At 66.1% G+C, this 57,245-nt stretch carries 51 protein-coding genes, 1 tRNA gene and 2 pseudogenes (1 of these 54 running past the window's edge); 34 read left to right on the forward strand and 20 right to left on the reverse strand.

From position 1 onward, the window contains the following. Positions 1–3,003, forward strand: a 3,003-nt coding sequence (locus tag BHE01S_RS31630) for a DNA translocase FtsK (protein ID WP_052406205.1), incomplete at its 5' end; no start/stop codon positions are given. 43 nt (positions 3,004–3,046) lie between these two features. Here BHE01S_RS31630 and BHE01S_RS31635 read toward each other — a convergent pair. After that, positions 3,047–4,360: a lactonase family protein gene (locus BHE01S_RS31635; protein ID WP_042271082.1), complete on the reverse strand. Its 1,314-nt coding sequence runs from the start codon at positions 4,358–4,360 to the stop codon at positions 3,047–3,049. Between the two features lie 251 nt (positions 4,361–4,611). Between BHE01S_RS31635 and BHE01S_RS37365 the strand changes: the two genes are divergently transcribed. The 3 genes from BHE01S_RS37365 to BHE01S_RS31645 all read left to right on the forward strand — a co-directional run bounded on the left by BHE01S_RS37365 (position 4,612) and on the right by BHE01S_RS31645 (position 8,426). Further along, positions 4,612–4,761, forward strand: a complete 150-nt coding sequence (locus BHE01S_RS37365; RefSeq protein WP_081771773.1) for a DUF3096 domain-containing protein — start codon at positions 4,612–4,614, stop codon at positions 4,759–4,761. A 176-nt stretch (positions 4,762–4,937) separates the two neighbouring features. Then, a complete protein-coding gene (locus tag BHE01S_RS31640) occupies positions 4,938–6,812 on the forward strand; it encodes a glycoside hydrolase family 15 protein (protein WP_042271215.1) in 1,875 nt (624 codons plus the stop codon). A gap of 306 nt (positions 6,813–7,118) precedes the next feature. Continuing rightward, complete coding sequence (locus BHE01S_RS31645; protein WP_042271085.1) at positions 7,119–8,426, forward strand: polyhydroxyalkanoate depolymerase; 1,308 nt, start codon at positions 7,119–7,121, stop codon at positions 8,424–8,426. Between the two features lie 141 nt (positions 8,427–8,567). On the opposite strand, the gene BHE01S_RS31650 is transcribed toward BHE01S_RS31645, so the two are convergent. Further along, positions 8,568–9,200, reverse strand: coding sequence for a TetR family transcriptional regulator (locus tag BHE01S_RS31650; protein ID WP_042271086.1), 633 nt, complete (start codon positions 9,198–9,200; stop codon positions 8,568–8,570). A gap of 439 nt (positions 9,201–9,639) precedes the next feature. Here BHE01S_RS31650 and rsxB point away from each other — a divergent pair, with 439 nt between their 5' ends. The 3 genes from rsxB (at position 9,640) to BHE01S_RS31665 (ending at position 11,684) form a co-directional block, all read left to right on the forward strand. Then, positions 9,640–10,476 carry an electron transport complex subunit RsxB gene (gene rsxB, locus BHE01S_RS31655; protein ID WP_042271088.1) on the forward strand — a complete coding sequence of 279 codons (837 nt, stop codon included), beginning with the start codon at positions 9,640–9,642 and terminating at the stop codon, positions 10,474–10,476. A 35-nt stretch (positions 10,477–10,511) separates the two neighbouring features. Next, complete coding sequence (gene nth, locus BHE01S_RS31660; RefSeq protein WP_042271090.1) at positions 10,512–11,156, forward strand: endonuclease III; 645 nt, start codon at positions 10,512–10,514, stop codon at positions 11,154–11,156. Between the two features lie 93 nt (positions 11,157–11,249). Next, positions 11,250–11,684: a DUF1841 family protein gene (locus BHE01S_RS31665; RefSeq protein WP_028210468.1), complete on the forward strand. Its 435-nt coding sequence runs from the start codon at positions 11,250–11,252 to the stop codon at positions 11,682–11,684. Positions 11,685–11,813: 129 nt separating this feature from the next. Here the strand turns inward: BHE01S_RS31665 and BHE01S_RS31670 are convergent, their stop codons facing one another. Continuing rightward, positions 11,814–12,209, reverse strand: coding sequence for a c-type cytochrome (locus tag BHE01S_RS31670; RefSeq protein WP_042271092.1), 396 nt, complete (start codon positions 12,207–12,209; stop codon positions 11,814–11,816). Positions 12,210–12,227: 18 nt separating this feature from the next. Beyond that, a complete protein-coding gene (locus tag BHE01S_RS31675) occupies positions 12,228–12,593 on the reverse strand; it encodes a c-type cytochrome (protein ID WP_042271094.1) in 366 nt (121 codons plus the stop codon). Positions 12,594–13,013: 420 nt separating this feature from the next. Between BHE01S_RS31675 and BHE01S_RS31680 the strand changes: the two genes are divergently transcribed. The 5 genes from BHE01S_RS31680 (at position 13,014) to BHE01S_RS31700 (ending at position 18,364) form a co-directional block, all read left to right on the forward strand. Continuing rightward, positions 13,014–13,865: an AAA family ATPase gene (locus tag BHE01S_RS31680; protein WP_042271096.1), complete on the forward strand. Its 852-nt coding sequence runs from the start codon at positions 13,014–13,016 to the stop codon at positions 13,863–13,865. A 34-nt stretch (positions 13,866–13,899) separates the two neighbouring features. Continuing rightward, on the forward strand, positions 13,900–15,072 hold the full coding sequence (locus tag BHE01S_RS31685; protein WP_042271097.1) for a vWA domain-containing protein: 1,173 nt from the start codon (positions 13,900–13,902) through the stop codon (positions 15,070–15,072). A 110-nt stretch (positions 15,073–15,182) separates the two neighbouring features. Beyond that, positions 15,183–16,409 (forward strand): benzoate/H(+) symporter BenE family transporter, encoded by a 1,227-nt coding sequence (locus tag BHE01S_RS31690; protein WP_042271098.1) that lies wholly within the window; start codon positions 15,183–15,185, stop codon positions 16,407–16,409. A gap of 305 nt (positions 16,410–16,714) precedes the next feature. Next, positions 16,715–17,674, forward strand: a complete 960-nt coding sequence (gene tal, locus BHE01S_RS31695; RefSeq protein ID WP_042271099.1) for a transaldolase — start codon at positions 16,715–16,717, stop codon at positions 17,672–17,674. Positions 17,675–17,938: 264 nt separating this feature from the next. Then, positions 17,939–18,364 (forward strand): VOC family protein, encoded by a 426-nt coding sequence (locus BHE01S_RS31700; RefSeq protein ID WP_042271100.1) that lies wholly within the window; start codon positions 17,939–17,941, stop codon positions 18,362–18,364. A 32-nt stretch (positions 18,365–18,396) separates the two neighbouring features. Here BHE01S_RS31700 and BHE01S_RS31705 read toward each other — a convergent pair whose 3' ends face one another. From BHE01S_RS31705 to BHE01S_RS31720, 4 genes are all read right to left on the reverse strand, one after another. Beyond that, positions 18,397–19,512, reverse strand: coding sequence for an FUSC family protein (locus tag BHE01S_RS31705; RefSeq protein ID WP_042271101.1), 1,116 nt, complete (start codon positions 19,510–19,512; stop codon positions 18,397–18,399). Positions 19,513–19,729: 217 nt separating this feature from the next. Then, on the reverse strand, positions 19,730–21,280 hold the full coding sequence (gene mctP, locus BHE01S_RS31710; RefSeq protein ID WP_042271103.1) for a monocarboxylate uptake permease MctP: 1,551 nt from the start codon (positions 21,278–21,280) through the stop codon (positions 19,730–19,732). Next, on the reverse strand, positions 21,277–21,513 hold the full coding sequence (locus tag BHE01S_RS31715) for a DUF3311 domain-containing protein (RefSeq protein WP_042271105.1): 237 nt from the start codon (positions 21,511–21,513) through the stop codon (positions 21,277–21,279). Before BHE01S_RS31715 ends, mctP begins: the two co-directional genes overlap by 4 nt. A gap of 304 nt (positions 21,514–21,817) precedes the next feature. After that, positions 21,818–22,750 carry a class I SAM-dependent methyltransferase gene (locus tag BHE01S_RS31720; RefSeq protein WP_042271107.1) on the reverse strand — a complete coding sequence of 311 codons (933 nt, stop codon included), beginning with the start codon at positions 22,748–22,750 and terminating at the stop codon, positions 21,818–21,820. Positions 22,751–23,225: 475 nt separating this feature from the next. On the opposite strand from BHE01S_RS31720, the gene BHE01S_RS31725 reads away from it, so the two are divergent. Then, entirely contained in the window at positions 23,226–23,759 is a 534-nt protein-coding gene (locus BHE01S_RS31725; protein ID WP_245639917.1) for a hypothetical protein, read from the forward strand. A gap of 32 nt (positions 23,760–23,791) precedes the next feature. Beyond that, positions 23,792–24,379, forward strand: a complete 588-nt coding sequence (locus tag BHE01S_RS31730; RefSeq protein ID WP_042271112.1) for a hypothetical protein — start codon at positions 23,792–23,794, stop codon at positions 24,377–24,379. A 62-nt stretch (positions 24,380–24,441) separates the two neighbouring features. Here the strand turns inward: BHE01S_RS31730 and BHE01S_RS39385 are convergent. Further along, positions 24,442–24,555 (reverse strand): annotated as a pseudogene (locus BHE01S_RS39385) (DNA-deoxyinosine glycosylase); the annotation flags it as partial. A 180-nt stretch (positions 24,556–24,735) separates the two neighbouring features. On the opposite strand from BHE01S_RS39385, the gene BHE01S_RS31740 reads away from it, so the two are divergent. Continuing rightward, on the forward strand, positions 24,736–25,044 hold the full coding sequence (locus tag BHE01S_RS31740) for a type II toxin-antitoxin system RelE/ParE family toxin (protein WP_042271116.1): 309 nt from the start codon (positions 24,736–24,738) through the stop codon (positions 25,042–25,044). Between the two features lie 82 nt (positions 25,045–25,126). On the opposite strand, the gene BHE01S_RS31745 is transcribed toward BHE01S_RS31740, so the two are convergent. The 4 genes from BHE01S_RS31745 to BHE01S_RS31760 all read right to left on the reverse strand — a co-directional run bounded on the left by BHE01S_RS31745 (position 25,127) and on the right by BHE01S_RS31760 (position 29,968). Beyond that, the gene (locus BHE01S_RS31745) at positions 25,127–25,627 is read right to left on the reverse strand and encodes a DNA-deoxyinosine glycosylase (RefSeq protein ID WP_042271119.1); all 501 of its coding nucleotides are present in this window, start codon (positions 25,625–25,627) and stop codon (positions 25,127–25,129) included. Between the two features lie 19 nt (positions 25,628–25,646). Beyond that, positions 25,647–26,303, reverse strand: a complete 657-nt coding sequence (locus tag BHE01S_RS31750) for a chorismate--pyruvate lyase family protein (RefSeq protein ID WP_042271221.1) — start codon at positions 26,301–26,303, stop codon at positions 25,647–25,649. A 116-nt stretch (positions 26,304–26,419) separates the two neighbouring features. Further along, a complete protein-coding gene (htpG, locus tag BHE01S_RS31755; RefSeq protein ID WP_042271121.1) occupies positions 26,420–28,333 on the reverse strand; it encodes a molecular chaperone HtpG in 1,914 nt (637 codons plus the stop codon). A 138-nt stretch (positions 28,334–28,471) separates the two neighbouring features. Further along, positions 28,472–29,968, reverse strand: a complete 1,497-nt coding sequence (locus BHE01S_RS31760; RefSeq protein WP_042271124.1) for an aminotransferase-like domain-containing protein — start codon at positions 29,966–29,968, stop codon at positions 28,472–28,474. Positions 29,969–30,162: 194 nt separating this feature from the next. On the opposite strand from BHE01S_RS31760, the gene BHE01S_RS31765 reads away from it, so the two are divergent. From BHE01S_RS31765 to BHE01S_RS31795, 7 genes are all read left to right on the forward strand, one after another. Further along, on the forward strand, positions 30,163–30,852 hold the full coding sequence (locus BHE01S_RS31765; protein WP_042271127.1) for a VOC family protein: 690 nt from the start codon (positions 30,163–30,165) through the stop codon (positions 30,850–30,852). Positions 30,853–30,874: 22 nt separating this feature from the next. Then, on the forward strand, positions 30,875–31,780 hold the full coding sequence (locus BHE01S_RS31770; RefSeq protein ID WP_042271129.1) for a DMT family transporter: 906 nt from the start codon (positions 30,875–30,877) through the stop codon (positions 31,778–31,780). Positions 31,781–31,889: 109 nt separating this feature from the next. Next, positions 31,890–33,089: an aminotransferase-like domain-containing protein gene (locus BHE01S_RS31775; RefSeq protein WP_042271134.1), complete on the forward strand. Its 1,200-nt coding sequence runs from the start codon at positions 31,890–31,892 to the stop codon at positions 33,087–33,089. Between the two features lie 72 nt (positions 33,090–33,161). Next, positions 33,162–33,626 (forward strand): RidA family protein, encoded by a 465-nt coding sequence (locus BHE01S_RS31780; protein ID WP_042271138.1) that lies wholly within the window; start codon positions 33,162–33,164, stop codon positions 33,624–33,626. Positions 33,627–33,638: 12 nt separating this feature from the next. Then, on the forward strand, positions 33,639–34,517 hold the full coding sequence (locus BHE01S_RS31785; RefSeq protein ID WP_042271141.1) for a PhzF family phenazine biosynthesis protein: 879 nt from the start codon (positions 33,639–33,641) through the stop codon (positions 34,515–34,517). Positions 34,518–34,834: 317 nt separating this feature from the next. Beyond that, entirely contained in the window at positions 34,835–37,210 is a 2,376-nt protein-coding gene (locus BHE01S_RS31790) for a bifunctional diguanylate cyclase/phosphodiesterase (RefSeq protein WP_042271145.1), read from the forward strand. A 123-nt stretch (positions 37,211–37,333) separates the two neighbouring features. Next, positions 37,334–38,551, forward strand: coding sequence for a chromate transporter (locus tag BHE01S_RS31795; protein WP_042271148.1), 1,218 nt, complete (start codon positions 37,334–37,336; stop codon positions 38,549–38,551). Positions 38,552–38,584: 33 nt separating this feature from the next. On the opposite strand, the gene BHE01S_RS31800 is transcribed toward BHE01S_RS31795, so the two are convergent. The 3 genes from BHE01S_RS31800 to BHE01S_RS31810 are packed head-to-tail and all read right to left on the reverse strand — an operon-like array spanning position 38,585 to position 42,254. Then, positions 38,585–39,607 (reverse strand): histone deacetylase family protein, encoded by a 1,023-nt coding sequence (locus BHE01S_RS31800; RefSeq protein ID WP_042271151.1) that lies wholly within the window; start codon positions 39,605–39,607, stop codon positions 38,585–38,587. Between the two features lie 23 nt (positions 39,608–39,630). Further along, positions 39,631–40,890: a Zn-dependent hydrolase gene (locus BHE01S_RS31805; RefSeq protein WP_042271223.1), complete on the reverse strand. Its 1,260-nt coding sequence runs from the start codon at positions 40,888–40,890 to the stop codon at positions 39,631–39,633. A gap of 44 nt (positions 40,891–40,934) precedes the next feature. Beyond that, entirely contained in the window at positions 40,935–42,254 is a 1,320-nt protein-coding gene (locus BHE01S_RS31810) for an MFS transporter (RefSeq protein WP_042271155.1), read from the reverse strand. Positions 42,255–42,404: 150 nt separating this feature from the next. On the opposite strand from BHE01S_RS31810, the gene BHE01S_RS31815 reads away from it, so the two are divergent. Next, positions 42,405–43,355 carry a LysR family transcriptional regulator gene (locus BHE01S_RS31815; protein ID WP_042271158.1) on the forward strand — a complete coding sequence of 317 codons (951 nt, stop codon included), beginning with the start codon at positions 42,405–42,407 and terminating at the stop codon, positions 43,353–43,355. A 39-nt stretch (positions 43,356–43,394) separates the two neighbouring features. Here BHE01S_RS31815 and BHE01S_RS31820 read toward each other — a convergent pair whose 3' ends face one another. From BHE01S_RS31820 to BHE01S_RS31830, 3 genes are all read right to left on the reverse strand, one after another. Beyond that, on the reverse strand, positions 43,395–43,853 hold the full coding sequence (locus BHE01S_RS31820) for a CopD family protein (RefSeq protein ID WP_042271161.1): 459 nt from the start codon (positions 43,851–43,853) through the stop codon (positions 43,395–43,397). Positions 43,854–44,018: 165 nt separating this feature from the next. Then, positions 44,019–46,334 (reverse strand): DNA topoisomerase IV subunit A, encoded by a 2,316-nt coding sequence (gene parC, locus BHE01S_RS31825; RefSeq protein WP_042271165.1) that lies wholly within the window; start codon positions 46,332–46,334, stop codon positions 44,019–44,021. 38 nt (positions 46,335–46,372) lie between these two features. After that, entirely contained in the window at positions 46,373–48,364 is a 1,992-nt protein-coding gene (locus BHE01S_RS31830; RefSeq protein WP_042271225.1) for a DNA topoisomerase IV subunit B, read from the reverse strand. A 355-nt stretch (positions 48,365–48,719) separates the two neighbouring features. On the opposite strand from BHE01S_RS31830, the pseudogene BHE01S_RS37375 reads away from it, so the two are divergent. Further along, positions 48,720–48,956 (forward strand): annotated as a pseudogene (locus BHE01S_RS37375) (nucleotidyltransferase domain-containing protein); the annotation flags it as partial. Positions 48,957–49,060: 104 nt separating this feature from the next. Then, positions 49,061–49,360, forward strand: a complete 300-nt coding sequence (locus BHE01S_RS31835; RefSeq protein WP_281177781.1) for a HepT-like ribonuclease domain-containing protein — start codon at positions 49,061–49,063, stop codon at positions 49,358–49,360. A gap of 34 nt (positions 49,361–49,394) precedes the next feature. Here BHE01S_RS31835 and BHE01S_RS31840 read toward each other — a convergent pair whose 3' ends face one another. After that, the gene (locus BHE01S_RS31840; RefSeq protein ID WP_042271170.1) at positions 49,395–51,323 is read right to left on the reverse strand and encodes an ATP-binding cassette domain-containing protein; all 1,929 of its coding nucleotides are present in this window, start codon (positions 51,321–51,323) and stop codon (positions 49,395–49,397) included. 191 nt (positions 51,324–51,514) lie between these two features. On the opposite strand from BHE01S_RS31840, the gene BHE01S_RS31845 reads away from it, so the two are divergent. From BHE01S_RS31845 to BHE01S_RS31885, 9 genes are all read left to right on the forward strand, one after another. Then, entirely contained in the window at positions 51,515–51,739 is a 225-nt protein-coding gene (locus BHE01S_RS31845) for a rubredoxin (protein WP_084069460.1), read from the forward strand. Positions 51,740–51,924: 185 nt separating this feature from the next. Next, positions 51,925–51,999: transfer RNA gene (locus tag BHE01S_RS31850), tRNA-Arg, on the forward strand. Between the two features lie 101 nt (positions 52,000–52,100). After that, the gene (locus BHE01S_RS31855) at positions 52,101–52,373 is read left to right on the forward strand and encodes a hypothetical protein (RefSeq protein ID WP_042271176.1); all 273 of its coding nucleotides are present in this window, start codon (positions 52,101–52,103) and stop codon (positions 52,371–52,373) included. Positions 52,374–52,490: 117 nt separating this feature from the next. Then, complete coding sequence (locus BHE01S_RS31860; protein ID WP_052406206.1) at positions 52,491–52,754, forward strand: hypothetical protein; 264 nt, start codon at positions 52,491–52,493, stop codon at positions 52,752–52,754. Positions 52,755–52,894: 140 nt separating this feature from the next. Continuing rightward, positions 52,895–54,241 (forward strand): DNA (cytosine-5-)-methyltransferase, encoded by a 1,347-nt coding sequence (gene dcm / locus BHE01S_RS31865; protein ID WP_084069462.1) that lies wholly within the window; start codon positions 52,895–52,897, stop codon positions 54,239–54,241. A gap of 40 nt (positions 54,242–54,281) precedes the next feature. Beyond that, a complete protein-coding gene (locus BHE01S_RS31870) occupies positions 54,282–54,731 on the forward strand; it encodes a very short patch repair endonuclease (protein ID WP_042271179.1) in 450 nt (149 codons plus the stop codon). Positions 54,732–54,917: 186 nt separating this feature from the next. After that, a complete protein-coding gene (locus tag BHE01S_RS31875; protein ID WP_042271182.1) occupies positions 54,918–55,421 on the forward strand; it encodes a YbhB/YbcL family Raf kinase inhibitor-like protein in 504 nt (167 codons plus the stop codon). Positions 55,422–55,483: 62 nt separating this feature from the next. Further along, the gene (locus BHE01S_RS31880; protein WP_042271185.1) at positions 55,484–56,890 is read left to right on the forward strand and encodes an MFS transporter; all 1,407 of its coding nucleotides are present in this window, start codon (positions 55,484–55,486) and stop codon (positions 56,888–56,890) included. Between the two features lie 110 nt (positions 56,891–57,000). Then, on the forward strand, positions 57,001–57,245 hold the 5' portion of the coding sequence (locus BHE01S_RS31885) for a hypothetical protein (RefSeq protein WP_042271188.1). Its footprint extends 346 nt past the window's final position; 245 of the gene's 591 nt are visible here — the first part of the coding sequence; the start codon lies at positions 57,001–57,003; its stop codon lies off the right edge, out of view.

Raw genomic sequence — 57,245 nt, forward strand, 5'->3', positions numbered from 1 at the left:
GGCAGCACCGCCGCGCGCGCCGCTGCCGCCGCGCCGCCGCGCGTCGCGAAGCCGCCGAAACCGTACGTCTGGCAGGGACAGCCCGCGCGCGTGAACCCTCGCCCGCCCATGAGTGCGCCGCGCACTGCGCCGTTCAGCTCGCATCTGGCGCAAACGCCGCCCGCGACGCCCGCCTACTCGCGCCCCGCGCCCGCCGGCACACCGCAGGCGGAAGCACCGCTCTCGACGAGCGTGCTCGAAACGTTGCGCTCGATCGAAGAGAACGCCGCGCGCTGGACCACGCTCGCCGGCGCGAGCCTCGCCCGCCGCACCCTGGACGACGCGGGCGCACTCGCGGGCGAGGCGCAAACGCATGCGCAATTCCCGAGCGCATCGCCGGACATCGCGACGACGGCGGCGCCGGAAACAACTGCGGCGGGATCCCCGGAAACGGCGTTCGCTCCGGTCATGCAGCCGGAAGGTGACGACGTTTCGCCAAATCCGGGTTCGCAAGCGTTCGAGCAACCACACGCCTCGCCGCAACCCGACGACGCGACGCCAGGCGCGACGTCCGCTGCCCTTGACGCTGCCGCGGCTCAGAACCCGGCATCGTTCGAGCCGGATTCGCTCAGCGCTGGCTGCACGCCTGCGCCGACGGCCTGGCAACCGATGCCTGCGCACATGGACGAAGCCACGCAAGGCGCCCCAAGCGAGGCAGCGCATGCCGAGCCGGTGCAAGCGGCTGCCGCCCAAGCCGCAACGCCTTCGACCTGGTCAACGCTGGATCACGGCATGCCGTGGCTCCTGCTCGACGACGAACCGCCGGCTGCCACCCCCGCCGGGACGCACGCCGCCGAGTCGCAAGAGGTGCACGAACCACACGACCCGCTCGACCCATCGGCTCCGTCGATCATCGCGCACTTGCCCCAGTTCGCCCGCGAGGCACAACCCGACGCCGCCGCAACGCCTGCGCCGCACGCAGCGCCCATTAGCGAACAACCGCTCGAAGCAGGCAGCCGCGCCGACGTAGTGGTCGAACCGGCATCGACGACGACCCGCGACGAATCGGCATACGGCAGGTACGGCAGCGCGTTCGGAATCTCCTCGCGCGAGGCGCCTGCCCATGCCGCGCCCGTCGCGCGCAGCGAGACCGCCGGCGTCGATGAATACTCCGCGTCGATGGATCGAGCGCATGGGGTTGCGAACGAGGCGGCCGAAGTCACGCTCTCGCCAACTCTCCTGCAACCCGCAACGTCGGCTCCCACCCCGATTGCGGCCCCCGCGGCGCCCTACCCCGTCATCGCGACCGAACACAGCGCCGCGAGCCCCGATTTCGAGTCGGCATCCGAAACCATCGAAGCCACCGGAACCATCGAAGCCACCGGAACCATCGAAGCACCCGAAACCATCGAAGCGGTCGAAGCGGTCGAAGCGGTCGAAGCGGTCGAAGCGGTCGAAGCCCCCGAGCCCGCGGTCCAGCGCGCTCCCGTGCGCGGCCACGCGCCCACGTCCTTCGCGTTCGAGCCGCTCAGCGCATCAGCGGTCGAACTGCCTGGCCTCGATCTGCTCGAGCGCGCATCGTCCGAGATCGAGCCCGTCTCCGAGCAGAAGCTCGCCGAAACGAGCCAGCTCATCGAGCAGCGTCTCCAGGAGTTCAAGGTCCCCGTGACGGTGGTCGGCGCCTCGGCGGGCCCGGTCATCACGCGCTTCGAAGTGGAACCCGCGCTCGGCGTGCGCGGCAGCCAGATCGTCGGCCTCATGAAGGATCTCTCGCGCGGCCTCGGCCTCACGTCGATCCGCGTGGTCGAAACGATCCCCGGCAAGACCTGCATGGGCCTCGAACTGCCGAACGCCCGCCGCCAGATGATCCGCCTGTCCGGGATTCTCGAATCGGCGCCGTACCATCGCTCGCAGTCGAAGCTCACGATCGCGATGGGCAAGGACATCGTCGGCCATCCGGTCGTCACCGATCTCGCCAAGGCCCCGCACATGCTCGTGGCGGGCACGACCGGTTCGGGCAAGTCGGTCGCCATCAACGCGATGATCCTCTCGCTCCTCTACAAGGCGACGCCCGCGGACGTACGGCTCATCATGATCGACCCGAAGATGCTCGAGCTTTCCGTGTACGAAGGCATTCCGCATCTGCTCGCGCCGGTCGTGACCGACATGAAGCTCGCCGCCAACGCGCTCAACTGGTGTGTGGGCGAAATGGAGAAGCGCTACCGGCTGATGTCGGCGGTGGGCGTGCGCAATCTCGCGGGCTTCAACCAGAAGATCCGCGACGCCGAAGCTCAGGAAAAGAAGATCGGCAACCCGTTCTCGCTCACGCCGGAAGCCCCCGAGCCGCTCTCGCCGCTGCCGATGATCGTGGTCGTGATCGACGAACTCGCCGACCTCATGATGGTGGCGGGCAAGAAGATCGAAGAATTGATCGCGCGTCTCGCACAGAAGGCGCGCGCCGCCGGCATCCACCTGATTCTCGCGACCCAGCGTCCTTCGGTGGACGTCATCACCGGCCTCATCAAGGCGAATATTCCGACGCGCGTGGCGTTCCAGGTGTCGTCGAAGATCGACTCGCGCACGATTCTCGACCAGATGGGCGCCGAGTCGCTGCTCGGGCAGGGCGACATGCTGTTCCTGCCCCCGGGCACGGGCTACCCGCAGCGCGTGCACGGCGCGTTCGTCGCCGACGAGGAAGTGCACGCGGTCGTGGAATACCTCAAGCAGTTCGGCGAACCCGAGTACGTCGAAGGCATTCTCGACGGCCCGGCTTCCGAAGGCGCGCCGCAGGACCTCTTCGGCGACTCGCCCGACGCCGAAGCCGACCCGCTCTACGACGAGGCAGTCGCGTTCGTCGTGCGCACGCGGCGCGCGTCGATCTCGTCGGTACAGCGGCAACTGCGCATCGGCTACAACCGCGCCGCGCGTCTCGTCGAACAAATGGAAACGGCGGGCCTCGTTTCGCCGATGGGCATCAACGGCAGCCGCGAAGTGCTCGTGCCCGGCGGCGGCCAGGGCGAGTAAGGGCGAAGGCGCGCCGCGCGCCTGCTTTCCTCGTCTCGAAACGTTACTGCGCGACGAATTTGAAATCGACCGGCGAGCCGATGTCGACGCGCTTCGGGTTCGGCTCGAGCAAACCGGTCTGCTGATCGCGGCGGAACACGTAGGCGGTATCGCTGTTCTGGTTGCCCACGATGAGCCACTGGCCGGTCGGGTCGATCGCGAACTCGCGCGGCGACTTGCCAAGGCTCGACTGGCGCCCCACGCGCTTGAGCCTGCCGCTATTGCCATCGACGGCGAAGATCGAAATGTCGTTGGCGTCGCCGCGATTGGAAACGTAGAGGAACTTGCCGTCCGGCGACAGGTGGAGGGCCGCCGCGCCCTGCGTCCCCTTGAAGCCCGGCTGCGCGAGCTTCTCCACTTGCTCGAGCTTCATATGGCCGTCGTGATACGCAAACACCGTCACCGTGGCCGCCAGTTCGCTCGTGAGATACGCGTGCCGCCCGTCGTTGCCGAAGATCAGGTGACGCGGACCGCTGCCTGACTTCACATCGGTATACCGCCACTCGGCCGGGCTCACGAGGCCGCGGCTGCCGTCCGGCGTGTAGCGATACGTCCAGAGCTTGTCGGTGCCGAGGTCCTGGGTGAAGAGGTAGCGTCCATCCGGCGAAAACACCGTCGAGTGAACGTGCGCGTTGTCCTGACGTCCCTTCACGGGGCCGCCGCCCTCGTGGTGCACGGTGAGCACGGACTCGCCCAGCCTGCCGTCCTGCAGCACGGGCAGGACGGCGAAGCTGCCGCCCGGGTCGGCGGCCACCGAGTAGTTCGCCACGAAGAGATAGCGCCCATCCGGCGAGAGGCTCAGGTAGCAAGGATCGTTGCCCTGCGCCGACACCTTGTTGAGAAACGTGAGCTGACCACTTGCGGCATCGAAGCCGAATGCGCTCACGTCGCCGCGCAGGCTTGCGGGGCCGTTGTCGCCCGGCAGTTCGTTCACCGCATAGACGAAGCGGTTGTCCTTGCTCACCACGAGAAACGACGGGTTCACCGTCTTCGCCACGCTGACCGGCTGCATCTCGCCAGTCTGCGTATCGAAGCGGTAGACGTAGAGGCCCTCGCTCTTGCCGCCCGCCGTATAGGTGCCGACGATCAGGTTGTAGACACCACCCGCAGGCGCGGTCGTGGAAGCGGATTGCGCGAACGCATGCGTCGCGGCGACGGAAGCCATGATGACAACACCTTTGATGAACTGGGTGAGCAGATGCGCGGGTCCGCGTGCGCTCCGGCGCGCACGGGAGAGGCTGCCTGAATCGGCAGACGAGCGGGTAGACGAGCGGAAGGGCGCGGGCACGGCATTTGCGGCGGCACGGCGAAGGAACATGTCGACCTCTTTTTTCTTGTCGATGCAGGGAAGCGGAAGCGGGTCGGCCTCTCGTCGCCATGCCGACCGTATTCGTCCAGCTTTCGTCTGATACATGAGACACCGGCCCAAGTATAAGAGAGGCCGCGAACACCCGCCCCGCAGGCGCGCAGCGACGAGACGAGGCCAAACTCGAAGCAACGAAGCTGCAGCAAAGCGCAACACAGGCATTAACGCAAAGGTTCGAAACCCGCAGCAACCAGGGAGCCGTCATGAACATTCACGTCGCCATCGGGCCGCTCGTCGCGCTCATCGCAGGCATTCTGATTCTCGCCGTGCCGCGTCTGCTCAATTACATCGTCGCGCTGTATCTGATCATCATCGGGGTCATCGGGCTGTTCGGCGTGGGCGGGCATCTGTGACCCGCTCAGGTCGCGCCCGACAGCGTTTGTTGACACAGGCGAGATGAGTATTTGCGCGTGCTGCTGCGCAAAACGCATTGCGCAGGCGGCCCCGCTGCCACTACTCTTGTGCGTGCATGCCGCGCCGCTGCGGCAAGCGGCTTTCGTTTCCGAGCAACGCTGTCAATCTGCTTACTATGCCCGCACCCATTGAAGACTACGCATTGATCGGCGACGGCCACACGGCCGCGCTCGTTTCCCGCGCCGGATCCATCGACTGGCTCTGCTGGCCGCGCTTCGACTCCGGCGCCTGCTTCGCCGCCCTTCTCGGCACGGAGGAAAACGGCCGCTGGCTCATCGCCCCCGCGCAGCCCGAAGATGGCCAAGGCGACCAGAACCGCGTCGAGATCAGGACCACGCGCCGTTATCGCGGCGACACGCTGATCCTCGAAACCGACTTCGAAACGCCCGAGGGCGCGGTGACGCTCATCGACTTCATGCCGCCCGGCAACGGCTGGTCGGAACTCGTGCGCATCGTGGTGGGCCGGCGCGGCACCGTGCGCATGGAAAGCCAGCTCGTGCTGCGCTTCGACTATGGCTTTTCGGTGCCGTGGGTGAGCCGCCTCACCTATGAAAGCGGCATCAAGGCCACCGTAGGCCCGGACACGGTCGTGCTGCGCACGCCTGTGGACCTCCAGGGCGAGAACATGCACACGGTGGCGCAGTTCGACGTGAAGGCGGGCGAGCGCGTGCCGTTCTCGCTTTCGTATGCGGCCTCGCACTTGCGTCTGCCGCCGCCGCGCGACCCGTTCACCGCGCTTGCGCGCACGGAAAACTTCTGGACCGAATGGGCCTCGCGCGGCACGGTGGAAGGCCGCTGGGCCGAACCCATCCGCCGCTCGCTCATCACGCTCAAGGCCCTCGCCTACGAACCCACCGGCGGCATCGTCGCGGCGCCCACCACGTCGCTGCCCGAACAGCTGGGCGGCACGCGCAACTGGGACTACCGCTACTGCTGGCTGCGCGACGCGACCATCACGCTGCTCGCGATGATGCGCGGCGGCTACTACGACGAGGCGCGGGCCTGGCGCGCATGGCTCGGCCGCGTGATGGCCGGCTCGCCCTCGCAGTTGCAGATCATGTACGGGCTCGCCGGCGAGCGCCGTCTGCCCGAATTCGAACTCGACTGGCTGCCCGGCTACGAAGGCGCGAAACCGGTGCGCGTGGGCAACAACGCGGTCGGCCAACTGCAGCTCGACGTGTACGGCGAAGTGATGAACGCGCTGCACCTCGCGCGCGTGGGCGGCTTGCAGGCCGACGACACCGCATGGTCGATCCAGTGCACGATGCTCGAACACCTGGAAACGATCTGGACCGAGCCCGACGAGGGCATCTGGGAAACGCGCGGCGGCCGCCAGCATTTCACGTTCTCGAAGGTGATGGCGTGGGTCGCGTTCGACCGCGCGATCAAATCGGCGGAAAAGTTCGAACTGCCGGGGCCGCTCGATCACTGGCGCGAACTGCGCTCGACGATCCACGCGACCATTTGCGAACGCAGCTTCAACAAGGATCTGAATTCCTTTACGCAGACCTACGGCGGCACCGATCTCGACGCGAGCCTGCTGCTCATGCCGCTCGTCGGCTTCCTGCCTGCCGCCGATGCGCGCATCGCGGGTACGGTCGCGGCGATCGAGCGCGATCTCATGTGTGAAGGTTTTGTGATGCGCTACCGCACCACCGAATTCAACGATGGTCTGCCGCCGGGCGAGGGCACCTTCCTTGCGTGCAGCTTCTGGATGGTCGACAACCTGGCCCTGCAAGGCCGCATGGACCACGCACGCCGCATGTACGAGCGCCTGCTCGCGCTCGCCAACGACGTAGGATTGCTTGCCGAGGAATATGACCCCATTGCGGGGCGTCTGGTCGGCAACTTCCCCCAGGCGTTCTCGCATGTGGCGCTCGTGCATACGGGCCTGAACCTCATGCGGCACGAACAGGAAATGGCGAAGGAGACGGGACATCCCGCGGTCGGCGGCGCGTCGGCCGAGCCAGCTGTTGCATCCGCATCGTAAATGTTCGAAAGCGCCTGGACGTTTTCGCGAGGTGGGGTACACTAGGGATGCTGCGTTGCACAACAGCCGGGCGGAAAAATGCCACCCGAGCCGCCTGGCAACGGGGCGAAACGCGTGTACCGTCTTGCAGCGCCCTTGCAGCCACCCGCTGCGAGATGCGTGCGGGTCTGCCCTCGCTAAAGCCCTCCGGGCGGCGGCCGATAAACAACCTGACTGACCGACCAACCTTGCCGGCCCGCATCTGCTCCGCGCCTTCACCGCGCGCGACCTGGGTGCGAACCGCTCCTTGAAGATGCCGGAGCGCTCATGCTCTATCAAATCCGTGAATTCCAGCGCGCATTGCTCAGCCCGCTGACCGCCTGGGCCCAGGCCGCCTCGAAATCGTTCTCGAATCCGACGAGCCCGTTTTCACTCGTGCCGGGCGCCACGCGCTTTGCCGCCGGCTACGAGCTGCTCTATCGGCTTGGCAAGGACTACGAGAAGCCCGAATTCAACCTTCGCCAGATCGTGAAGGACGGCTTCAACATTCCGATCGTCGAGCAGACCATCATCGAGAAGCCGTTTTGCCGCCTGCTGCGCTTCAAGCGCTACGCAGACGACACCGGCGCCGTGGCCGCGCTCAAGGACGAGCCTGTCGTGCTCGTATGCGCGCCGCTCTCGGGCCACCACGCCACGCTCCTGCGCGATACGGTGCGCACGCTGCTGCAGGACCACAAGGTGTACATCACCGACTGGGTCGACGCGCGCATGGTGCCGCTCGAAGCCGGTCCGTTCCATCTCGACGACTACGTTGCGTATATTCAGGAGTTCATCCGCCATATCGGCGCGAAGAATCTGCACGTGCTGTCGGTTTGCCAGCCTACGGTGCCCGTGCTCGCGGCCATCTCGCTAATGGCGAGCCGCGGCGAGGACACCCCGCTCACGATGACGATGATGGGCGGGCCGATCGACGCGCGCCGCAGCCCCACCGCAGTCAACTCGCTCGCCACCGAACATTCGCTCGAGTGGTTTGCGAACAACGTGATCCATAGCGTGCCGGCGAACTATCCGGGCGAGGGACGCGAGGTGTATCCGGGCTTCCTGCAGCACGCGGGTTTCGTGGCGATGAATCCGGGCCGTCACACCACGGCGCACTGGGACTTCTACAAGAGCCTGCTGCGCGGCGACGAAGAGGACGCCGAAGCCCATCGCCAGTTCTATGACGAATACAACGCGGTACTCGACATGGCCGCCGAGTATTACCTCGAGACCATCCGCACCGTGTTCCAGGAGTTCAGCCTCGCTGAAGGCACGTGGGACGTGGCCGGCGAACGCGTGCGTCCGCAGGACATTCGCGACACGGCGCTCTTCACGATCGAAGGCGAGCTCGACGACATTTCGGGCGCGGGCCAGACGCGCGCCGCGCACGACCTGTGCGCGGGCATTCCCGAGGCGAACAAGCATCATCTGACTGCCGAGAAATGCGGCCACTACGGCATCTTCTCGGGCCGCCGCTGGCGCACGATCATCTACCCGCAACTGCGCGACTTCATCCGCCAGCACGAGCAGGCCGCCGGCCACACCGGCAAGCCAACGTCTGCCCGCGGCCGCGCCGCACAGGGCGCTGTCGCCTGACGAAGCCTTGCGCCTGGCTCGAGCGCACGCAATTCCCGCCAGCAGCACAATCCGCGCGCCGTCCCAGGACGGCGCGCCGCGTTTGTGGAGCGCGAAACGAACTGGCGCGAACCGGTGAATTCGCCGCGTGCGACGCGTGCGCTACTTGCGCATCAGATACGCGAGCAGCATCTCCGTGTTCAGCTGAATGATTTCCGCGCGTTCGGCAGTCGTGCTGAAGTCGCGACCGAGCGTGGCATTGAGCGTGTAGCGGTTCGATACGATGTAGTAGCCCATGCCTGAAAGCGTCACATAGAGACGCAACGGATCGACGCTCGGGCGGAACAGACCCGCAGATTCGCCGCGCGTGAGAATCGAGCCGAGCGTCGCCACGATCGGCGAGATCATCTCGCGAATTCGTGTGGACTTCTGCATATATCGCGCCTCGTGCAGATTCTCGTTGTTCACGAGCCGCAGCAGTTCGGGATTGTCGCGATAGTAGTCCCACACGAAATGCGCGAGCCGCGTGATTGCCTCGACAGGTGCGACCCCCGAGAGATCGAGCGCGCGCTCGGCTTCATTGAGCGCGCCGAATGCGTGCTCGAGGACTGCTGTGAATAGCTGCTCCTTGCTTCCGAAGTAGTAATAGAGCATGCGCTCATTGGTTTCCGCGCGTCGCGCGATCTGGTCGACGCGTGCGCCGAACAGACCGCCATTGGCGAATTCTTCGGCCGCGGCCAGCAGAATGCGGCGGCGGGTGCCTTCAGGATCTCTTTTGATTTTTGGCTGATTCATGGTGGCAGGATCTCGTTAAGCCGCGTTGTCCGGTTTACGTTGTCGGGCAATACTTCGCCGGGCCTCTCCTCGCCCTGGGATCGACAACGTTGTGCGGGGCGCGCCAGGTTAATGGACAGACACCCTCCGACCTACGGTCTTGCGTTCCTTCTTGTTTGTTAGATGTCGTTGCGAGCCGACATCGTTCTTCCCCCTGTCTGCTGCGTGCGAAGCACGTTGCCTGCCGTGCCCGACATGTACCGCTTACGTCTATTGATTTCCCCTGGACTGCACGGTGCTTCGCATTAAGCGCTTTGATTATGGCACATGGCCCGCCGATGGCAATGCGGGAAATCGGCGATAATGCACGCTTTGGCGCTGTGCGTGTGCGCCCCGTCAGGCCAGGTGCGAAACCCTGCGCGCCCAGGCTCACGCCACCGCCCGCCCCGATGTAGCGAACGTGAACGATCCCAAAACACTCGCAGATCGCATTGAAGATCTGCTGCCCCAGACCCAATGCACGAAGTGCGGCTATGACGGCTGCCGGCCCTATGCCGAAGCCGTCGCCGCCGGCACCGCCAACTACAACCAGTGCCCGCCCGGCGGCCTGGAAGGCGTCGGGCGCCTCGCGGCACTGCTCGGCAAACCCGTCATCCCGATCAACCCGGTCAACGGCGTGGAGCGCCCGCGTCCGGTGGCGTTCATCGACGAACAACTGTGCATCGGCTGCACGCTGTGCATGCAGGCATGTCCCGTCGATGCGATCGTGGGTGCGCCCAAGCAGATGCACACCATCGTCAAGGATCAGTGCACGGGGTGCGACCTGTGCGTGGCGCCCTGCCCGGTCGACTGCATCGCAATGATTCCCGTTACGGGTGAAGCGACCGGCTGGGATGCATGGACGCAGCAGCAGGCCGACGAGGCCCGCGTACGGCATGACCGGCGCGCCGCGCGCCAGGCCGCCGAACGACATGCCGCCGAGGCGCGCGCCGCGGCACGCCGCGCCGCCACGAGCGCGCCGCAAGCCCAGGCGCCGCAAGACGCCGCCACGCAGCCCGCAAGCGCACCCGCCGACGACGCCGAAGCGAAGAAGAAAGCGATCATCCAGGCCGCGCTCGAACGTGCGCGCCGCAAGAAGGCGGAGATGGCCGAACAGGGTGTGGGACCGCGCAACGTCGAGCACGTGAGCGCCGACGTGCAGGCGCAGATCGATGCCGCCGAGGCGCGCCGCAAGCGTATCGGTATCGAGCCGGGTAAATCGGACCCAACGCCCGACGACGACACATCCGCGCGATAGCGCTCCACAACGCCCCGGCCCCACTCACAACGAGCATGAACGCCACCAAGCGCCGCGCCATCTACGAAACGCTGCAAAGCCTCAACCCGCATCCCACCACCGAGCTGGAGTTCAGCACGCCGTTCGAACTCCTGATTGCCGTGATGCTCTCCGCGCAGGCCACCGACGTTTCGGTGAACAAGGCCATGCGCCGGATGTTTCCGGTCGCCAACACGCCGCAAGCGGTGCTCGCACTGGGCGAGGAAGGGGTGGCCGATTACATCAGGACGATCGGCCTTTATCGCACCAAGGCCAGGAACGTCATTGCGACGTGCCGGATTCTCGTCGAGCAATACGGCAGCGAGGTGCCGCCCACGCGCGAAGCGCTCGAAGCCCTGCCCGGCGTTGGACGCAAGACCGCGAACGTCGTGCTCAACACGGCCTTCGGCCAACCGACCATTGCCGTCGACACGCATATCTTTCGGGTTGCGAACCGAACGGGACTCGCGCCCGGCAAGGACGTGCGCGCCGTCGAAACCGCGCTCGAAAAATTCACGCCGGCCGAGTTCCGCCACGACGCGCATCACTGGCTCATCCTGCACGGGCGCTATGTGTGCAAGGCGCGCCGGCCCGAATGCTGGCATTGCGTGATCGAGCCGCTGTGCGAGTTCAAGCCGAAGACGCCGCCGCCGGAGCTCTGAGCGAGCGCGTGCGCCCGGACGTAGAATGATCGATACAGCTGTCGCAGCACGACACCGCACGAATTAGCGCCTCACCGATACGACCGACTCAAGATGTTCAATCCCAGCCGCGACGAAGTCCGCCGCTTTTTCACCGAGACCTGGCGCAAGCAGCGCGCGGGCGAAATTCTCACGCCGCTCGAGGCGATCGCCGCCGACTGGATCGTCGAGCACCCCGAATATCACGCCGAACTCGCCGACGCCGATGCGGCCGCCGCGCAGGACTACTCGCCCGAGCGCGGCCAGAGCAATCCGTTCCTGCATCTGTCGATGCATCTCGCGATCAGCGAGCAGTTGTCGATCGACCAGCCGCCCGGCATCCGCGCGGCCCACGACCGGCTTGCGGCACGGCTTGGCTCCACGCACGACGCGCAGCACGCGATCATGGAGTGCCTGGGCGAAACGATCTGGGAAGCACAACGCACGAACACGCCGCCCGACACCGACGCCTATCTCATGCGCATCGAGCGCCGCGCCTCACGCGACTGAATCGCAGTCGTTTCGCGACCGAGGCAAAACGAACCGCAAAAAAACGCCCCGCGTGGGCCTCGCCGGAAGCGAGGCCCACGCGGGGTGTCCGACATGATGCGGCACGCATGGCGCGCGCCGCGCTCACGCTTACTTCTTGTTGACGAGGTCGCCGCTGAGCGACTCGATGTACGCGGCGAGATCCTTCATGTCGCTCTGCGAAAGGCTCTGCACCTGCGCCTGCATGATCGGATTGTTGCGGCCGAGGTGCGGATTGCTCGTGCCCATCTGGTACTGGCGCAGCGCCCAGTAGATGTAATCGGCGTGCTGGCCGGCGAGCTTCGGATATTCGGGGCTCACGGGCTTGTTCAGGCCCGGGCCATGACAGGCCGCGCAGTTGTGGCTTTCGGCGAGAACCTTGCCGTTGGAGGCGTCGGCCGCGTACGCGGGATCGAGCGCGAGCGCGGCGGCCAGTGCGGCCCCGGCGAGCGCGAGCTTGATGGTTGCACCGGCAAACGAAGGCACAGCCGTGTAGGGCTTGTTCATGGATTCTCCACCTGCCGGTTATTTATTCGGATTGTCTTTCGACGCGGCCGTTTGCGACGCATAGTAGGCCGCGATGTCGGCGATGTCCTGTTCGGTCAGCGAGGACGCGATCGCGTGCATCGTCTCGAAATGCCGCTCGCCCTTCTTGTAGGCGAGCAACGCGTTCATGATGTACTGCGCGTTCTGGCCGCCCAGAATGGGCACGTGATAGACCTCGGGGTAGGCGGTGCGGTAGTCGGGAATACCATGACAGCCGATACACATCGCCACCTTGTCCTGACCCGCCTTCGCGTTGCCCACGATGTCCGCGTGAGCCGTGACCGCGAAGCACGCCAGCATGGTGATTGCGCCCGTGACGACGTGCTTGCCGACAATTTTTTTCATAGCATCCAACCTGGCTTGAGGGGATTCGAACGCCCGAACCGCAGGCCACGGCCTGCGCCGCATTACTGCTGTTTTACTTTTGGGGTCGCCGTGCAGGCCGAAAAAAATCGGTCCGAGTATACCGCGACGCCGCGCCGCACGTCCACCGGCCGCGCCACGCCTGGCGGGCCTCGGAGCGCGAGGCGAAGTCCCGCCGCGGGCCCGCGGCGGCCACCCAGCGCCCTCGCGTGCGGGCTCGCCCGCAGACAACCCGGAGGAACCCTGGCACGCGCAACGGACTCGCCGCGCGCCGTCGCGAGGCGTCCGGCAGCGCCTGCACGCCGTCCCTAAAGAGCGGACCCAACGATACGCGGTGGCGCGCCGACGCAACACCCCATCTGACTTATACTGGGATTTTTTTCCCCAGCGAGCGGATTCACCATGCGCGCCACGCGTTTCGAAGGCTCATCGCAATACGTCGCCACCGACGACCTGAAGCTCGCGGTCAATGCCGCGATCACGCTCAAGCGCCCCCTGCTCATCAAGGGCGAGCCCGGCACGGGCAAGACCATGCTGGCCGAAGAAGTGGCCGCGGCGCTGGGTATGCCGCTCATGCAGTGGCACATCAAGTCCACCACGAAGGCGCAGCAAGGGCTCTACGAGTACGACGCGGTATCGCGCCTGCGCGACTCGCAGCTCGGCGACGAACGCGTGAAGGACATCGCCAACTACATCGTGAAAGGCGTGCTGTGGCAGGCGTTCGAGTCGGAGCAGCAAAGCGTGCTGCTGATCGACGAAATCGACAAGGCCGACATCGAATTTCCGAACGACCTGTTGCGCGAACTCGACCGCATGGAGTTCTACGTCTACGAGACGCGCCAGCTCGTCAAGGCGAAACAGCGTCCGCTCGTCATCATCACGTCGAACAACGAGAAGGAGCTGCCCGACGCCTTCCTGCGGCGCTGCTTCTTCCACTACATCAGCTTTCCCGATCCGGCGACGATGCAGCGCATCGTCGAGGTGCACTATCCGGGCATCCGCAAGGAACTGCTCAACGCGGCCATGGAAAGCTTCTTCGAGCTGCGCAACGTCGCGGGCCTGAAGAAAAAGCCGTCTACGTCGGAGCTGCTCGACTGGCTCAAGCTCCTGCTCGCCGAAGAAATTCCGCCCGCGGCGCTGCGCGCGGCCGACGGCTCGAAGTCCGTGCCGCCGCTCGCCGGCGCGCTGCTCAAGAACGAGCAGGACATGACGCTGTTCGAGCGCCTCATCTACATGAACCGTCACAACCGTTGACAAGGACACCGCGCGCGAAAGCCGGAGACACCGCATGCTGATCGACTTCTTCTACACGCTGCGCGACGCGAAGCTGCCGGTTTCCGTGAAGGAGTACCTCACGCTCGTCGAAGCGCTGAAGGCACGCGTGATCGCGCCCTCGCTCGACGACTTCTACTACCTCGCGCGCATGACGCTCGTGAAGGACGAGCAGTACTTCGACCGCTTCGATCAGGCGTTCGGCGCGTATTTTCGCGGCATCGAGAAGCAGTCGGAACTGGCCTTCGAGATTCCCGAAGACTGGCTCAAGAAGCGGCTGGAGCGCGACTTCACGCCCGAACAGCGCGCGCAGATCGAAGCGATGGGCGGCCTCGACAAGCTCATGGAGCGCCTCAAAGAACTGTTCGAGGAACAAAAGGAGCGCCACGAGGGCGGCAGCAAGTGGATCGGCACGGGCGGCACGTCGCCCTTCGGCCACGGCGGCTATAACCCCGAGGGCATCCGCATGGGCGGCGAAGGCGGCCAGCGCAGCGCCGTGAAAGTGTGGGACGCGCGCGCGTACCGCGACTATGACGACCAGGTCGAAATCGGCACGCGCAACATCAAGGTCGCGTTGCGCCGCCTGCGCCGCTTCGCGCGCGAAGGCGCGGCACAAGAACTCGACCTCGGCGACACGATCCGCAGCACCGCCGCGAACGCGGGCTGGCTCGACCTCAAGATGGTGCCGGAGCGCCACAACAACGTGAAAGTGCTGATGCTGCTCGACGTGGGCGGCTCGATGGACGATCACATCAAACGTACCGAGGAGCTGTTCTCGGCCGCCAAGGCCGAATTCAAGCATCTGGAGTTCTATTACTTCCACAACTGCGTGTACGACCACCTGTGGAAGAACAACCGCCGCCGCCACGCCGAGCGCACGCCCACGTGGGACCTGCTGCACAAGTTCACGCCCGACTACAAGCTCATTTTCGTCGGCGACGCCACGATGAGCCCGTACGAGGTGCTTCAGCCGGGCGGCTCGGTCGAATACAACAACCCCGAAGCGGGCGCCGTCTGGCTGCGCCGCCTCGCCGACCAGTTCCCGCATTTCGCCTGGCTCAACCCCGAGCCCGAGCGGCTATGGGAGTATCGCCAGTCGGTGTCGATCATCCGCGAGATTCTCGGCCACCGCATGTACCCGCTCACCGTCGCCGGGCTCGAAACGGCCATGCGCGTGCTGAGCAAATAGGCACCGGCGCCCCCGACCTTTTCCGCTTTTCGAGGCGGCGCGTGCCTGAGTGTCGACAGGCCGCGCCGCCCGACGTCTTCCTCTCTACGCATAGTCTGGAGTCCACCCGCATGACCGCCCCCTCCTCCCCTGACCTGCCCGCGACGTTCAGGCCGGGACCGCTGCGGCCCTTCGCCGATACCTCGGTCGCCACGATCGTGGCCGGCTTCGTCGCGATGATGACGGGCTACACCAGCTCGCTCGTGCTGATGTTCCAGGCCGGCCAGGCCGCGCATCTGTCCGACGCGCAGATTTCCTCGTGGATCTGGGCACTTTCCATTGGCATGGCGCTCACGACCATCGGCCTGTCGCTGTGGTTTCGCGCGCCCATCGTGGTCGCGTGGTCCACGCCGGGCGCGGCGCTCCTCATCAGCTCGCTGCCGCACGTGCCCTATGCCGAGGCGATCGGCGCCTATATCGTCTGCGCCGTGCTGCTCACGGCGGTGGGCCTCACCGGCTGGTTCGACACGCTCATGAAGCGCATTCCCGCGGGTATCGCGGCGGCGCTGCTGGCGGGCATCCTGTTCGAGATCGGCATCGAGATCTTCCACGCCGCGCAGGTGCAGACGCCGCTCGTGCTCACGATGTTCTCCGGCTATCTGATCGTGAAGCGCTTCGTGCCGCGCTACGCGATCGTCGCGACGCTCGCGATCGGCGTCGCCGCCGCCGCCGCGCTCGGGCTGCTCGACTTCAGCCACTTCCGCGTGGCGGTAGCCAAACCCGTGTTCACGATGCCGGCGTTCTCGCTCACGGCGGTGGTGAGCATCGGCATCCCGCTCTTCGTCGTGGCGATGGCCTCGCAGAACGTGCCCGGCATCGCCGTGCTGCGCGCCGACGGCTACGACCACACGGCCGCCCCCTCCTCGCCGCTCATCGCCACCACGGGCCTGGCCTCGCTCGTGCTCGCGCCGTTCGGCTCGCATGGCGTGAATCTCGCGGCCATCACGGCGGCGATCTGCACCGGCCCACACGCCCATGAGGACCGCACGAAGCGCTATATGGCGGCCGTGTGGTGCGGCATTTTCTATCTGCTCGCCGGGATCTTCGGCGCGACCATCGCGGCGCTGTTCGCGGCGTTCCCGCAGGCGCTCGTGGTGTCGATCGCGGCGCTCGCGCTGTTCGGCTCGATCATGAGCGGCCTCACCAACGCCATGCAGAACGCAAGGGAGCGCGAAGCCGCGCTCATCACCTTCATGGTCACGGCATCGGGGCTCACGCTGCTCTCGATCGGCGCGGCGTTCTGGGGGCTCGTGGCGGGCGTGATCACCCAGTTCGTGCTGAACGCGCGGCGCGCCTGAGGCGCCTGAGCCGCCGCTTGCGCCTGCCAGCACTGCTGGCACGGTGCGTGCGGCGCGCTCGACATGCACCGCACCCGCTTGAAACGCAACGCCAGGCGTTTCCGCCATAAAATGATGAACTGAGCCGCGCCCAGACGCGCGGCACGACGCGCCCCAGCCGGCTTCCCGCGCAATCCGCGCGGGCTGGGCCGCAACGGCGCAGCACCCGTTCGCGTCCCGCCCGGCGCGCCCCAGGTTCACGCCTGAAGCGCTCCGGCCGTTCAACTCTCACCGAAGCAGGCGCGCACGCGCCCACAAGGCCTGACATGACTACCGCACTCGACCAGCTCAAGCAGTACACCACCGTCGTCGCCGATACGGGCGACTTCCAGCAATTCGTGCAGTACAAGCCGCAGGACGCGACGACCAACCCGTCGCTGATCCTCAAGGCGGTCCAGAAAGCCGAGTACCGTCCGCTGCTCGAAAAAACCGTGCGCGATCACGCGAGCGAGTCGCTCGAGTCGATCATCGACCATCTGCTGATCGCATTCGGTACCGAGATCCTCAAGATCATTCCGGGCCGCGTCTCGACCGAAGTCGATGCCCGCCTCTCGTTCGACACGAAAAAGTCGATCGACAAGGCACACCACATTATCGACCTGTACAAGCAGGCCGGCATCGGCCGCGAGCGCGTGCTGATCAAGCTCGCCTCCACCTGGGAAGGCATCCGCGCCGCCGAAGTGCTGCAAAAGGACGGCATCCGCTGCAACATGACGCTGCTGTTCTCGCTCGCCCAGGCCGCCGCGTGTGCCGAGGCGGGCGCGCAGCTCATCTCGCCGTTCGTGGGCCGCATCTACGACTGGTACAAGAAGGCCAAAGGCGCCGACTGGGACGACGCGAAGGACGGCGGCGCGAACGACCCGGGCGTGCAGTCGGTGCGCAAGATCTACGCGTACTACAAGAAGTTCGGCCACAAGACCGAGGTGATGGGCGCGAGCTTCCGCAACACGAGCCAGATCGTCGAGCTGGCCGGCTGCGACCTGCTCACCATCAGCCCGGACCTGCTGCAGAAGCTCCACGACAGCAACGAGAAGGTCGAACGCAAGCTCTCGCCGGAAGCGTTCGAGGGCGCGAAGATCGAGCGCGTGGCCGTGGACGAGCCGTCGTTCCGCTTCCAGCTCAACGAAGACGCCATGGCGACCGAGAAACTCGCCGAAGGCATCCGCGCGTTCGCCGCAGACGCGGTCAAGCTCGAAAAGATGATCGAGGAACTGCGCGCGAAATAATGCGCTGGCGCTCCAGGCAGGGCGCATTGACGTATCGATGACCGAGGGCCGCACATGGCGAATGTGCGGCCCTTTGTTTTACACGGCGGCTCGCAACGACCGTTCCCGTGCGCCCTCTCGCAAACCCTGACGACACACCGCTCAGCCACGCCCGCGCGCGCGCCTAGAATCAGAGCAGCGGCGCAACCCGCCGCGCGATCCGGCCCCGCGCACACCCTCGCGTGAAACCGGCCGGCCAACGTCCCGTCCGCAAGGAAACCGACGATGCAAATCCAGCCCTATCTCTTTTACCCCGGCAACTGCGAGGAAGCGATCGCGTTCTATGGCGAAGCGCTCGGCGCGAAAGAAGTGATCAAGATGCGCTTCAAGGAAGCGCCGCCGGACCCCGCGCGCCCCATGCCGACCGAATTCGCCGAAAAGATCATGCATGCGACGCTGCAGATCGGCGACGCGCAAATCATGGTGTCCGACGGCGGCTGCATGACGCAGAACGACAAGTTCCTCGGCTTCGGCGTCTCGCTGACCGGGCCCGATATCGCCACGGCCGAACGCTACTTCAACGCGCTGGCCAAAGGCGGCACGGTCACGATGCCGTTTCAGAAGACCTTCTGGTCGCCCGGCTTCGGCATGCTGACCGACAAGTTCGGCGTGCCGTGGATGGTCTCGGCGCCGCACGAGCAACCCGCCTGATCCGCCCCACGACTGCAGAAGCGCGCGCGGCGTCACACCATGCGGTGGGTCGCGGCGCGCTCGATGTTCCAGCGCGGCTCGGTCTCGAGGAGGAGCGCGCGCAGGCGCTCCACCTGCTCCTCCACACGCAGGCTGAGCCAGTAGGGCCCCTGCATGCGCGGCTCGGGGCAGCCCTGCGGCTCGCCCGGCATGGTTTCGCGCACGGCCTCGCCCGTCATGCCGCCCGCGCCGCGCCCCGCCACCTGTGCCGCGCCCGGGCGCAGCGCCCGCTGCGCCGCCTCGGGGTGACGCCCGCCGCCAAAACGCAGCGCCCGTGCCGTGGCAAGCAGCGCACGGCGCACGGTTTCACTGCGCTCGGCGAACGCCACGCGCACGAGCGCCTGCTCGTAGCTGCCGGTGCCCGTACAGAGCATCTCCAGCGCGCTCAGCAGCGAGCGATGCAGGCGCTGCACCTGTTCGAGCCGCGCGAGCGGCACGTCGATCTCCTTGGCAACCGAGGGCATCAGCGCGCGCAGTTGCACGAGCCGTGCGTTCAGGCGCATGAAGGTCTGCACCTGCTCATCGGTGTCCACATGCACGCCGCCCGCCACCTGCGCGTACACGCGCGCGCATTCGCGCAGATTGTCGGCAAGGCGGTAGCGCCACGAATACGTCGCGTGCAGCGGCAAGGCAAACGAAAACACGAGCGCGATGACGATGCCGAGAATCACGTTGAGCGTGCGCCAGAGACCCGTATCGATGAGGTTGTCGCCGTGCCCCGCGACGATGCACATGGTGATGGCGGCCAGCAGCGCGACGTAGCCCGGCTTGCCGATGGCGTAGTAGCCGCACACGGCGGCGACGAGCGACATCAGCACGTAGGTGAGCGACACGGAACCGGTGATGGCCTGCACGACGATGAGCGCGAGCCCGATCACGGCGCCGAGCAGCGTGCCGAGCGCGCGCTCGGCGGCCTTCTTGCGGATGTTGCCCTGGTGCTGCAACCCGCCGATCACGACGAGCAGCGTGACCGACGCCCAGATGCCGTGCGGAATATGGATGCCCGAAGTCGCGAGAATCGAGGCGAGCATGGCAAGGCCCACGCGCACGCTGTGGATCACCTTGGCGTTGCGGTAGCGATAGTACGGCGAGGTCAACGCGCGCCACATGCGCGCCAGACGCGAGCGGCGGCGCGGCGGGCGCAGGCGTTGCGCGCCGCTGCGCCCGGCTCGGGAACGGGATTCGGTTCGGAATGAGGCCATGGCACGGGCTGAACGTGAGCCAGATCAGCCGTCATCGTGCACCGGAAAAACCGATGCCCGCAACTCCGTGTTGCGGGCATCGGGTACGAAACCAGCCCGGCGGCACGCGCCGGGCATGAGCGGATCAGCCCTCGACGGCGTCGAGATAGTCTTCCGGACGCGTGCGATCCGCGCCCTTTTGCATCCCGACCACGTGCACGAGCGCCGACACGACGATCGAGACCACGAGGTTCACGACCAGCGACCATACCGCGGCGTAGCCCGGAATCGCCATGCCGAACAGGTGAATCGTGAAGATCGAGCCTGCGAGCTTGAGCGAAATGGCCATCCACGTGCCGGTCGCGATGCCGGCCGCCCAGCCCACCAGCAGACCGCGATAGTCGAGCATGCGGGTGTAGAGACCGAGCACGATCGCGGGCAGGGTCTGGATGATCCAGATACCGCCGAGCAGCTGCAACTGGATCGCGTACGTGAGCGGCAGACCCAGGATGAACGCCACCGCGCCGACCTTCACGATCAGCGAGACCAGCTTGGCGATATTGGTCTCCTGCTCGTGATTCATGTTGCGGTTGATGAACTCCTTGTGGATGTTGCGCGTGTAGAGGTTAGCCGCCGCAATCGACATGATCGCAGCCGGTACCAGCGCGCCGATGCCGATGGCCGCGAACGCCACGCCCACGAACCACGACGGGAAGAAATGCAGGAACAGCGCCGGCACCGCAAAGTTCGGGCCGAAGGCCTTGAAGTATGGCGCGAATTCCGGCATGTCCTTCACGCCGGAGGCGAGCGCCATGTAGCCGAGCAACGCGAGCAGACCGAGCACCAGCGAGTACGCCGGCAGCATCGCCATGTTGCGGCGGATGGTGTTGCCCGACGACGACGACAGAATCGCCGTGACCGAGTGCGGGTACAGGAACAGCGCGAGCGCCGAGCCCACCGCAAGTGTCGCGTAGGCGCTATAGCCGTTCAGACTCGTGGCGTCCGGCGACTTGAGCAGCAGCTTGGCTGGCGGCACCGCGCCGAAGATGTGGCCGAAGCCGCCCATCTGCGCGGGAATCACGATGATCGCGACGATGATCGTGATGTAGATGAGGATGTCCTTCACCACGGCGATCATGGCCGGCGCGCGCAGGCCCGACGTGTACGTGTACGCGGCGAGAATCGCGAACGCGATGATGAGCGGCAGGTCGCCGACAAAGCCCGTCGTGTCGAAGCCGAGTGCGCCGATCACCACTTCGATACCCACCAGCTGCAGCGCGATATACGGCATGGTCGCGACGATGCCCGTCACGGCGATGGCGAGCGCCAGCAGGCGGCTGCCGTAGCGCGCGCTCACGAAGTCCGCCGAGGTGACGTATTGATGGCGCTTCGCGACGGCCCAGAGCTTCGGGAACACGACGAACGCGAAGGGATAGATCAGGATCGTGTACGGCAGCGCGAAGAAACCCATTGCGCCCGCACCGAACACGAGCGCCGGGACGGCGACGAAGGTGTATGCGGTGTAGAGGTCCCCGCCGAGCAGGAACCAGGTGACGATCGTACCGAAGCGGCGGCCGCCGAGGCCCCACTCTTCGAGATGCGCGAGGTCGCCCTTGCGCCAGCGCGCGGCGAAGAAGCCGAGAACCGTGACGCCGAGGAAGAACAGAACAAAGACAACGGTTGCTGTGACGTTCATTGCGCGCCCCCTTCATCGCCCTTGCTGCGGGTCTTCGTCCTGAAGTAGACGAGCGCGGTAATGGCAGCGCTGATCAGCACCCAGAGAAGTTGATACCAGTAGAAAAACGGGAAGTCCCACAGAGTGGGCTCGATCTTGTTGTAAGACGGCACCCAGATCATCGCGATCCAGGGCAGCAGCAAAAGCCAAAGCCAATGCTTGCTCGGTTTTCCGGCGTCGGCGTCGTGAGCCATGACGTCTCCTCGTTGCTTATGTAGTTATGCGGCCTGGCTTTCTCTGCGGTGCGCCGCCCGGCGTGAAGCGGCGGATGGCCTCACAGACGGATAAGCCCGCAAGGTCCCCGAAAGCGCTGAAAAGAGTATCGAGGCCGCGCCACACGGTCAAGCAGGGCGGACCCCAATTCCGAGGACGTTGTCAAGAGCCAACGGCTTGCGCCATGTCCGGAAAATTGCCCGGAAATACGCTTTACAGGCGAAAAAAAACCGGCGCCGAGGCCGGTTATCTGTGCCGCAACGGCGTTGCCGCCGTTCGCGCGGATCAGATCGAGAACGTTGCGCCGTGCTGGCCGCCCGATTCGCGCAGCGCCTTGACCCACTGGTGCGCCGGCAGGCCGAGCTTGCTTTCGAGCAGGCGCGCGCGCTTTTCGAGCGCATCGAAGGTGACTTCGAGCGCCGGGCCCGAGAACGCGAGCGCGACGCGATTGCCTTCGTGCACTTCGGGCAGTGCGATCACGCGGCCTTCGAAGGCTTCGTTCAGGCGCTTCATGTTGCGCACGAAGCTCGGGTGGTCGCCGAACAGATTGATCGTCGCGACGCCGGCATCGGTCAGGCACGCGCGCACAGCGCGGTAGAACGCCACGCTGTCGAGCACCGGGCCGCGCGCGGTCGCGTCGTACACGTCGATCTGCAGCGCGCCGATGGTGCCGTGATTGGCGCGGTCCTGCACGAAGTCCCACGCGTCGAGTTCGCGCACGCTCAGGCGTGCGTCGTCGTACGGCAGCTCGAACATCGTGCGAGCGGCCACCACGACCGCCGGATTCAGCTCGATTGCCTCGACCTTTGCGGGACGCAGATAGCGGTGCGCGAACTTGGTGAGGGCGGCGGCGCCCAGACCCAGTTGCACGATGCGCTTGGGCGTGGCGAGGAACAGCAGCCAGGCCATCATCTGCTGCGCGTATTCCAGTTCGATGTGCAGCGGCTTCGCAAGACGCATCGCGCCCTGCACCCACTCCGTGCCGAAGTGCAGATAGCGCACACCGTCCTCTTCCGAGAACGTGACCGGCGCGAAACGCGGCTTGCGCGGCGCTTCGATGACCGGAGCGTTGTCGAGTTCGTCAGCGCTGGCGGCGGCGCGGCGCGGGCGCTTCGTGACCTTTGCGGTCTTGCCCGCGGTCTCGCCCGATTGCGTCGCGTTGCCGGCTTGCTTGAATGCGCGGGCCTCGGCGGAGGCACGCTTGATGAGAGTCGTCATGTAGAAAGTCGCTTGCTGTGGGAACGCAAATGCAGGTGCATTTGCTCAGGCGACCGAGAGCATAGCATCCGCTGCGCTTCGTGCCGGATTTGCCAGACACATCGAGCGCCTCGCCCCAGCCGCACGGATCGATACGACGGCCTCCGTATCCGCAGGTACTTTCCTGGGATTGCCGAACATGTTGCCGCCCAGCTTGCAGCTCGCGTAGCGCTTCCATTGCCAGGCGCTCAGGCTGCCTTCCGTCGGTCTCGCATCCCGTCGCAGGACTGCCGGTGGGTAGCGGCAGCATCGTCATGCACCGCGCATACGCACGGCCAACGCGCGATGTCCGCGGATTCAAGATTCATGCCGCAGCGCCGATATTCCTCCAGGAGACCCGCCTGGACCGACACACAAGACCTCGAGTCCCCATGTCAGCAGCGTTCCGCAATCACGAGGTATAACAACCATGCTCAACACCGTGCGAACCATCGGCGTGATCACGCCGCTCGTATTTCTGACCGCTTGTGCTGTAGTCGCTCCGCCGTATTCCCCAGACGTCGACAATATTCAGTCGCTCAAGAACGCGACGACCGCGCACGCGAAAGTCGGCGCATTCGACTCCCACGCGGACGCAAAAAATCCGTATCCGGTTCCGTTACGCGCAAATAGCCTGAAGTCTCCGGTCGGCAATTCATTCGGCGCCTATCTTGCCGATGCGATGACGAGGGAATTGCAAATGGCCGGCAAGCTTTCTCCGCAGAGCGATGTCGAGATCAAGGCCACGCTACTGGAAAACGACATCGACGTCGGCGTTGCAACCGGTGCCGCGCGACTGTCGGCACGCTTCATCGTGTTGCGATCGGGCAGCGTGCGCTACGACCAGGTGAAATCCGCGCACACGCAATGGGATTCGGCGTTCGCGGCCATGATCGCGGTACCGAAGGCGCGCGAAGAATATCCGCTCGCCGTGCAGAAACTGCTCGGCGAACTCTACGCCGACCCGGCCTTCATTCAGGCAATCCAATAACTCAACCAGCCATACGACGGGGAACGAACACCATGACATTGATTCGAATGATCGCCGCGGCAAGCGTGATCGCCGCACTTTCAGGCTGTGCGCACGAGATTTCGCTGACCGGCGACGCAAGCAGGATTCCGGCGCTCTCGACGCAGCCGCTCGACAAAACCGTCGGTCTCGTCATTACGGACGACGACTTGTCGAAGGAAGTGATCACGCCCGGCGGCGGCGGCGACAAGGTGAGCTATCACCCGTACCACGACCTCGAACTGCCGATGTACGTTGGACTCGGTCACGTGTTCAAGAACGTGACCAAGCTCAAGCGCGCACCGGACGCGGCAACGATACAGGCCAAACATCTCGACTACGTGATCACGCCGACGATCAAGACAACGTCGTCGTCCCCTAGCCTCCTCACCTGGCCGCCCACGGATTTCTCGGTCACGCTTGCCTGCACCGTGACGGACCCGGGCGGCCAGACCGTGACCACCACGGACGTGACGGGCACCGGCCACGCAGAGTTTAGTCAGTTCAAGCACAACTTCGGCCTGGCTGGCCAGCTTGCAACGGCCGACGCGGTGACCCGGTTGCAGTCGGCGCTGGCGACGGCGCCCGAATTGCAGAAGTAACGCCTGCATGGCGCGGCTGGAGCCACCATCCGGCCGCGCTTTTGCCGTGTATCGACAAGCGCACCGATCTTCGCAGCCGTGCCGCCGTTGAACGCGATGCACGCCAGATTGGGCAGCGTCGCGATCAGCGCCACGAGATCGTTCACCCCGTGATCGCGGATGCGGCTATCGAGACTCGTCGAGCAATCGATTCGCGAGGGCATCGAACGTCGTCGCAACCAGAGCGAGTTCATTGCCCGTGGCATCGCATCGCGCGATGCGGCTCGACGCACCGGCGACTACCTGCCCGCTTCTGAAGTGCTGGCAAAACTGGAAAGGCAGCTCGATGCCCTTCGCACGACGCGGGCCAAATCTCGATGACGTATACGGTCCGGTTCACACGGTCGGCTTCCGATGATCTGGATCGCCTTTATGGCTTCATTGTCGAGCGCGACGACGCCGATGTCGACCTCGCTTCCCGCGCACTTGTGGCCATCCCTGCCGGTATCGCGACACTGGAATCGTCGCCATTTACTTGCCGCAAAGCGCATTCGTCAATGCCATTTCTGCGGGAACTGATTATTCCGTTCGGCGCATCGGGGTATGTTGCGTTATTCGAAATCGACGACAATCAAACGGTAACGATTCTCGCCATGCGCCACCAACGCGAAAGCGATTATCACTGAGCCGGAGTTTTCGAGACAAGCGACGTATTAGACACAAAACCGCCCTTTCGTGCTGAGAAAGGAAGGCGTCCAGGACTGGAACCTACATCTGCAACCACTGACGCAGCGCCGCCCAGGCGCGCCGCTTCACGTCGTAAGGCATCGCCGCGTACGCCGGGCTGCTCGATGGCAACCGGACGAGCCGATATCGACCTGCCGTCTCATCAAGCGAGCGCATCCCGATCTTCTCCGCAGTTCCGCCGTTGAACGCGATGGCGACCAGATTCGGCAGCGTATCGACCAGCGCAACCAGATCGTTATGCGCATGATCGCGAATACTGCTATCAAGGCTCCCGACACGTCGAGCCTCGGCAACAACGTCCCACAAGCCAACGCGATGTTGCAGCAGGTTTTCGAGCCGAGTCGAATAATCCATCGCGACGAGATCCACCCTGATCACATCACCAACAAGCGCCCAAAACCGGTTCTGCTTGTGCGCGTAGTACTGCTGCTGCGCGAGCGACGCCTCGCCAGGCAGGCTGCCGAGGATGAGCACACGCGTCTGTGCATCGACGACGGGATCGAAGCAGCGCTTGATGGTCATGGCAACGGACGCGGTACGGTCAACGCGGCGCGTGATGCGCGCGCGAGGCGGTGTGATCGAGCGGGCCGCGTTCGCGTCCGAGATGCACGCCGGTTTCCTGGGTGAGCGGCACGCTCGCAAGACGCGACCACAGCGCGGGCAGCATGCATTCGGTCACGAGCAGCGGCGCGCCTGCGCGCTCGAATACCGAGCGGCGCGCGACGAACGCGTGCGGCGCGCGCTTCGGCTCGACCGCGATCTCGCGCGCGGCGAGCGTATAGAGCGCATGCCGCGCGCTCACGCGCCGGCTCACGAGCGCGGAGCGCGCCACACCGCTATCGCTATAGAGGAGTTCCGCGAGCGGCCGCGTGCGCAAGCGGCGCATGGCCTGCCACACGCCCTGACTCGCGGCGAGCGGCGTCACGCTGTGCGCGGCGACGAACGGCACGCCATCGACTTCGAGCACGATCTCGCGCACCCACGCGCGCTCGCGCGGCGCGAGGCCAAGCGCGGCGCATTCGTCGGACCAGGGCAGATCCACGGCTTCGCGCGTGACGCGCACGACGACGCGGCCGAGCGTGCGCAAATGCGCCGTGAGCGAACCGCCGCGCGTGAGCCAGTCCTTCTGGTCGGCGCTCGAGGCGGGCAAGGGCGTGACGCGCCAGTGCGCGTCAGCGGCATCGAATCGAAGAGGCATGGCGCGCATTATAGGCTGCGAAGTTTCCAGTTCGCTGCGAGCGCGGCGGACAAAAGAAAAACCCCTTGCAGCGGGCAGCCGCAAGGGGTCTCGGTCATGCAATGCGGCGTGAAGCCTTAACCCACGCGCCCCATCAACAGCGCGTTGGTGCGCTTCACAAAGCTCGCCGGATCTTCCAGCGCGCCGCCTTCCGCCAGCAGCGCCTGATCGAACAGCAGATTGCACCAGTCGCCAAAGTCCGCGCTATCGGTGCGCAGCGCCTTCACGAGCGGATGCTCCGGGTTCACTTCGAGGATCGGCTGCATCTGCGGCGCGTGTTGTCCCGCCGCCTTCAGCATGCGCTGCAGATAGCCGCTCATGTCGCCTTCATCCGCCACGAGGCACGAGGGCGAATCGGTCAGGCGGAACGTGAGGCGCACGTCCTTGGCCTTGTCCTTGAGCGCTTCCTTCATGTGCTCGACGAGCGGCTTGAGTTCTTCGCTCACCTTCTCCTGCTGCTGCTTCTCCTCGTCGTTGAGCGCGCCGAGGTCGAGGTCGCCGCGCGCCACGCTCGCGAGCGGCTTGCCGTCGAACTCGTTCAGGAACGACAGCATCCACTCGTCCACGCGGTCCGTGAGGAGCAGCACTTCCACGCCCTTCTTGCGGAACACTTCGAGATGCGGGCTGTTTTTCGCGGCCTGCCAGGTGTCGGCCGTGACGTAGTAGATCTTCGTCTGCTCGGGCTTCATGCGCGCGACGTAGTCGGCGAGCGAGACGGTCTGCTCGTTCGTGTCGTTGTGCGTGGACGCAAAGCGCGCCAGCTTCGCCACGCGCTCGCGGTTGGCGTGATCCTCGCCGATGCCTTCCTTGAGCACCTGGCCGAACCCGGTCCAGAACGTCGCGTACTTCGCCTTGTCCTCTTCGCTTGCTTCGGCGTCCGTAACAGCGCCGGCCATCTCTTCGAGCATCGAGAGCACGCGCTTGGTCACGCCGTCGCGAATCGCCTTCACATCGCGGCTTTCCTGGAGGATCTCGCGCGAGACGTTCAGCGGCAGATCGCTCGAATCGACCACGCCCTTCACGAAGCGCAGATAGTTCGGCAGCAGCTGCTCGGCGTCGTCCATGATGAACACGCGCTTCACATAGAGCTTCAGACCGCTCTTGTGATCGCGGTTCCACAGGTCGAACGGCGCATGCGAAGGCACGTAAAGAAGCTGCGTATATTCGCTGCGGCCTTCCACACGGTTATGCGTCCACGCGAGCGGGTTCTGATGGTCGTGCGCGAGGTGCTGATAGAACTGCTGGTACTGCTCGTCGGTAATATCGCTCTTCGAGCGCGTCCACAGCGCGCTCGCCTGGTTGATGGTCTCGTACTCGTCCTTCGTGACCATCTCGCTCTTTTCGGCGTCCCATTCTTCCTTCTTCATTTCGATGGGCAGGCCGACGTGATCCGAATACTTCTGGATGATCGACTTGATCTTCCATGCGGAAAGCAGCTCGTCCTCGCCTTCGCGCAGATGCAGCGTGATCGTCGTGCCGCGCTGCGCGCGCTCGATCGTCTCGACGGCGAACTCGCCCTCGCCCGCGCTCGTCCAGCGCACGCCCTCGGCGGCCGTCAGGCCCGCTCGGCGGCTTTCCACGGTGATCTTGTCCGCGACGATGAAACCCGAATAGAAGCCCACGCCGAACTGGCCGATCAGCGCCGCGTCCTTCTGCTGGTCGCCCGAGAGCTTGCCGAAGAATTCCTTCGTGCCCGAGCGCGCGATCGTGCCGAGGTTCGACACGGCCTCGTCATGACTCATGCCGATGCCGTTGTCGTCGATCGTGATGGTGCGCGCCTCCTTGTCGACGCCCACGCGGATGCGCAGGTTCGGATCGTTCTCATAGAGCCCGCTGTTCGCGATCGCCTCGAAGCGCAGCTTGTCCGCCGCGTCCGATGCGTTCGAGATCAGTTCGCGCAGGAAGATTTCCTTGTTGCTGTACAGCGAATGGATCATCAGATGCAGAAGCTGTTTCACTTCTGCCTGGAAGCTCATGGTTTCTTGTGCCATGGTCGGGAGTCCTCTTTCGTTGCAGTTCTAGTCTGACAAATGTGTGGCCGCGAGTTTCACGTCCTGTTCGCATCGCGGCGCGCCGCCCGCCCACGTGGGGACAGACGGCGCCGTTTTCAAGAGCCGCCACCCGCGAATTCAGGCTGGGGCGCCGCCGCCGCGCCGGGCCACGCCTTCGAGGTAGTCGGCAAGGAACGCAGGTAGCGCGGGGTCGCCGCAGTTGGCGATGTTGAAGCGCATCCACGTGGTGGGCGACTGGTGCGGCGAGAAGAGGCTCCCCGGCGTGAGCAGGAAGCCCGCTTCGTGGCCCGCCGCGGTCAGCGCGTCCGCATCGACGCCCGTGTCCGTCCACAGGAACATGCCGGCGCCCGGCGCCGCGAACAGGCGCAAGCCGGCGCGCTCCAGCATGCGCGCGGCCTTGTCGCGCACGCCATCGAGCCGCCCGCGCAGGCGCTCCACGTGACGCCGGTAGTGGCCTTCCGTGAGCACGCGGTAAAGCACGCGCTCGTTGAGTTCGGGACTCGTCATGCCGACGAGCATCTTCTGGTCGGCCACCGCCTGGGTCACGTCGAGCGCACTCGCGATATAGCCCACGCGCAGGTTCGGCGCGAGCGTCTTCGAAAAGCTGCCGAGGTAGATCACGCGGCGAAGCTGGTCGAGGCTCGCGAGACGCGTGGCCGGATAGCCGGCCGGGCAAAGATCGCCGTAGATATCGTCTTCGACGACGATGAAGTCGTACTGTTCGGCAAGCCGCAGAATGCGGAACGCCTGCGCGGCGGTCAACGAGGTGCCCGTGGGGTTTTGCAGCACCGAATTGATGACGAGCATCCGGGGCCGCCACGTCTCGACCAGCGCTTCGAGTGCGTCGAGGTCCGGCCCTTCGGGCGTGTACGGCATGCCGACGAGCCGCGCGCCCTGCGAGGCGAAGCGCCCGAACATCTGGAACCACGCGGGGTCGCCCACGATCACCGTGTCGCCGGGCTGCACATAGATGCGCGCAAGCAGGTCGATCGCCTGGGTGATGCCCGAAACGAGCACGATCTGTTCGGGCGTCGCGCCGATCTCGAGTTCCGCCATGCGCGTCTGGAGTTGCTGGCGCAGCGGCAGGAAGCCTTGGGGCGAGCCGAAGCCGAGCAGTTGCGTGCCGCTCTGGCGGCCAAGCGAGCGCATCGCGCCGGTCAGCAGCTCGCCGTCCAGCCAGCGTGCGGGCAGATAGCCCAGACCCGGCCCTTTTTCTGGCCGCGTGGACGTGTGAAGCATGTTGCGCAGCAGCCAGACCACGTCGATGGTGGGTGGCGCGGGGGCGGCCACCGCGTCGGCGCGCGCCGGGCCGCCCGCGGCCGCCGGCGGCCGTTCGCCGCCCGCCACGAGCGCCAGCCGCTCGCGCACGTAGAAACCGGAACCGCGCCGCGAGTCGAGGTAGCCCTGCGCGACCAGACGCTCGTATGCCTCGACCACGGTGAAGCGCGACACGCCCTTGTCGAGCGCGAGCTTGCGGATGGACGGCATGCGCATGCCGGGGCGGAACACGCGTTCCTCGATGCGGCGGCGGCCCCACTGCACGAGCTGGTCGACGAGCGTGAGCGTGGCCGCGTCATGCGGGGCGGGAATCTGGTCTAGCGGTACGGAGGACATGAGGGCTCCCTGAACTCGAACTGTACAGAGCACTATCGGGCCGATTGTACCGTTACTGTCTGCCACCATACCGGTACATTTGATCACATGCGTACCGGTAAGGATTCGGTAGCGGCGTCGGCCCACTGTTCAGGTGCGCGCTCCTGCCCCTTCCCTCCGGCCCCCTGGAAACCTCCGGCTCCGATCTCCCGCCCATGAACGCGTCTTCGCTTCGCCTCGATCACCTCGTCGTTGCCGCGCGCACGCTGGAAGAAGGCGTGCAGTACGTGAGCGACGCGCTCGGCGTCGCGCCCTCGGGCGGCGGCGCTCACCCGCTCATGCGCACTCACAACCGTCTCTTTGGGCTGTGGGGCGGCGCGTATCTGGAAGTCATCGCAATCGATCCGGCCGCGAAAAGTGGCGCCAATGCCCGCGCGCGCCTCTTTGCGCTCGACGACCCCGCCGTCCAGGCGCGCCTCGAACAGGGACCGTACCTGTCGCATTGGGTCGCGCACGTCGATCCGCCGAAGAACCTCGCACGCTGGCGCGAGCAGTATCCACAGCGCATTGCCGCGCTCGTGCCGATGACGCGCGGCGACTTTTGCTGGCAGCTCACGGTGCCGGAAAACGGCGCCTTGCCGTCCTGGCAAGGCGCGGGCGACGGCATCCTGCCCTCGCTGATCCAGTGGGACACGGCGCATCATCCGTCGCAGGCGCTGGCCGATACCGGCATCGCGCTCACGTCGCTCACCGGCTTTCACCGCGAGGCGCAAGCGGCGCGCGAGCAGTTGCAGTGGCTCGGCGCGGCGGACCTGATCGCCGTGGAGGAAGCCCTCTCGCCCGCGCTCGTCGCGCAGTTCGAAACCCCGTCCGGTCCGCGCACGCTCGGCGCGCCGGCACGCTGATCCGCCGAGCGCAAAGTCCCGCATGAAAGCACGCGAAACCCAGGGCATGCTGCTCGGCCTCGTCGGCGTCATGATCTTCAGCCTGACGCTGCCGATGACGCGCATCGTCGTCGCCGAATTCCACCCGCTCCTGAACGGCCTCGGCCGCGCGCTCGCCGCTGCCGTGCCGGCCGCGCTGCTGCTCGCCATCCGCCGGGAGACATGGCCCACGTGGCCGCAGGTCAAGAGCCTCGCCGTGGTGTCGCTTGGCGTGATCGTCGCGTTTCCCGTGTTTTCCGCCTTTGCGATGAAGACCGTGCCGGCCTCGCACGGGGCCATCGTCAACGGGCTGCAGCCGCTCGCCGTGGCGATCTACGCCGCGTGGCTCTCGCACGAGCGGCCCTCGAAGGCGTTCTGGGCCAGCGCGCTGGTCGGCAGCGCGCTCGTGGTCGCGTTCGCGCTCCAGGCGGGCGGCGGCTCGCTGCACGCGGGCGACGCGTGGATGCTCATCGCGGTGGGCATCGGCGCGCTCGGCTACGCCGAAGGCGCGCGCCTCGCGCGTCAGCTGGGCGGCTGGCAGGTGATCTGCTGGGCGCTCGTGCTCTCGGCGCCGTTCCTCGTGCTGCCGGTAGGCTGGCTCGCGTGGGCGCATCATGTGGCGCATCCGGGGCCCGTCGCGCCCGAGACCTGGCTCGCCTTCGGCTACGTCACGCTGTTTTCGCAGTTCATCGGCTTTTTCGCGTGGTACGCGGGGCTCGCCATGGGCGGCACGGCACGCGTGGGACAGGTGCAGCTGCTGCAGATTTTCTTCACGATGGCGTTCTCGGCGCTCTTTTTCGGCGAGCAGGTCGCGCCCTCGGCGTGGCTCTACGCGGCCGCGGTGATCGCCACGGTCGTGCTGGGCCGCCGCGCGGCGATCCGCACGGCCCCCGCGCCAGCGCGCGCATGAGCCGGTTTCGCGTCATAATCGAAAGTTTTCGGCGGCATCCGGCGCCGCGTGATCGCGCCCCATGCCGCCTTTGAATCCGTCACTCGCCCCACCCCAACAAGGAGACCCCATGGACCAGAGCGATCTCAAGGCCGCGCCCGCGTGGCAACTGTCCGAGCGTGCAATCAAGCTGACCAGCTCGGCCATTCGCGAAATCCTGAAGGTCACCGAGCGTCCCGAAGTCATTTCGTTCGCGGGCGGCCTGCCCGCGCCGGCCAGCTTCCCGGCCGAGGAAATGCGCGCCGCCGCCGACCGCATCCTGCGCGACGATCCCGCGGGCGCCCTCCAGTACAGCGCGACCGAAGGCTATATGCCGCTGCGCGAATGGGTCGCCGCGCGCCACTCGGTGGGCGGCGTGAAAGTGCGTCCCTCGCAGGTGCTCATCACGACGGGTTCGCAGCAGGCGCTCGACCTGATCGGCAAGGTGCTGGTCTCGCCCGCCAGCCCGGTGCTCGTCGAGACACCCACCTACCTCGGCGCGCTGCAGTCGTTCTCGCTTTACGAGCCGAAGTACGTTCAGGTCCCGACCGACGAGAAGGGTCTCGTGCCCGAAGGCCTCACGCCCGGGTTCACGGCCGGCGCGCGCCTGCTCTACGCGATCCCGAACTTCCAGAACCCCACGGGCCGCCGCCTGCCGCTCGATCGCCGCCAGGCGCTCGCGGCGTTCGCGAAGCACGCGCCCTTCCCCGTGATCGAAGACGACCCCTACGGCGCGCTGCTCTACGCGGGCGAGCCGTTGCCGACGGTACACTCGCTCGCGCCCGAGCATGTCGTGCATCTGGGCTCGTTCTCGAAGATCCTGGCCCCGGGCCTGCGCGTGGGCTACATCATCGCGCCCGAAGACCTGCACTTCAAGCTCGTGCAGGCCAAGCAGGCCACCGATCTGCACACGCCGAGCTTCACGCAGCGCATCGTCTACGAGGTGGTGAAGGACGGCTTCCTCGACACGCACATCCCGAAGGTGCGCGCGCTCTATCGCGACCAGTGCGAGGCAATGCTCGACTCGCTCGAGCGCAACATGCCCGAAGGCGTGAGCTGGAACCGCCCCGAAGGCGGCATGTTCATCTGGGTGACGCTGCCCTCGAACATCGACAGCATGAAGCTGCTGGCCGAAGCCGTCGCGCAGAATGTGGCCTTCGTGCCCGGCGCGCCGTTCTTCGCCGACGAGCCGCAACACAACAAGCTGCGCCTGTCGTTCGTCACGGTACCGCCCGCGAAGATCGAAGAAGGCGTCGCGAAGCTCGCGGCCCTGATCCGCGCGCACGCCTGACGCAAGCCCGGCGAATGGCCGGCGCAGCGCCAGGCTTTTTCCGACTCAACACCCGAATGAGGAATCCCCACCATGGCTGACATCAACATCTACGACCGTCTCGAACAGCTCGGCATCACCCTGCCCCAGGCAGGCGCGCCCGCCGCGGCCTACGTGATGAGCGCACAAAGCGGCAACACGGTGTACCTGTCGGGTCACATCGCCAAAAAGGACGGCAAGGTGTGGGCCGGCAAGCTGGGCGAGTCGCTCACGACCGAGGAAGGCAAGGCCGCCGCGCGCGCGATCGCGATCGACCTGCTCGCCACGCTGCACGCCCACACGGGCGACCTCAACAAGGTCAAGCGCGTGGTCAAGCTCATGAGCCTCGTGAACTCGACGCTCGCTTTCACCGAGCAGCACATCGTCACGAACGGCGCCTCGGAGCTGATCGCCGACGTGTTCGGCGAGAAGGGCAAGCACGCGCGCTCGGCCTTCGGCGTCGCGCAGATTCCGCTTGGCGCGTGCGTCGAAATCGAGCTGATCGCCGAAGTCGGGTAAGGCCACCCCGCCATGACCCAGCCGAGCGTGCGCTTCAAACAGGTCGACGTCTTCACGTCGATACCCTTCAAGGGCAACCCGCTTGCCGTGGTGTTCGACGCCGAAGGCTTGAGCGGCGACGAGATGCAGGCCATTGCGCGCTGGACCAATCTCTCGGAAACGAGCTTCCTGCTCGCCCCCACCGACGCGCGCGCCGACTACCGCGTGCGCATCTTCACGACCAGGGGCGAGTTGCCCTTCGCGGGCCATCCGACGCTCGGCACGGCGCACGCGTTTCTCGAGAGCGGCCGCACGTCGAAGACGCCCGGTCGCCTCGTGCAGGAGTGCGGCGCCGGCCTCCTCGATCTGGCCGCCACAGAAAACGGTGCATGGGCCTTCGCCGCACCGCCCGCGCACGTGACGCCGCTCGCCGCGGCGCAGTTCGATGCTTTGCGCGCGGCGCTGCGCCCGGACGCCATCGACTTCACGGCCGCGCCCTGCGGCGTCGACAACGGCGCCCCCTGGCTCGTCGTGCGCCTCGACTCGGCACAAGCGGTGCTCGCGCTCGACGCCGACTATGCGGCAATCGAAGCGGTTGCCGCGAGCGTGGGCGCACACGGCGTGGCCGCCTACGGCCCGCATGAAGCCGACGGTCCCGCGACCTTTGAAGTGCGCTGCCTCATGACCGGGCTCGGCAAAGGCGAAGACCCCGTCACCGGCAGCGCGAACGCCGCCATCGCCATGCTGCTCGAACAGCAGAACCGGCGTCCGGGCGCACGCTATACGGTGCGGCAAGGCACGGCGCTCGGGCGCGACGGGCGCGTACACGTCGAATATGACGATGCGGCGAAAAAGATCTGGATTGGCGGCCATACGGTGACGGTCGTCGACGGGACCTGCCGGCTCGGCTAAACGCAGGCAGCCCCCCGCTTCATGCAAGGTGCATTGTCCGCGCTGCATCGCCTCGCACCTATGCACCGCACATGGGCATCGTGCGCGGGTTGAGGCGACCCTCGCGTATACCCGAGGGACCATAGCTTCCTTAATCATTCCCCAACCAGTAATATCGAAACATCGGACGCATGACGCGTCCGGCGTGCATTGCGCGCGCGTCATGCGCGTATTCCCCCCAGCCATCCGTCATTCATGCCGCCGACCCAACCGAGCGCATCCTTGCCGTACTGGCCGCCGCAGCCGCGGTGTGAGCGCACGCGCCTACGGCGGCCGCGATGAGCGCTACGCGGGGTCCGTTCTCGCGCGATTCGAGCCTGCGCAACGTGCCCGGCCCGGCATACACGCGTCCGCGCGCGCTGCTTGCCATTCCGCTGCTCGGCGTGCTGGTGCTCGTGCTGCTGTGGGCGGTCATCTTCACGCGTCTGTCGGTCGAGAAGGAAGCCACCATGCGCGAGGCCACGGCCTCGGCGGCGATCCTCTCGGCGGCGCTCGAACAGCACACCGTCAAGGCGATCCACCAGGTCGACCAGATCACGCGCTTCGTGAAGTACGAGTTCGAAAAGTCGCCGGGCCGCTTCGATCTGGGGAGCACGGTCGAAAAGGGTGTGATGCAGAGCGACTCGCTCGTGCAGGTGTCGATCATCGACGAGCATGGCAAGCTCGTCGCCAATACGGTCGACCCGAATCCCAAGCCCATCGACCTCTCGGACCGCGAGCACTTCAAGGTGCACGAGCACGAGAACGACGACCAGCTCTTTATCAGCAAGCCGGTGCTCGGCCGCGTGTCCGGCCACTGGACCCTGCAGATGACGCGCCGTCTCAATCACCCGGACGGCTCGTTCGCGGGCGTGGTGGTGGTCTCGGAAGACCCGAGCTACTTCACGAGTGACTTCTACAACAACGCCGCGATCGGCCGTGACGGCGTGATTGCCGTGATCTCGGACAGCGGCGCCGTGCTCGCGCGCCGCACGGGCAACGCCGGCCGCGCGGACGGCGCGTTCTCCGCGAGCGGCGTGTATCCCATTTCCGAACATGCGTCGGGCACCTATGTCGACCCGATCGATCACGTCACGCGCATCGTCTCGTACCGCCATATCGATGGCTATCCGCTCGCCGTGCTGGTCGGTCTCTCGCAGGCCGAGGAATTCGCCGACTACAACCACACGCGCGACGTCTACCTGATGATGGCGACCTTCATCTCGCTCGCCATGCTCTCGTTCTTCGCCGTGGCCACGGGACTGATCGGCAAGCTGCTCGGGCGCGAGCGCGAGATGTCGCAGCTCGTGCAGTACGACCTGCTCACGGGCCTGCCGAACCGCTACGCCACGCTGCAGCGTCTGCGTCATGAAGTCTCCCAGCCGGGCAACCTCGGGCGCCTCGCCATTCTCTTCATCGATCTTGACAACTTCAAGACGGTCAACGACACGCTGGGCCACAACGCCGGCGACATCGTGCTGCAGATGAGCGCCGCGCGCCTCGCCGACGCCGTGGGCGGCGCGGGCACGCTCGCGCGCATCGGCGGCGACGAGTTCGTGGTGATCGTCAAGGGCGACGACATCGAAAAGCGCGCCATCGCGCTGGCCGAAGCCACCAATACCGCGTTCACGCATCCGTTCGACGTGCGCGGCAGCGCCTTCGTGCTGCACGCGAGCACGGGCATCGCGCTCTTCGCGGTCGCGCACGAAAGCGAAATCGATCTGCTCAAGAAGGCCGACCTCGCGATGTACGCCGCGAAGGAGGCCGGACGCAACTGCTTTCGCTTCTACTCGCCGCAGCTCGCGCACCGCGCCGACCACCTGATGAAGTGGGAACAGCAGTTGCGCGTCGCGCTTGCCGAGGACCAGCTCTTTCTCGCCTACCAGCCGAAGATCGATCTGCGCCGTCGCTGCATCACGGGATTCGAGGCGCTCGTGCGCTGGAACCATCCGCAATACGGGCTCATTCCTGCGGGCGAATTCATTCCCGTGGCCGAGTCCACGGGCCTCATCGTGCCCGTAGGCGACTTCGTGATCCGCACCGCGTGCGCGCAGCTCGCGCAGTGGCAGCAGCAGGGCTACGAGTCGCTCACGCTCGCCATCAATATCTCGGCGGTGCAGTTCTGGCGCGGCGACCTTTACGAGACCGTGGCGCGCGCAATCGAAGAAACCGGCATTGCCGCGCACCGGCTCGAACTCGAGATCACCGAGACCGCGATGATGGAGTATCCGGAACTGGTATCGGAGAAGATCTTCGCGTTGAAGCGCCTTGGCGTGCGCGTCGCGCTCGACGACTTCGGCACCGGCTATTCTTCGCTCTCCTATCTGAACCGCTTCGCCGTCGACACGCTCAAGGTCGACCGCTCGTTCGTACAGGCCATTCCCGCGGACCGCAGCGTGTGCGTGATGGTCTCGGCGATCGTCAATCTCGCGCGCTCGCTCGGGCTCACGGTGGTCGTCGAGGGCACCGAAACCGAAGAGCAGATCGCGTGGCTCTCCGCGCTCGGCCCGATCGAGGCGCAGGGCTTCCTGTTCTCGCGCCCCGTGCCCGTGGAAGGCGTGGCCGCGCTGATCGAGCGCTTCGGCGTGTGCAGCGCCACGCCGCCGGCGGGCACGCAAACCGCCCGCGAAGATCGCCGCAACGAGCGTCTGAGCGACGCACCGCAACCGCGCTGACGCCAGGGCGGCGCGCAGATTGCGCATTGTCCGCGTGTTTTCCCGCGTGTTTTCCCCTGTGTTGCACGAACCGCGTGCCTTCGCACACAGACCCGCACGGACCTTCGCACGCATGATGCAGCCATGCAAACCCGCACCGACGAACCAATCGCGGCGCCTGCTACGGGCCCATTGCGCGACCATCACGAACCGCTCCTGACGCTCTTTCGCGTCGTGCTGACCGTGTCCGCGGTCTCATGGGGCGGCCTCGCACTCATGGCGCAACTCGAGCAGCACTATGTCGAGCGCGAAGCGCGGCTCACGCAAACGGCATTCGCGGATCTGGTCGCCCTTGCCTGGATGGTGCCGGGACCGGTGGGCTGCAACGTCGCGGTGCAGCTCGGCCACGCGCTGCGCGGACGCGCGGGCGCCTGGGTCGCGGGCGTGGCGAGCGTGCTGCCCTTCTTCACGTTGATGACGCTGTTCGCCATTTTCTGCCGCACCCCGCTCGTGCATGCGGTCGCCTCGCGCACGCTGCTCGACCATTTCAGCGTGGTGCTCGCCATGCTGATCGGCGTGACCGGGTACAGGCAAACGCGTGCGCTCGTGCGCGGCCCGCTCGAATGGGGCGTGGCGCTCGCAGCCTGCGCGGCCCTCGCGCTCGCGGCGAGCGGCGCGGCTTACGTGGCGATTCTGCTCGTCGCGTTTGCCGCGGGCTGGCTCGCGAGCCCGGTTCCTTCAGAGCGGCTCGAATTGCGCGGGACGCGGCGCGACGTGCAGTTGCTCGCCGCGCTTGCCGCGCTGATCGTCGTGTTCGCGCTGCCGCTGCCGCATCCGCTCGACTCGGCACTGCTTTGGCCGCGTCTCGCGGGGGCGGGCATGACGCTGTTCGGCGGCGGCTTTTCGGCGCTGCCCGTGTTGAAAACGCTGTTCGTCACGCCCGCGCTCGGCATCACCAACGACGACTTCACGCTGGCGTTCACGCTCTCGCCGCTTTCGCCCGGACCGCTCCTCAATGTGGTGCCCTTCTTCGGCTATCTCGTGGATGGCTGGGTCGGCGCCCTCGTCGCCACGCTCGCGCTCTTCGTGCCGTCGGGCTGCCTCGTCGTGCTCGCGAGGCGGCACCTGCACCGCATGAAGGCGAACCCGCGCTTCGAGCACGCCATGCGCGTGCTGCGCGCCGCAACCACCGCGTTCCTCGCGGTCGCCGTTTGGCACATCGCGCGGCACGTGCCGCTGCATCTGTCGTATCTGCTGACGGCCGTGTTCTCGGCGATGTGCTTCGGCAAGCTCAAGCTCCCCGCCTACGCGGTCTACGCAACGGTAGGACTCGCGTGCGGGGCGTGGCTGCTGCTGGCCTGAAGCGCGCGTCCGAAGCGCAGACCCGCGCGCGGATCAGCGCGCGCCCGTAAAGCCGCTGAAGAACGCGCGTGCGTTGTCTTCGAGGCTTTCGAGGTGATAGCCGCCCTCCTGCACGATCACCGAAGGCAGGCCGAGCGCGCCGAGCGCCGCGCCGAGCCGGCCGAAGCCCTCGGTGGTCACGGCGACCTTCGACTGTGGATCGTCCTTGTAGATGTCGAAGCCGAGCGCAAGCACGAGCGCATCCGGCTCGAAGCGCCGGAGTACGCGCAGCGCCGCTTCCACGCGCTCGAAGAAGTCAGCTTCCGATGCGCCATGCGGCATCGGCAGATTGACGTTGTACCCCGCGCCCGCGCCATGGCCGCGCTCTTCCTCGTAGCCCGCGACCACGGGATAGAAGTTGGTCGGATCGCCGTGGATCGAGATATAGAGCACGTCGCTGCGGCCATAGAAGACCTCCTGGACGCCCTGGCCGTGGTGCATGTCGGTGTCGAGGATCGCCACGCGCTCGAAGCGGTTGCGCAGCGACTGCGCCGCGATGGCCGCGTTGTTCAGATAACAGAAGCCGCCCGCCGCGTCCGCGCGGGCATGATGGCCGGGCGGACGCGAGAGCGCGTACGACTCGCGCGCGCCCTCGTTCACGCACGCAGCGGCCGCCAGCGCGCTTTGCGCCGACCAGTAGGCCGCTCGCCAGGTGTTCGCACCAATGGGGCAACTGCCGTCCGCGAGATATCGCGCCGCCTGCGCGAGCACGCCGCGCAGCGGATTCGGTTCGCGCACGTAGATGTTCGACATCACCTCTTCGCCCCAATCTTCGGGCACGCGCTTCCACTCGGCGTGCGCTTCTTCGAGAAAGCGCAGGTAGTTCATGTCGTGCACGGCGGCGATGGGCGCGGTGCCGAAGTCGGCGGGCGCCTGTACGCCGAAGCCGAGCGAGCGTGCCGCGGCCACGAGACGCTCGGCGCGCTGCGGCACTTCCTGCGGCTCACGCAGCTGGCCCCGCGAAAAATAGGCACGCGGATGGTGCAGCAGCTGATCGGGGTGAAACCAGGTCTTCATGCTCAGTTCTCCTACTATTTCCTTTACGCGTCGGCGGCAACGGCCAGGCGCACACCCGCGCGCATCGCGACGGCGTTGAGCAGCACGTTCGCGCCGGCGGTGACGTCTTCCGGCAAGGCGTTCTCGGCTTCGTTGTGCGACAGGCCGTCCACGCAGGGAACGAACACCATCGCGGTTGGACAGTAGCGCGCGAGGTGGATCGCGTCGTGGCCCGCCCCGCTCACGATACGCTCGTGCGGATACCCGAAGCTCGACGTTGCCTGCGCGACCAGTTCGACGCACTGCGCGTCGAACGGCGTGGCGGGGCTCGTCCAGCAATGCGCGATCCGCATGCCGAGGCCGCGCTGTGCAGCCACGTCCGCGCATAGCGCGCGCAAGTCGCTCTCCATCGCGTCGAGTTGCGCATCGTCTGGATGACGCAAATCGACAGTGAACGTCAAATTCGACGCGATCGTGTTGCGCGACGCGTTCGCGATCTGCGCCTGGCCGATCGTCACCAGACCAAGCGGTGCGTAACGCGCCATCGTGCGTTCGATCTCGAGTGACATCTGCGCCGCGCCGAACCACGCATCCTTGCGATAGTGCATCGGCGTCGTGCCCGCGTGCGCGGCGACGCCCGTCACGTTCACGTCGAACCAGCGGATCGCCTGACCGCCCGTCACGATGCCGATGGTCGTGCCGTTCGCCTCCAGAATCGGGCCCTGCTCGATATGAGCTTCAAAGTAGGCGTCGACCGCCACGCCCTGCACGGCACGCGTGCCGCGCGCGCCGCATGCGTCGAGCGCGGTGCCGAGCGTCACGCCGTCGGCGTCCGTGCGCGCCAGAGCGTCCGCCAGCGTCATCGCACCCGCGAACACCGCCGAGCCCAGCATCGCCGGCGTGAAGCGCGCGCCCTCCTCGTTGGTCCACGAGCAGATCTCGATGGGCTTCACGGTGCGCGCGCCCGCGTCGTTAAGCGCGCGCACGACTTCGAGCGCGGCGAGCACGCCGTAGACGCCGTCGAAGCGGCCGCCTTCGGGCTGCGTGTCCAGGTGACTGCCCATCAGCACCGGCGCGGCCTGCGCGTCATCGCCTTCGCGGCGTGCGAATAAATTACCCACTTCGTCGGTCCACACCGTCATGCCTGCCTCGCGGCACCAGCGTGCGAACAGCTCACGCCCGCGCCGGTCTTCCTCGGTGAGCGCGAGGCGGCGCACGCCGCCACCCGGCGTCCCGCCAACGCGCGCCATCTCCATGAGGCTCGCCCACAGGCGCGGGCCGTCGATCTGCAAAAGGTCTTTCATCGGTCCATCCATCTCTGTCGAGCTATTCCAACACCTGAACAACGTCAGCGCGTGCTCAGCGCCTCGGCAGCGGCCTCGTCAAGCGCATGCGGGTGACGGCGCGCGTCGAGCGCGACGATGCACAAAAGCGAGACGCCCGCGAGGCACGTATAGAACACCGCGAGCGGCCACCACTGCCCCACATGGCGATGCGCGAGCCACGTGCCGACGAGCGGCGTGAGGCCGCCCGCGATCGCGCCGCACACCTGGTAGGAGAGCGAAATCGCGGAGTACCGCACGCGCGTAGGGAACACGCCGGAAACGAAACCGGCGATCACCGAATAGAAGCTCGCCATGCAGACCACGGCGATCGCGATGCCAATCACCATCGGCACGACCTTGCCGCTTTGCACGAGGACGAACATCGGATATGGCGAGAGCATCGCCGCGGCGGCCGCGCACTTGAGGAAACGCGCGCCGCCCGTGCGCTCCGCGAGCCAGGCGGCGAGCGGCTGTACAAGGAACTGGATGATCGCGACCGCGAACAGGCAGTCGAGAATGAGCGAGCGCGTGATGCCGACGTACTGCGTGGTGTAGGCGATCATGAACGTATTGGTGAAATACACACCTGCAATGCCGATGGTATTCGCGCCGATGCACAGCAGCACGAGGCCCCACGCCGAGCGGAACACTTCGGCGACCGGCAGCTTGAGCGTGCGGCGCTGATCCTTGAGCTTCTCGAACTCGGGCGACTCGTTCACGCCAAGCCGGATCATGATGCCGACCACGAGCAGCACGGCCGAAACGAGGAACGGCAGACGCCAGCCCCAGGAAAGAAAATCCGCCTTGTCGAGCGACGTGACCGAGCGGAACGCTAGCAGCGAGAGAATCAGGCCTGCCGGCGAACCCAGCTGCGCAAACGAGGCGAAGAACGTGCGGCGGCCTTCGGGCGCATGCTCGCCCGCCATCAGCACCGCGCCGCCCCACTCGCCGCCCACGGCGATGCCCTGCACCACGCGCAGCAGCACGAGCAGCACCGGCGCGAGCATTCCCACGCTCGCATACGAAGGCAACAGGCCGACGCAGACGGTCGCGACGCCCATCATCATCAGCGTGGTCATGAGCGCTTTCTTGCGGCCAATGCGGTCGCCGAGGTGACCGAAGATCAGGCCGCCGAGCGGGCGCGCGAAGAATCCGACGGCGAAGGTCGCGAACGACGCCATCGTGCTCACGAAGCGGTCTTCGGAAGGGAAATACAACTCGCCGAAAACGAGCGCAGCGGCCGTAGCGTAGATGTAGAAGTCGTACCACTCGATCATCGTGCCGATGAAAGCCGCGGCGGCGGCGCGCACCGGTTGCCGGGCGCTGGGTTGTGGGCTGGCCATGCGTCGGTCTCCTTCAGGCGCGTTGGGGATGGGTTCGTGGTGCATGTACGCTTTATCGCCAGCCACAAATCATTAGTCAAATTTCGCGTTATTATTCATCGCATAAATTTAACTAATACCTTTGGCGCACCACTGCGCCGGAGACCGCCCATGCGCGCCGACACTACCCGCTTTCTGAACGATCGTCTCGACTGGAACCTGCTGCGCACCTATCTCGCGATCATGCAGGAGCGCAGCCTGAGCCGCGCCGCCGCGCGCCTGTACGTCACGCAGCCGGCGGTGAGCCAGGCGCTCAAACGCCTCGAAGACGCACTTGGCCGCAAGCTCATCGAGCGGCGCGGCGCGCAGTTCGTGCCGACCGAGGCGGGCGAAGAGGTCTATCGCATCGCCAGCGACATCTACGGCACGATTTCCCAGCTCGAAACCGGGCTGGACGAGCGCACCGCCGACATCACCGGCTCCATCCGCCTGCTCACGGTGAGCCGCATCGAGTCGCGCGTGTACGACGAATTTCTCGCCGAATTCCACACGGCCTACCCACGCATCGATCTGCAGATCGAAGTGATGCGCTCGTCGGACATCATCTCGTCACTGCTGCAGAAAACCGCGACCGCGGGCCTGAGCCTGTGCCGCACGCCCATCGACAAGCTGGACATGCGCTGCTTTCTGCGCCAGCGCTATGCGATGTTCTGCGGCCGGCATCACCGGCTCTTCGGGCTCTCTCAACTGACCATGGACGACCTGCTCGCGGAGAACTTCGTCTCCTTCACGAGCGACCAGATCGGCGACAGCCTTTCGCCGCTCACGGTGTTTCGCGACCAACGCGGCTTCACGGGGCGGATCGTGGCGTCGTCCCCGAGTCTGGACGAGGTGCGCAGACTGATCTACGCGGGCTACGGCATTGGCTGCCTGCCCGAACATACGGTGCGGGACGATCTGGCACGGCAGCGCCTGTGGCGGCTGCCGCCGGAGGAAGGGCTCGTGGACGTCGATATCCACTTGCTGTGGCATCGCGAACGCAAGCGCAATGCCGCCGAAGAAGCGTTCTTCGATGCGATGGAGCGCTGCATGCAGCGCCATGCGCTCGCGCAGCGCCTGTAGTGCGTCAGGCGCGCGCCGCGAACGTCACAGGAGAAACGATCAGAACCCGCGCGCGAGCACCGCGACGCCGATCGTCACGATACCCAGCACGAGATTGACGACGACGAGGCGGCGCACGGTGCCCACGGCGCGCGCGCCGTCCGGCCACTTCTGCGCCTGCACGGCGCGGCGAATGCGCGGGAACACGGCGAAGCGGATGTGGCCGAAGATCAGCATCATCAACACGCCCAGGCCCGCCATGGCATGCAGTTGCCAGGTGGCGTGCTCGCCGCCGAACTGCATGAGCAGGAAGCCGCCGGTCAGCAGGATCACGATGACCGAGACGCCCACCCAGTTGAAGAAGCGGCCGAACACCGCTTCGATCAGCGGCAGGCGCAGCTGCGGCGAGAGGTCTTCGAGCGCCGGACGCAGGCAGAAGTGCGCGAAGATCATGCCGCCCACCCAGACGGCGACGCCCAGCAGATGCAGAAAGAGCGCGACTGCGATCGCGTGGCCCATGCTTGAATTCCCTCGTAACGTGTATTTATCTGGCGCACGCAGGCGGGAACGCTCCCGTCTCATGCGTTGTGCGCGGCATTATTCCATGCCGCGCGGCCGGGTGCGCCGGATATGCCGACCGGCGTGAGTGCTTCGGCACCGACGCCGGTCCCACGCAAAACGCGCTTACTGCGGCAACACCGGGCGCATGCCCGTCACGACCTTGAGCTTCGAGTCCGGCGCACGGCCCTTGCGTGCGCGCTTGCCGATCTGCGGAGCCAGCACCGCGCCCGCCATCAGGTCCTCGCCCGCCTTGCCGCCGCGGCCCGTGCCCACGAGCACGACGCCCGCTGCGCTGATCGCGAGCGCCTGCACGAGCTTTTCATTGTCGTCGAGCTGCATGAGCGTGACGCCGCGCCCGCCGCCGGAGAGCGTCTTCATCTCGTCGAGGCCGAACACCAGCAAACGGCCGCCCGACGAAAGACACGCCACCTGCAGCGCGTCGGGCAGCATCGGCATCGGCGCGAGCGGCACACAGCCCTCGTCGATCGTCATGAACGCCTTGCCCGCCTTCACGCGGCTCACCATGTCGCCGATCTTCGCGATGAAGCCAAAGCCGTTGCTCGACGCCAGCAGCAGTGGCTGTTCCGCATTCGCCGCGAAGTAGTGCAGCAGATGCGTGCCCGCTTCGAGTTCGATGAGCGACGTGACCGGCACGCCATCGCCGCGGCCGCCAGGCAGATTCGCGATCGCCACCGAATAGACGCGGCCGTTGCTGCCCCACGCGATGAGCATGTCGGGCGTGCGGCACTGGAACGCCGCATAGAGGCCGTCGCCGGCCTTGAACGTGAAGCCTTGGGTATCGAGCCCGTGGCCCTTGAGCGCCCGCACCCAGCCCTTCTGCGAGACGACGACCGTGACCGGCTCGTCCACCACGCGCGCCTCGAAGCTCGCACGCTTATCCTGCTGGATGAGCGTGCGGCGATCGTCGCCGTACTGCTTCGCGTCGGCTTCGATCTCCCTCACGATGAGCCGCTTCATCGACGCCTCGTTCGCGAGCAGTTCCTCGAGCTTCGCCTTCTCTTCGCGCAGCTCCGCGAGCTCCTTCTCGATCTTGATCTTCTCGAGCCGCGCCAGCTGACGCAGACGGATTTCGAGAATGTCCTCGGCCTGGCGCCCGGAAAGTCCGAACGCGCTCATCAGCGCGCTCTTGGGCTCGTCCGACTCGCGGATGATGCGGATCACCTCGTCGATATTGAGGAAGACGATCATCCGCCCTTCGAGGATATGGATGCGGTCGTCGACCTTGATCAGGCGATGCTGCGTGCGGCGCGTGACCGTGGCGAAACGGAAGCCGATCCACTCGCCCAGAATCTCGCTGATGCCCTTCTGGCGCGGCCGCCCATCGGCGCCGATCATCACGAGGTTCAGCGAAGCGTTCGATTCGAGGCTCGTGTTCGCGAGCAGCGAATTGACGAACTCGCTCTGGTCGATGCGGCTCGTCTTCGGCTCGAACACGAGGCGCACGGGCGCGTCCTTGCCCGACTCGTCGCGCACGGCGTCGAGCAGCGCGAGCATGGTCTGCTTGCTCTGCAGCTGCTCGGGCGTGAGCGTCTTCTTGCCGAGCTTGAGCTTCGGGTTCGTAAGTTCTTCGATCTCTTCGAGCACCTTCTGGCCCGAGGTGTTCGGCGGCAGCTCGGTCACCACGAGTTGCCACTGGCCGCGTGCGAGGTCCTCGATCTTCCAGCGCGCGCGCACCTTGAGGCTGCCGCGGCCCGACTCATACGCCGCCGCAATTTCCGCGTCGCTCGAAATGATCTGGCCGCCGCCCGGGAAATCGGGCCCCGGCAGCTTCTCCATGATCTCCGCATGCGAAAGCTTCGGGTTGCGAATCAACGCCACCGCCGCCGACGCGACTTCGCGCAGGTTATGCGACGGAATTTCAGTGGCGAGACCCACCGCGATCCCCGAGGCGCCGTTGAGCAGCAGCATGGGCAGGCGCGCGGGCAGCGTCTTCGGCTCCTGGAACGAGCCGTCGTAGTTCGGCATGAAATCGACGGTGCCCATGTCGATTTCGTCGAGCAGCAGCTTCGCGATGGGCGTGAGACGCGCTTCGGTGTATCGCATGGCCGCCGCGCCGTCGCCGTCACGCGAGCCGAAATTGCCCTGGCCGTCGATGAGCGGGTAGCGCATCGAAAAGTCCTGGGCGAGGCGCACGAGCGCGTCGTAGGCCGACTGGTCGCCGTGCGGGTGGTACTTGCCGAGCACGTCGCCCACCACGCGGGCCGACTTCACGGGCTTGGCGTTGTCGCCGAGGCCCATTTCGTTCATCGCGAAGAGAATACGCCGCTGCACCGGCTTCTGGCCGTCGCAGACGTCGGGCAGCGCACGGCCCTTCACCACGCTCACCGCGTAGTCGAGGTAGGCGCGCTCCGCGTAGTGGCCGAGCGTGAGCGTGTCGCCGTTCGGGGCGTCCGTCACTTCAGCAAAGAGATCGTCCATGTTTCAATCGTTCCGTAATCTTGTGTGGGCGCGCTCGCCTAGATATCCGCTTCGACTTCGTTGCCCTTCTCTTCGAGCCACGAACGGCGCGATGCCGCTTCGCCCTTGCCCATGAGCATCGTCATGCGCGCGACCGTGGCCTCGTAGTCGAGGTCGCCGAGCGCGATGGGCGAGAGGCGCCGCGTGTCGGGGTTCATCGTCGTGTCCCAGAGCTGCTCGGCGCTCATTTCGCCAAGCCCCTTGAAGCGGCTGATGGTCCATTGCGTCTCGCGCACGCCGTCCTTGCGCAGCTTGTCGAGGATCGCTTCGAGTTCGCCTTCGTCGAGCGCATAGAGCTTCTGCGCGGGCTTCTTGCCGCGCGCGGGCGCATCGACGCGGAACAGCGGCGGACGCGCCACGCAGACGTGGCCGCGCTCGATCAGCTGCGGGAAATGCTTGAAGAAGAGCGTGAGCAGCAGCACCTGGATGTGCGAGCCGTCGACGTCCGCGTCCGAGAGAATGCAGATCTTGCCGTAGCGCAGGTTCGAGAGATCGACCGTGTCGTCGGGGCTGTGCGGATCGACGCCGATCGCCACCGAAATGTCATGCACTTCGTTGTTCGCAAAGAGCCGGTCGCGCTCGGTCTCCCACGTGTTGAGCACCTTGCCGCGCAGCGGCAGGATGGCCTGGTACTCCTTGTCGCGCCCCATCTTCGCGGAGCCGCCGGCCGAGTCGCCCTCCACCAGGAAGAGTTCGTTGCGCGCGATGTCGGTCGATTCGCAGTCGGTGAGCTTGCCGGGCAGCACGGCCACGCCCGAGCTCTTGCGCTTCTCGACCTTCTGGCCCGCGCGCGTGCGCGCCTGCGCCTGCTTGATGACGAGATCGGCGAGCTTCTTGCCGTGCTCGACGTGCTGGTTGAGCCACAACTCCAACGCCGGACGCGAGAACGACGAAACGAGCTTGACGGCGTCGCGGCTGTTCAGGCGCTCCTTGATCTGCCCCTGGAACTGCGGGTCGAGCACCTTGGCCGAGAGCACGAACGAGACGCGTGCAAAGACGTCTTCGGGCAGCAGCTTCACGCCTTTCGGCTGAAGATTGTGCAGTTCGACGAAGCTCTTCACGGCCTGGAACAAACCCTCGCGCAAGCCGCTTTCGTGCGTGCCGCCCGCGGGCGTCGGGATCAGGTTCACGTACGACTCGCGCGTGAGCGAGCCTTCCTCGCTCCACGCCACGACCCACGTGGCGCCCTCGCCTTCGGCGAAGGTGTCGTCGGCGGTACGCGCGTCGGCGTAGCGCTCGCCTTCGAAAAGGGGGATCAGCAGGTCGGCGCCGCCCATGCCTTCGAGCAGATAGCCGCGCAGGCCGTCTTCGTACTTCCAGCTCTGGCGCTCGCCGGTCTTCTCGACGATCAGTTCGACCTCGACGCCCGGCAGCAGCACGGCCTTCGAGCGCAAGAGACGCTGCAGTTCGCCGAGCGGCAGATTGGGCGAATCGAAATACCTGGGATCGGCCCAGGCGGTTACGCGCGTGCCGCTCTTCTTCTCGTCGCGCGCCGCGTTGCGCGTGGCGAGCGGCTTCGTGACGTTGCCGTCCGAGAAGCCGATTTCGGCGACCTTGCCGTCGCGCCAGACGGTCACGTCCAGACGCGTGGACAGCGCGTTCGTGACCGAGACGCCCACGCCGTGCAGGCCGCCCGAGAATGTATAGGCGCCGCCGGCGGCCTTGTCGAACTTGCCGCCCGCGTGCAGGCGCGTGAACACGATCTCGACGACGGGCACCTTCTCGTCGGGGTGCAGGCCGAACGGAATGCCGCGGCCGTCGTCCTCGACGGAGACGGAATGGTCGGCGTGCAGCGTCACGGTGATGCGCTTGCCGTAGCCGCCGAGCGCTTCGTCCGAGGCGTTGTCGATGACTTCCTGGATGATGTGCAGCGGATTCTCGGTGCGCGTATACATGCCCGGCCGCTGCCGGACGGGCTCGAGGCCCTTGAGCACCTTGATCGACGCTTCGCTATAGCCAGTGTTTCCAGCGTTGGACTTCTTCGTTGACATGGTGATCCACAGGGGGTTGTCCGCGCGCTTGTCCACAGGTCCTGTGGACATCTGCGGGGAAAACGCGTTGAGCGTTCAAAAAAACCGATACGAAACAACGGGGTGAACCCGCTGCGCGCCGCGGTGGCAGGTACGCTCGCGGCAGCGCGGACGTTCGCGCAGTTGTTCGAATTCGCGAGGTATTGTACTGATTTGGGCTCGCACGGCAATTTGCTTTGCGGTTGGCTGTTCGGCGGAGGGGCGAAGCATTGGGCGAGTCGCGTAGAATGGGCACGCGTGGCGCGCCGCGCGCTGCCGCAAGTTCAACCGGCCTTGTCGTACCCGTTTGTTGCACGTTGAGGAGCGTAGAGCCGTGATGAGACCATCCGAAGCCTTACGCGCGCACCGCGCCGAAATTCGCCAGATCGTCGCAAGTCATCGCGCAACGAATGCGCGCGTCTTCGGGTCGTCCGCGAGTGCGGGGGACGACGAGGATAGCGACCTCGATCTGCTCGTCGACCCGACGCCGGAAACGACACTCATTGATCTCGCGCAAATCCAACTGCGGCTCGAAGCGCTTCTAGGGGTGCGAGTGGATGTACTCACGCCCAAAGCGCTACCCGAGACCTTTCGCGCTCGCGTAGTCGCCGAATCGGTGCCGGTACGAGAACGAAAGATCTGCGCACGCCAGATTACCTGCAGCACATTCTTGACGCGATCGAACGGATTCGCACATACACTGCCCCGCTTTCACGCGAAAGCTTCGAGGCAACACCGATGGCTGTCGATGCGGTCGTGCGTAACATCGCGATCATGGGCGAAGCTGCGCGCAATATCACTCGCGACGACCCCGACTTTGCTGCCGCCCATCCCGACATACCGCGGGAACCCATGTATGGCATGCGCAACCACGTGACGCATGGGTACTTTGTCGTGGACGTCGACATTGTCTGGAGCACCGTGAAGTCATATTTGCCCGAACTTGAACTCAAGCTTTCACAGCTGAGACGCTCATAAAGAAGCGGCCTTCATCAGGCCGCCTTCTCTCGCATCACTTGCGCTTGCTCTCCAGCTCCTCCCACCGCTCCAGCGCAACGAGCAATGCCTCGTCGATCGCCGCGTAACGTTCGGTGAGCCGCGCGCCTTCGGCCGCGTCCTTTGCGAAGATCGAGCCGTCCTCGATCTTCGCGCCGATCGTCTTCTGCTCCGTCTCCAGCGCCTCGATGCGCCCGGGCAGTTCCTCGAGTTCGCGCTGCTCCTTGAACGAAAGCTTCACGGTGCGCTGCGCATTGCGGCCCACTGCGCTCTCCTTGGGCGCGGCAGCCGCAGCCGCCGCTTCCTTCGGCGTGCGTGCTTCGGCAAACTCCTGCGCACGTGTGCTCTGCGTTTGCCAGTCGGTGAAGCCGCCCACGTATTCGCGCCACCTGCCCTCACCCTCGGACGCGATCACCGACGTCACCACGTTGTCGAGAAACGCACGGTCGTGGGAGACGAGCAGCACAGTGCCGTCGTAGTCGGTGAGCAACTCTTCGAGCAGCTCGAGCGTCGGGATGTCGAGGTCGTTGGTCGGCTCGTCGAGCACGAGCACGTTTGCGGGACGCGCGAACAAACGCGCGAGCAGCAGGCGATTGCGCTCGCCGCCCGAAAGCGACTTCACGGGCGAGCGCGCCCGCTCGGGCGCGAACAGGAAGTCGCCGAGATAGCTCATCACGTGCTTCTTCGCGCCATTGATCTCGACCCAGTCGCTGCCTGGGCTGATGGTATCGGCGAGGCTCTTTTCCATGTCGAGCTGCGCGCGCATCTGGTCGAAGTACGCGACCTGCAGGTTCGTGCCCACGCGCACCGTGCCTTCGTCGGGCTTCAATTCGCCGAGAATCAGCTTCAGCAGCGTGGTCTTGCCTGCGCCGTTCGGACCGACGAAGCCGATCTTGTCGCCGCGCATGACCGTCGACGAGAAGTGATCGACGATCGTGCGGCCGCCATAGCGCTTGGTCACGTCCGTGAGTTCGGCGACGATCTTGCCGGACTTCTCGCCTTGCGCGACGTCGAGCTTCACATTGCCCTGCACGTTGCGGCGTTCCTCGCGCTCGTGGCGCATCTGCACGAGGCGCGCGATGCGCCCCACGCTGCGCGTGCGGCGCGCTTCCACGCCCTTGCGGATCCACACTTCCTCCTGCGCGAGCAGCTTGTCGAACTTCTCGTTCTCCACGCGCTCGACTTCGAGCTGCTGCGCCTTGCGCGCCTGGTACTGCGAGAAGTTGCCCGGATACGAAAGCAGCTTGCCGCGATCGAGTTCGACGATGCGCGTGGCCACGCGGTCGAGAAACGCGCGGTCATGGGTAATGAAGAGGAGGCTCGAGCGCTGCGTCACGAGCAGTTCCTCGAGCCAGCGGATGCCGTCGAAGTCGAGGTGGTTGGTCGGTTCGTCGAGCAGCAGGACATCGGGCTGCACGACGAGCGCGCGAGCGAGCGCCACGCGCTTTTGCATGCCGCCCGAGAGCGCGCCCACGCGGGCGTCGCCTTCGAGGCCGATCTGCGCGAGCGTCGTGGAAACGCGCGTGCGCCAGTTCCAGGCGTCGGCATGATCGAGCGACGATTGCAGCGTGTTCATGCGCGCGAGCAGCGCATCGTGTTCGGCGCCTTCGGGCGTGTCCGCGAGCCGGTGCGCGACCGTGTCGTATTCGTCGAGCAGCGCGCGCACCTCGGCCAGTCCCGAGGCGACGGTGTCGAACACCGTGGCGTCGGCGTCGAAGTCGGGCTCCTGCGGCACGTAGACGGTCGACAGATTCTGCTGGCGCGTGACGAGGCCGTCGTCGGGCCTGGCGAGATCGGCGACGATCGTGAGCAGCGACGACTTGCCCGCGCCGTTGCGGCCGATCAGCCCGACGCGCTCGCCGGCTTCGAGCGAAAAATCCGCGTGGTCGAGCAGCGCGACGTGGCCGAACGCCAGTTGCGCGCCTGTGATGGTGTAAAGCGACATGGATGGAAAGCGATGCGTGCGGTGGACCTGAAGGGGACATTGTACCGGGCCGCGCAGGTCGGGCCGCCGGGTCGCGCGCCCCTGGCCGCACCTCCGCGTCTAGCTCCCCTGTAGCGCGGCGGCACCCGAGCCGATTTCCGGTAACATCGCGGGTCGCCCGCGCCGCCCTGTCCTGGTAGATAAAGGGCCGCATGACGGGCCACGCAACGAATCGACTAACCGAAGGACATGCTGTGAGCGAAGTAATCGAGTACAAGAGCTGGGTCTGCCTGATCTGCGGCTGGATCTACAACGAGGAAGAAGGTCTGCCCGACGAAGGCATCGCGGCCGGTACGCGCTTTGCGGAGATTCCCGTCGACTGGCGCTGTCCGCTGTGCGACGTAGGCAAGGCGGAGTTCGCCGTCGTCGAGTTCTGATTGCGACGACTCCGCGGCAACTAAAGGGGCGACATTTTCGCGCCCGAACACGTTTGCTATACTCTGGGCCCTGCGCCGCGATGCAGGTCGGACCCGCAAGGCCGAACCGCTTCGCGCGCTGCTCCGCGCCATGACGGGTCACTTGGGAAACATGGCGATCGTACGGAGCCATGCTCGACCTCGCGCTCCCTGTAGTTCAATGGATAGAACAAGTGCCTCCTAAGCGCTAGATGCAGGTTCGATTCCTGCCAGGGGGACCAGCCGCCCGCCCACGCCGGGCCGCGCAGGTCGCAACCGGTTCGCAGATCCTCGTTCCGTCTCTTTGGCGCACTCGCACGCCCTCTTCCCGAGCAGGTTTTCCATGGACATCAACAAGCAAGTCGCCGCTCTCACCGCCTCCGAACTGCAGACGGCGGGAGCCAGTCAGGCCACCGCCATCGCCGTGAGCGTGCTGCTGCGCCACCTCAATTCGCCCGAACTCGCCCGCCAACTGGGCGCGGCGTTCGAGAACCACCAGGCCGTGATGCTGCAAACGCCCTGGCCCGAGCCGATGCTGAACGCGTTCGAAGCGACGCGGCGTTTCTTCGAAAGCGCGTCCCAGGCGCAAGGCGCGGCGCCGCCGGCTGCCGAATAAGCGGAATCTGGCCGGCCCTATAGGGTAAATACCGGGGTAAATATCCCTAAAGAATGGAAAAATAGTGCCGTAAAGGCCTTCATGGACTCCACGCGTCCCCTCCCCGCCGGTCATATGATGTCGACCCTCATCGACCAGGATATCGCGCACATTCGCCGCGTCATGCCGCTGTCGCTCGCCGGCGACTTCGGCGGGCCGATTCTCCCCGCGGCCTACTGGCGCCAGCGCCTACACCGTCTGCTCGACACCGGTCACGTGAACAAGGGCCAGCTGTCTGAAATCGACAGCCTGCTGCTCATCCTCGACCTGCACGAGCTGAACGTCGCCTCGGCCTCCGCCGCCCTGGCGAAACAGGCCAACGCCGGTCCGCAACACTCCTGACTTCTCCCTGAATTCAACGCTCGCACGCGCGAGGCATTCGCCTGCGCGGCGCACGTCTCGCGCACGCACAGCGGGAATTGCTGGTGCCGCGGGTCGACCATCGGTCATAATGTCCGCAAAAATACCCTAGCGAGGACTCCGTGCACACGGCCGAACCGAGAGACCTGCTCCAGCAGGCACGCAAGCGTTTCACGCAACAGCAGATCGCCACACACGTCGGCCGCGACGTGAAGACGGTGCGGCGCTGGGAAAAGGGCGAAACGCCCTGCCCCGCCATGCTCGAAGCCGCGCTGCGCGAGCTGCTGCAAGGCGGCGCTCACGCCAATGGCGCGGCGGCGCGCTTTCGCTTCATCGACCTGTTCGCCGGCATTGGCGGCATCCGCAAGGGTTTCGAGGCACACGGCGGCGAGTGCGTCTTCACGAGCGAATGGAATCCGTTCTCGCGCAAGACCTATCTGGAAAACTACGGCGAGGATCATCCGTTCATCGGCGACATTACGGCCGTGGAGGCCGCCGACGTACCCGATCACGACGTCCTGCTCGCGGGCTTTCCGTGCCAGCCGTTCTCGATCGCCGGCGTGAGCAAGAAGAACGCGCTTGGGCGTCCGCACGGCTTTGCCTGCACCACGCAGGGCACGCTGTTCTTCGACGTCGCGCGCATCATCGCCGAGAAGCGGCCCGCCGCATTCCTGCTCGAAAACGTGAAGAACCTGGTCTCGCACGACCGCGGCCGCACGTTCGACGTCATCCTCCAGGTGCTGCGCGACGAGCTTGGCTATGACGTGCACTATCGCGTGATCGACGGACGCCATTTCACGCCGCAGCATCGCGAACGCATCATCATCGTCGGTTTTCGCGAGCCGACGTCGTTCTCATGGGACGCGCTCGCGCTGCCCGAAGATGGCCCGCGGCTCGCCGCGATCCTGCACCGCACCGACGGCTGCGAGCCGCTGCTGCCCTGGGACGGCGAGCGCTTCTTCGATCACGGCGCGCGCCGCGTGCAGCCGAAGTACACGCTCACGCCGGGGCTCTGGGCCTATCTGCAGCAGTACGCCGAGAAGCACCGCGCGGCCGGCAACGGCTTCGGCTACGGCCTCGCGTTTGCCGACAGCGTCACGCGCACGCTTTCTGCGCGCTATCACAAGGACGGCTCGGAGATCCTCGTCTATCAAGGCGAAGGATTGCGCCCGCGCCGCCTCACGCCGCGCGAGTGCGCGCGGTTGATGGGGCTGCCCGACACCTTCCGCATTCCGGTGAGCGACACGCAGGCGTACCGCCAGTTCGGCAACAGCGTGGTGATGCCGGTGATGCGCGAAGTCGCGCGCACGATGATGCCGCATCTCGATGCGCTGCTGGCCGCACGGCACGCAACGCCCCGTGCGGACGCGACGGCGGTTCCCCCTGTTGCGCACACAACGCACGCAACGCGTACGGCAGGCCCGTCGCGCACCACGGCTGCGGCGACGGCCCCGGCGGGAGGCCGCTGACCGGCGCGCGCGGCAGCCAACCGAAGCGAGGCGACAGACGATGGTGGACGTCGTCGATACCGCGACGCGCAGCCGGATGATGTCCGGCATACGCGGACGCAACACGAAGCCCGAGAAGCTGATCCGCAGTCTGCTGCACCGCCGCGGCTTCCGCTTTCGCCTGAACGTACGCGAGCTGCCCGGCCGGCCCGACATCGTGCTGCCGCGCCGGCGCGCCGTGGTGTTCGTGCACGGCTGCTTCTGGCACGGCCACAACTGCGCGCTCTTCAAATGGCCGCAAACGCGCCCCGAGTTCTGGCGCGAGAAGATCGCGCGCAACCGTCTGAACGACGCCAGGGCGCTCGCCGCGCTCGCAGCCCAGGGCTGGCGCGTGGCAGTGGTCTGGGAATGCGCGTTGCGTGGGCCGCAGCACGATCCGCAGGCGGTCGTCGAGCGGCTCGCCGCGTGGCTCGAAGACGGGTCGTCGGCGTGGTTCGAGGCGCGCTCGTAAGACACCCTCGCGAGGCATCACACGACGTGCGTCAACCAGCCGATGCGCAGCGCATGTCACGCTGCGAAGCTGGCCCTGCCTGAACAGCCCGCGGTGATAAACTCGATCGAGCGGCTGCGCACCCGTCTTCAGGCGTCCAACGTGCTGGCGCAACCATCCAATGACCCCAAGCGAAGGAGACACCCGATGGCTGATTTCCGACTTTGGTCCGATGACTTTCCCAGCAACGGTTTCATGCCGAAGGCGCAGGAGTTCGACGACCGGGCCTTCGGTGTCGACGGCGACAATGTCTCGCCGGCGCTGCAGTGGGAGGAGCCGCCCGCCGACACGCAAAGCTTCGCGCTCACCGTCTACGATCCGGACGCGCCCACGGGCAGCGGCTTCTGGCACTGGGTCGTGGTGAATATTCCGCCCGACGTGCGCTCCCTCGCCCGCAATGCCGGCAAGGCCGACGGCAGCCTGCTCCCGCAGGGCGCGGTGCAGGTGCGCAACGACTATGGCACGGTCGGTTTCGGCGGCGCGGCCCCCCCGCGCGGCGACCAACCCCATCGCTACATCTTCCGCGTGCATGCGCTCAAGGCGGCGCAACTGCCCGTCACGCCGGAAACGACCAACGCGGTGGCGCGTTTCATGACACATCTGAACGAGGTGGATTCGACCACCTACGTCGGGCTTTATGAACTGAAATAGTCCCCCGGAAAACAAACATCCTGCCGGCGGCGCACGTCCATCGCGCGCCGCCTCTCCCGTCGATGCCCACGCTTTCCCAACTCTCCGCCGCTTCCCCCGCCGACATCGAAACCGGCCTGCCCTTCCCGCAGCGTTACTACGCGATCCTCGTGGTCGCGCTCGGCATCACGCTCGCCGTGCTCGACGGCGCGATCGCCAATGTCGCGTTGCCGACCATCGCGCGGCACCTTCATGCGAGCGCGGCAAGCTCGATCTGGATCGTCAACGCGTATCAGCTTTCGGTCACCATCTCGCTCCTGCCGCTCGCCTCGCTCGGCGACCGCATCGGCTACAAGCGCGTGTATCTGGCCGGCATGGTGCTGTTCACCGTCGCATCGCTCGGCTGCGCGCTGGCGACCACGCTGCCCGAACTCGCGTTCGCACGCATGGTGCAGGGCCTCGGCGGCGCGGGGATCATGAGCGTGAACACCGCGCTCGTGCGCATGATCTATCCGCGCACGCAACTCGGCCGCGGCGTCGCCATCAACGCGATGGTCGTCGCGATCGCCTCGGCGGTCGGCCCGACGCTCGCCTCGGGCGTGCTCGCCATCGCGACGTGGCCCTGGCTCTTCGCGATCAACGTGCCGATCGGCATCGCCGCGCTGGCGCTGGGTCTGCGCGCCCTGCCCGTGAACGAGCGGCACCCCGCGCCCTACGACTATCTGAGCGCCGTGCTCAACGCCATTGTGTTCGGCCTCCTGATTTTTGCCGTCGACGGCCTCGGCCACGGCGAGAGCAATCGCCTCGTCGCGCTCGAATTCGTGCTCGCCATCGTGATCGGCTGGTTCTTCGTGCGCCGCCAGCTTACGCAGGCCGCGCCGCTGTTGCCCGTCGATCTGCTCGCCAACCCCGTGTTCGCGCTCTCGATCAGCACCTCGGTCTGCTCGTTCTGCGCGCAAATGCTCGCGTTCGTCGCGCTGCCCTTCATGCTGCAGGAGGCCTTCGGTTTCTCGCAGGTCGACACGGGTCTCCTCATGACGCCCTGGCCTCTCGTCATCGTCGGCGCCGCGCCGCTCTCGGGGGCGCTCTCCGACCGCTATCCGGCGGGCATGCTCGGCGGTATCGGACTCGCGCTCTTCGCACTCGGCCTGCTCTCGCTCGCCACGCTCGGCGCACATCCCACGGCGTTCGATATCTGCTGGCGCATGGCCTTGTGCGGCATGGGCTTCGGCGTGTTCCAGTCGCCCAACAACCGGCAGATCCTCTCCTCCGCGCCGCGCGAGCGCAGCGGCGGCGCGAGCGGCATGCTCGGTACCGCGCGCCTCACCGGGCAGACGCTCGGCGCGGCGCTCGTGGCGCTCATCTTCGGCATTGCACCGCAACACGGGCCGACCACGGCCCTCTACGTGGCGACGGCCTTCGCCGCCGTCGCGGCAGTCGTGAGCCTGTTGCGCCTGATGCCGGGTTCCGCGGCGCAAACGCCGGGCTGAGCGCGGCCTAACCCTGCACGCGCACAGGCACTAACATGGATTCAGGGCGAGCCGCATTCGCGGCCGCGCCCGGCGAGTCAACCTGCCGAATCCGGCAAAGGGGGCTTCCCATGTCACTGATCGTCGCTGGTCGGTTCACGACCTTTCCCGCCGCCGAAGCCGCCGCCGAAAAGCTGTATGCGGGCGGCTTCCTCGAAGAAGACGTCAACCTGTTCTTCGTCAATCCGCGCGGCCAGCATGCGCGCCACAACGTCCAGGGGACGGCCATGGGCGCGCCGCCCACGGCCGCCGCGGTGCACCCGCATCACGCTCGCAACATCACCGCAGGAGCCGTGGCGGGCGCCGTCGCGGGCGT

This window comes from Paraburkholderia heleia NBRC 101817 (assembly GCF_000739775.1).
GTDB lineage: Bacteria > Pseudomonadota > Gammaproteobacteria > Burkholderiales > Burkholderiaceae > Paraburkholderia > Paraburkholderia heleia.

Coding starts and splice junctions, on each gene's coding strand:
- BHE01S_RS31635 (WP_042271082.1), bottom strand. CDS start 4,360: ATGTTCCTTCGCCGTGCCGCCGCAAATGCCGTGCCCGCGCCCTTCCGC.
- BHE01S_RS37365 (WP_081771773.1), top strand. CDS start 4,612: ATGAACATTCACGTCGCCATCGGGCCGCTCGTCGCGCTCATCGCAGGC.
- BHE01S_RS31640 (WP_042271215.1), top strand. CDS start 4,938: ATGCCCGCACCCATTGAAGACTACGCATTGATCGGCGACGGCCACACG.
- BHE01S_RS31645 (WP_042271085.1), top strand. CDS start 7,119: ATGCTCTATCAAATCCGTGAATTCCAGCGCGCATTGCTCAGCCCGCTG.
- BHE01S_RS31650 (WP_042271086.1), bottom strand. CDS start 9,200: ATGAATCAGCCAAAAATCAAAAGAGATCCTGAAGGCACCCGCCGCCGC.
- nth (WP_042271090.1), top strand. CDS start 10,512: ATGAACGCCACCAAGCGCCGCGCCATCTACGAAACGCTGCAAAGCCTC.
- BHE01S_RS31665 (WP_028210468.1), top strand. CDS start 11,250: ATGTTCAATCCCAGCCGCGACGAAGTCCGCCGCTTTTTCACCGAGACC.
- BHE01S_RS31670 (WP_042271092.1), bottom strand. CDS start 12,209: ATGAACAAGCCCTACACGGCTGTGCCTTCGTTTGCCGGTGCAACCATC.
- BHE01S_RS31675 (WP_042271094.1), bottom strand. CDS start 12,593: ATGAAAAAAATTGTCGGCAAGCACGTCGTCACGGGCGCAATCACCATG.
- BHE01S_RS31680 (WP_042271096.1), top strand. CDS start 13,014: ATGCGCGCCACGCGTTTCGAAGGCTCATCGCAATACGTCGCCACCGAC.
- BHE01S_RS31685 (WP_042271097.1), top strand. CDS start 13,900: ATGCTGATCGACTTCTTCTACACGCTGCGCGACGCGAAGCTGCCGGTT.
- BHE01S_RS31690 (WP_042271098.1), top strand. CDS start 15,183: ATGACCGCCCCCTCCTCCCCTGACCTGCCCGCGACGTTCAGGCCGGGA.
- tal (WP_042271099.1), top strand. CDS start 16,715: ATGACTACCGCACTCGACCAGCTCAAGCAGTACACCACCGTCGTCGCC.
- BHE01S_RS31700 (WP_042271100.1), top strand. CDS start 17,939: ATGCAAATCCAGCCCTATCTCTTTTACCCCGGCAACTGCGAGGAAGCG.
- BHE01S_RS31705 (WP_042271101.1), bottom strand. CDS start 19,512: ATGTGGCGCGCGTTGACCTCGCCGTACTATCGCTACCGCAACGCCAAG.
- mctP (WP_042271103.1), bottom strand. CDS start 21,280: ATGAACGTCACAGCAACCGTTGTCTTTGTTCTGTTCTTCCTCGGCGTC.
- BHE01S_RS31715 (WP_042271105.1), bottom strand. CDS start 21,513: ATGGCTCACGACGCCGACGCCGGAAAACCGAGCAAGCATTGGCTTTGG.
- BHE01S_RS31720 (WP_042271107.1), bottom strand. CDS start 22,750: ATGACGACTCTCATCAAGCGTGCCTCCGCCGAGGCCCGCGCATTCAAG.
- BHE01S_RS31730 (WP_042271112.1), top strand. CDS start 23,792: ATGACATTGATTCGAATGATCGCCGCGGCAAGCGTGATCGCCGCACTT.
- BHE01S_RS31740 (WP_042271116.1), top strand. CDS start 24,736: ATGACGTATACGGTCCGGTTCACACGGTCGGCTTCCGATGATCTGGAT.
- BHE01S_RS31745 (WP_042271119.1), bottom strand. CDS start 25,627: ATGACCATCAAGCGCTGCTTCGATCCCGTCGTCGATGCACAGACGCGT.
- BHE01S_RS31750 (WP_042271221.1), bottom strand. CDS start 26,303: ATGCCTCTTCGATTCGATGCCGCTGACGCGCACTGGCGCGTCACGCCC.
- htpG (WP_042271121.1), bottom strand. CDS start 28,333: ATGGCACAAGAAACCATGAGCTTCCAGGCAGAAGTGAAACAGCTTCTG.
- BHE01S_RS31760 (WP_042271124.1), bottom strand. CDS start 29,968: ATGTCCTCCGTACCGCTAGACCAGATTCCCGCCCCGCATGACGCGGCC.
- BHE01S_RS31765 (WP_042271127.1), top strand. CDS start 30,163: ATGAACGCGTCTTCGCTTCGCCTCGATCACCTCGTCGTTGCCGCGCGC.
- BHE01S_RS31770 (WP_042271129.1), top strand. CDS start 30,875: ATGAAAGCACGCGAAACCCAGGGCATGCTGCTCGGCCTCGTCGGCGTC.
- BHE01S_RS31775 (WP_042271134.1), top strand. CDS start 31,890: ATGGACCAGAGCGATCTCAAGGCCGCGCCCGCGTGGCAACTGTCCGAG.
- BHE01S_RS31780 (WP_042271138.1), top strand. CDS start 33,162: ATGGCTGACATCAACATCTACGACCGTCTCGAACAGCTCGGCATCACC.
- BHE01S_RS31785 (WP_042271141.1), top strand. CDS start 33,639: ATGACCCAGCCGAGCGTGCGCTTCAAACAGGTCGACGTCTTCACGTCG.
- BHE01S_RS31790 (WP_042271145.1), top strand. CDS start 34,835: ATGAGCGCTACGCGGGGTCCGTTCTCGCGCGATTCGAGCCTGCGCAAC.
- BHE01S_RS31795 (WP_042271148.1), top strand. CDS start 37,334: ATGCAAACCCGCACCGACGAACCAATCGCGGCGCCTGCTACGGGCCCA.
- BHE01S_RS31800 (WP_042271151.1), bottom strand. CDS start 39,607: ATGAAGACCTGGTTTCACCCCGATCAGCTGCTGCACCATCCGCGTGCC.
- BHE01S_RS31805 (WP_042271223.1), bottom strand. CDS start 40,890: ATGAAAGACCTTTTGCAGATCGACGGCCCGCGCCTGTGGGCGAGCCTC.
- BHE01S_RS31810 (WP_042271155.1), bottom strand. CDS start 42,254: ATGGCCAGCCCACAACCCAGCGCCCGGCAACCGGTGCGCGCCGCCGCC.
- BHE01S_RS31815 (WP_042271158.1), top strand. CDS start 42,405: ATGCGCGCCGACACTACCCGCTTTCTGAACGATCGTCTCGACTGGAAC.
- BHE01S_RS31820 (WP_042271161.1), bottom strand. CDS start 43,853: ATGGGCCACGCGATCGCAGTCGCGCTCTTTCTGCATCTGCTGGGCGTC.
- parC (WP_042271165.1), bottom strand. CDS start 46,334: ATGGACGATCTCTTTGCTGAAGTGACGGACGCCCCGAACGGCGACACG.
- BHE01S_RS31830 (WP_042271225.1), bottom strand. CDS start 48,364: ATGTCAACGAAGAAGTCCAACGCTGGAAACACTGGCTATAGCGAAGCG.
- BHE01S_RS31840 (WP_042271170.1), bottom strand. CDS start 51,323: ATGTCGCTTTACACCATCACAGGCGCGCAACTGGCGTTCGGCCACGTC.
- BHE01S_RS31845 (WP_084069460.1), top strand. CDS start 51,515: ATGACGGGCCACGCAACGAATCGACTAACCGAAGGACATGCTGTGAGC.
- BHE01S_RS31855 (WP_042271176.1), top strand. CDS start 52,101: ATGGACATCAACAAGCAAGTCGCCGCTCTCACCGCCTCCGAACTGCAG.
- BHE01S_RS31860 (WP_052406206.1), top strand. CDS start 52,491: ATGTCGACCCTCATCGACCAGGATATCGCGCACATTCGCCGCGTCATG.
- BHE01S_RS31870 (WP_042271179.1), top strand. CDS start 54,282: ATGGTGGACGTCGTCGATACCGCGACGCGCAGCCGGATGATGTCCGGC.
- BHE01S_RS31875 (WP_042271182.1), top strand. CDS start 54,918: ATGGCTGATTTCCGACTTTGGTCCGATGACTTTCCCAGCAACGGTTTC.
- BHE01S_RS31880 (WP_042271185.1), top strand. CDS start 55,484: ATGCCCACGCTTTCCCAACTCTCCGCCGCTTCCCCCGCCGACATCGAA.